The sequence below is a fragment of the Streptococcus sp. HMSC073A12 genome (assembly GCF_001812815.1).
GTDB lineage: Bacteria > Bacillota > Bacilli > Lactobacillales > Streptococcaceae > Streptococcus > Streptococcus vaginalis.
Genome location: NZ_KV810539.1, coordinates 188,343 through 232,064, shown reverse-complemented (window position 1 = coordinate 232,064; position 43,722 = coordinate 188,343). Strand labels below are relative to the sequence as shown.

General features: G+C 35.2%; 42 protein-coding genes, 6 pseudogenes and 1 riboswitch (1 of these 49 cut by a window edge). Of the genes and pseudogenes, 10 read left to right on the top strand and 38 right to left on the bottom strand.

Annotated features, from left to right (window positions below; all coding sequences use genetic code 11):
• Both HMPREF2876_RS06490 and HMPREF2876_RS06485 read right to left on the bottom strand, forming a co-directional pair.
• A partial coding sequence (locus HMPREF2876_RS06490; protein ID WP_070584509.1) for a Rep family protein occupies positions 1-892 on the bottom strand: 892 nt, incomplete at its 3' end.
• 430 nt (positions 893-1,322) lie between these two features.
• Positions 1,323-1,733 (bottom strand): hypothetical protein, encoded by a 411-nt coding sequence (locus HMPREF2876_RS06485; RefSeq protein WP_070584507.1) that lies wholly within the window; start codon positions 1,731-1,733, stop codon positions 1,323-1,325.
• A gap of 255 nt (positions 1,734-1,988) precedes the next feature.
• Here HMPREF2876_RS06485 and HMPREF2876_RS06480 point away from each other — a divergent pair, with 255 nt between their 5' ends.
• Positions 1,989-2,579 (top strand): helix-turn-helix domain-containing protein, encoded by a 591-nt coding sequence (locus HMPREF2876_RS06480; protein ID WP_070241683.1) that lies wholly within the window; start codon positions 1,989-1,991, stop codon positions 2,577-2,579.
• 300 nt (positions 2,580-2,879) lie between these two features.
• On the opposite strand, the gene HMPREF2876_RS06475 is transcribed toward HMPREF2876_RS06480, so the two are convergent.
• A complete protein-coding gene (locus HMPREF2876_RS06475; protein ID WP_070584505.1) occupies positions 2,880-3,311 on the bottom strand; it encodes a helix-turn-helix domain-containing protein in 432 nt (143 codons plus the stop codon).
• 261 nt (positions 3,312-3,572) lie between these two features.
• On the opposite strand from HMPREF2876_RS06475, the gene HMPREF2876_RS06470 reads away from it, so the two are divergent.
• The 6 genes and pseudogenes from HMPREF2876_RS06470 to HMPREF2876_RS10725 form a co-directional block, all read left to right on the top strand.
• Complete coding sequence (locus HMPREF2876_RS06470) at positions 3,573-3,767, top strand: hypothetical protein (protein ID WP_070241681.1); 195 nt, start codon at positions 3,573-3,575, stop codon at positions 3,765-3,767.
• A gap of 1 nt (position 3,768) precedes the next feature.
• Entirely contained in the window at positions 3,769-3,927 is a 159-nt protein-coding gene (locus HMPREF2876_RS10735) for an Arm DNA-binding domain-containing protein (protein ID WP_220432068.1), read from the top strand.
• A 9-nt stretch (positions 3,928-3,936) separates the two neighbouring features.
• Positions 3,937-4,188, top strand: coding sequence for a tyrosine-type recombinase/integrase (locus tag HMPREF2876_RS10730; protein WP_070241680.1), 252 nt, complete (start codon positions 3,937-3,939; stop codon positions 4,186-4,188).
• Between the two features lie 117 nt (positions 4,189-4,305).
• The gene (locus HMPREF2876_RS06460; protein ID WP_070584503.1) at positions 4,306-4,497 is read left to right on the top strand and encodes a hypothetical protein; all 192 of its coding nucleotides are present in this window, start codon (positions 4,306-4,308) and stop codon (positions 4,495-4,497) included.
• Positions 4,479-4,703, top strand: a pseudogene (gene mobC, locus HMPREF2876_RS06455) (plasmid mobilization relaxosome protein MobC); the annotation flags it as partial. The gene HMPREF2876_RS06460 and the pseudogene mobC, both read left to right, overlap by 19 nt.
• Position 4,704: 1 nt before the next feature.
• Positions 4,705-4,960, top strand: a pseudogene (locus HMPREF2876_RS10725) (relaxase/mobilization nuclease domain-containing protein); the annotation flags it as partial.
• 115 nt (positions 4,961-5,075) lie between these two features.
• Here HMPREF2876_RS10725 and HMPREF2876_RS06450 read toward each other — a convergent pair.
• The 16 genes and pseudogenes from HMPREF2876_RS06450 to HMPREF2876_RS06375 all read right to left on the bottom strand — a co-directional run bounded on the left by HMPREF2876_RS06450 (position 5,076) and on the right by HMPREF2876_RS06375 (position 19,010).
• Entirely contained in the window at positions 5,076-5,855 is a 780-nt protein-coding gene (locus HMPREF2876_RS06450) for a hypothetical protein (protein ID WP_070584498.1), read from the bottom strand.
• The gene (locus HMPREF2876_RS06445; protein WP_070584496.1) at positions 5,848-6,495 is read right to left on the bottom strand and encodes a hypothetical protein; all 648 of its coding nucleotides are present in this window, start codon (positions 6,493-6,495) and stop codon (positions 5,848-5,850) included. Before HMPREF2876_RS06445 ends, HMPREF2876_RS06450 begins: the two co-directional genes overlap by 8 nt.
• Entirely contained in the window at positions 6,488-7,600 is a 1,113-nt protein-coding gene (locus HMPREF2876_RS06440; protein WP_070584494.1) for a nucleotidyltransferase domain-containing protein, read from the bottom strand. Before HMPREF2876_RS06440 ends, HMPREF2876_RS06445 begins: the two co-directional genes overlap by 8 nt.
• Before the next feature lie 32 nt (positions 7,601-7,632).
• Positions 7,633-9,192, bottom strand: coding sequence for an AlwI family type II restriction endonuclease (locus HMPREF2876_RS06435; RefSeq protein WP_070584493.1), 1,560 nt, complete (start codon positions 9,190-9,192; stop codon positions 7,633-7,635).
• Complete coding sequence (locus tag HMPREF2876_RS06430) at positions 9,173-10,135, bottom strand: Dam family site-specific DNA-(adenine-N6)-methyltransferase (protein ID WP_070584490.1); 963 nt, start codon at positions 10,133-10,135, stop codon at positions 9,173-9,175. Before HMPREF2876_RS06430 ends, HMPREF2876_RS06435 begins: the two co-directional genes overlap by 20 nt.
• Positions 10,128-11,186 carry a DNA adenine methylase gene (locus tag HMPREF2876_RS06425; RefSeq protein ID WP_070584511.1) on the bottom strand — a complete coding sequence of 353 codons (1,059 nt, stop codon included), beginning with the start codon at positions 11,184-11,186 and terminating at the stop codon, positions 10,128-10,130. The genes HMPREF2876_RS06430 and HMPREF2876_RS06425 overlap by 8 nt, the downstream gene beginning before the upstream one ends.
• Positions 11,176-11,397, bottom strand: coding sequence for a helix-turn-helix domain-containing protein (locus HMPREF2876_RS06420; RefSeq protein ID WP_070241677.1), 222 nt, complete (start codon positions 11,395-11,397; stop codon positions 11,176-11,178). Before HMPREF2876_RS06420 ends, HMPREF2876_RS06425 begins: the two co-directional genes overlap by 11 nt.
• A gap of 146 nt (positions 11,398-11,543) precedes the next feature.
• Positions 11,544-11,819 (bottom strand): annotated as a pseudogene (locus tag HMPREF2876_RS06415) (DNA-binding protein); the annotation flags it as partial.
• 322 nt (positions 11,820-12,141) lie between these two features.
• Positions 12,142-12,905, bottom strand: a pseudogene (locus HMPREF2876_RS06410) (alpha/beta hydrolase); the annotation flags it as partial.
• Positions 12,906-13,030: 125 nt separating this feature from the next.
• The gene (locus tag HMPREF2876_RS06405) at positions 13,031-13,633 is read right to left on the bottom strand and encodes a lysozyme family protein (protein WP_070584488.1); all 603 of its coding nucleotides are present in this window, start codon (positions 13,631-13,633) and stop codon (positions 13,031-13,033) included.
• Positions 13,633-14,607: a nucleoid-associated protein gene (locus tag HMPREF2876_RS06400; protein ID WP_024051550.1), complete on the bottom strand. Its 975-nt coding sequence runs from the start codon at positions 14,605-14,607 to the stop codon at positions 13,633-13,635. The genes HMPREF2876_RS06405 and HMPREF2876_RS06400 overlap by 1 nt, the downstream gene beginning before the upstream one ends.
• A gap of 1 nt (position 14,608) precedes the next feature.
• Complete coding sequence (gene glyA, locus HMPREF2876_RS06395) at positions 14,609-15,865, bottom strand: serine hydroxymethyltransferase (RefSeq protein WP_070241675.1); 1,257 nt, start codon at positions 15,863-15,865, stop codon at positions 14,609-14,611.
• Positions 15,866-15,899: 34 nt separating this feature from the next.
• Positions 15,900-16,505 carry an L-threonylcarbamoyladenylate synthase gene (locus HMPREF2876_RS06390; RefSeq protein WP_024051552.1) on the bottom strand — a complete coding sequence of 202 codons (606 nt, stop codon included), beginning with the start codon at positions 16,503-16,505 and terminating at the stop codon, positions 15,900-15,902.
• Complete coding sequence (gene prmC / locus HMPREF2876_RS06385) at positions 16,498-17,328, bottom strand: peptide chain release factor N(5)-glutamine methyltransferase (protein WP_024051553.1); 831 nt, start codon at positions 17,326-17,328, stop codon at positions 16,498-16,500. The genes HMPREF2876_RS06390 and prmC overlap by 8 nt, the downstream gene beginning before the upstream one ends.
• Positions 17,328-18,407, bottom strand: a complete 1,080-nt coding sequence (prfA, locus tag HMPREF2876_RS06380; RefSeq protein WP_070584486.1) for a peptide chain release factor 1 — start codon at positions 18,405-18,407, stop codon at positions 17,328-17,330. Before prfA ends, prmC begins: the two co-directional genes overlap by 1 nt.
• A gap of 18 nt (positions 18,408-18,425) precedes the next feature.
• On the bottom strand, positions 18,426-19,010 hold the full coding sequence (locus HMPREF2876_RS06375; protein ID WP_042753923.1) for a thymidine kinase: 585 nt from the start codon (positions 19,008-19,010) through the stop codon (positions 18,426-18,428).
• 103 nt (positions 19,011-19,113) lie between these two features.
• Here HMPREF2876_RS06375 and HMPREF2876_RS06370 point away from each other — a divergent pair, with 103 nt between their 5' ends.
• Positions 19,114-19,314, top strand: coding sequence for a 4-oxalocrotonate tautomerase (locus HMPREF2876_RS06370; protein WP_224783693.1), 201 nt, complete (start codon positions 19,114-19,116; stop codon positions 19,312-19,314).
• 78 nt (positions 19,315-19,392) lie between these two features.
• On the opposite strand, the gene HMPREF2876_RS06365 is transcribed toward HMPREF2876_RS06370, so the two are convergent.
• The 13 genes and pseudogenes from HMPREF2876_RS06365 to dnaG all read right to left on the bottom strand — a co-directional run bounded on the left by HMPREF2876_RS06365 (position 19,393) and on the right by dnaG (position 33,982).
• Positions 19,393-20,730 (bottom strand): MATE family efflux transporter, encoded by a 1,338-nt coding sequence (locus tag HMPREF2876_RS06365; RefSeq protein ID WP_070241674.1) that lies wholly within the window; start codon positions 20,728-20,730, stop codon positions 19,393-19,395.
• 99 nt (positions 20,731-20,829) lie between these two features.
• Positions 20,830-22,095: a nucleobase:cation symporter-2 family protein gene (locus HMPREF2876_RS06360; RefSeq protein ID WP_024051556.1), complete on the bottom strand. Its 1,266-nt coding sequence runs from the start codon at positions 22,093-22,095 to the stop codon at positions 20,830-20,832.
• Positions 22,095-22,676: a xanthine phosphoribosyltransferase gene (locus tag HMPREF2876_RS06355; RefSeq protein WP_024051557.1), complete on the bottom strand. Its 582-nt coding sequence runs from the start codon at positions 22,674-22,676 to the stop codon at positions 22,095-22,097. The genes HMPREF2876_RS06360 and HMPREF2876_RS06355 overlap by 1 nt, the downstream gene beginning before the upstream one ends.
• A 99-nt stretch (positions 22,677-22,775) precedes the next feature.
• Positions 22,776-22,871, bottom strand: a riboswitch (purine riboswitch).
• On the bottom strand, positions 22,867-23,850 hold the full coding sequence (guaC, locus tag HMPREF2876_RS06350; protein WP_024051558.1) for a GMP reductase: 984 nt from the start codon (positions 23,848-23,850) through the stop codon (positions 22,867-22,869). It overlaps the preceding riboswitch by 5 nt.
• Positions 23,851-24,039: 189 nt before the next feature.
• Complete coding sequence (locus HMPREF2876_RS06345) at positions 24,040-25,596, bottom strand: ClC family H(+)/Cl(-) exchange transporter (RefSeq protein ID WP_024051559.1); 1,557 nt, start codon at positions 25,594-25,596, stop codon at positions 24,040-24,042.
• A gap of 149 nt (positions 25,597-25,745) precedes the next feature.
• Positions 25,746-27,119, bottom strand: a complete 1,374-nt coding sequence (gene nox / locus HMPREF2876_RS06340; RefSeq protein ID WP_024051560.1) for a H2O-forming NADH oxidase — start codon at positions 27,117-27,119, stop codon at positions 25,746-25,748.
• A 129-nt stretch (positions 27,120-27,248) separates the two neighbouring features.
• A pseudogene (gene msrA, locus HMPREF2876_RS06335) lies at positions 27,249-27,824 on the bottom strand (peptide-methionine (S)-S-oxide reductase MsrA); the annotation flags it as partial.
• 12 nt (positions 27,825-27,836) lie between these two features.
• Positions 27,837-28,250: pseudogene (locus HMPREF2876_RS06330) on the bottom strand (redoxin domain-containing protein); the annotation flags it as partial.
• A gap of 163 nt (positions 28,251-28,413) precedes the next feature.
• On the bottom strand, positions 28,414-29,124 hold the full coding sequence (gene ccdA2 / locus HMPREF2876_RS06325) for a thiol-disulfide oxidoreductase-associated membrane protein CcdA2 (protein ID WP_070584485.1): 711 nt from the start codon (positions 29,122-29,124) through the stop codon (positions 28,414-28,416).
• A gap of 136 nt (positions 29,125-29,260) precedes the next feature.
• The gene (brnQ, locus tag HMPREF2876_RS06320; protein WP_024051564.1) at positions 29,261-30,589 is read right to left on the bottom strand and encodes a branched-chain amino acid transport system II carrier protein; all 1,329 of its coding nucleotides are present in this window, start codon (positions 30,587-30,589) and stop codon (positions 29,261-29,263) included.
• A gap of 154 nt (positions 30,590-30,743) precedes the next feature.
• Positions 30,744-31,073 carry a metal-sulfur cluster assembly factor gene (locus tag HMPREF2876_RS06315; protein ID WP_003024629.1) on the bottom strand — a complete coding sequence of 110 codons (330 nt, stop codon included), beginning with the start codon at positions 31,071-31,073 and terminating at the stop codon, positions 30,744-30,746.
• Between the two features lie 18 nt (positions 31,074-31,091).
• Entirely contained in the window at positions 31,092-32,204 is a 1,113-nt protein-coding gene (gene rpoD, locus HMPREF2876_RS06310; RefSeq protein WP_070584482.1) for an RNA polymerase sigma factor RpoD, read from the bottom strand.
• A 2-nt stretch (positions 32,205-32,206) separates the two neighbouring features.
• The gene (gene dnaG, locus HMPREF2876_RS06305) at positions 32,207-33,982 is read right to left on the bottom strand and encodes a DNA primase (RefSeq protein ID WP_280921973.1); all 1,776 of its coding nucleotides are present in this window, start codon (positions 33,980-33,982) and stop codon (positions 32,207-32,209) included.
• Positions 33,983-34,136: 154 nt separating this feature from the next.
• Here dnaG and mscL point away from each other — a divergent pair, with 154 nt between their 5' ends.
• Positions 34,137-34,517 carry a large conductance mechanosensitive channel protein MscL gene (gene mscL / locus HMPREF2876_RS06300; RefSeq protein ID WP_022525808.1) on the top strand — a complete coding sequence of 127 codons (381 nt, stop codon included), beginning with the start codon at positions 34,137-34,139 and terminating at the stop codon, positions 34,515-34,517.
• 241 nt (positions 34,518-34,758) lie between these two features.
• On the opposite strand, the gene rpsU is transcribed toward mscL, so the two are convergent.
• The 3 genes from rpsU to HMPREF2876_RS06285 all read right to left on the bottom strand — a co-directional run bounded on the left by rpsU (position 34,759) and on the right by HMPREF2876_RS06285 (position 38,034).
• A complete protein-coding gene (rpsU, locus tag HMPREF2876_RS06295) occupies positions 34,759-34,935 on the bottom strand; it encodes a 30S ribosomal protein S21 (protein ID WP_000048054.1) in 177 nt (58 codons plus the stop codon).
• Between the two features lie 194 nt (positions 34,936-35,129).
• A complete protein-coding gene (locus tag HMPREF2876_RS06290) occupies positions 35,130-35,468 on the bottom strand; it encodes an ATP cone domain-containing protein (protein ID WP_024051567.1) in 339 nt (112 codons plus the stop codon).
• 250 nt (positions 35,469-35,718) lie between these two features.
• Complete coding sequence (locus tag HMPREF2876_RS06285; RefSeq protein WP_024051568.1) at positions 35,719-38,034, bottom strand: CAP domain-containing protein; 2,316 nt, start codon at positions 38,032-38,034, stop codon at positions 35,719-35,721.
• A gap of 220 nt (positions 38,035-38,254) precedes the next feature.
• On the opposite strand from HMPREF2876_RS06285, the gene HMPREF2876_RS06280 reads away from it, so the two are divergent.
• On the top strand, positions 38,255-39,541 hold the full coding sequence (locus HMPREF2876_RS06280) for an aminotransferase-like domain-containing protein (RefSeq protein WP_042753926.1): 1,287 nt from the start codon (positions 38,255-38,257) through the stop codon (positions 39,539-39,541).
• A gap of 183 nt (positions 39,542-39,724) precedes the next feature.
• On the opposite strand, the gene HMPREF2876_RS06275 is transcribed toward HMPREF2876_RS06280, so the two are convergent.
• From HMPREF2876_RS06275 to HMPREF2876_RS06265, 3 genes are all read right to left on the bottom strand, one after another.
• The gene (locus HMPREF2876_RS06275) at positions 39,725-41,467 is read right to left on the bottom strand and encodes an ABC transporter ATP-binding protein (protein ID WP_070584480.1); all 1,743 of its coding nucleotides are present in this window, start codon (positions 41,465-41,467) and stop codon (positions 39,725-39,727) included.
• The gene (locus HMPREF2876_RS06270; RefSeq protein WP_070584478.1) at positions 41,467-43,209 is read right to left on the bottom strand and encodes an ABC transporter ATP-binding protein; all 1,743 of its coding nucleotides are present in this window, start codon (positions 43,207-43,209) and stop codon (positions 41,467-41,469) included. Before HMPREF2876_RS06270 ends, HMPREF2876_RS06275 begins: the two co-directional genes overlap by 1 nt.
• Before the next feature lie 95 nt (positions 43,210-43,304).
• On the bottom strand, positions 43,305-43,722 hold the 3' portion of the coding sequence (locus HMPREF2876_RS06265) for an MmcQ/YjbR family DNA-binding protein (RefSeq protein WP_070241669.1). 254 nt of this gene lie beyond the right edge of the window; 418 of the gene's 672 nt are visible here — the last part of the coding sequence; the start codon falls outside the window, past its right edge; the stop codon is at positions 43,305-43,307.

Below are 43,722 nucleotides of genomic sequence, written 5' to 3'. Positions count from 1 at the left end.
AGTCGTCCAAAATCAGGATTTCTTCTCCTGAATAATTGTCAAAAGGATTCTTAGAACTTGCAGAATATGAGCCACCTCTTAAACCTACATTTTCAAGTGCTCCTTGCACCTCTAAAGCAATATCTCTAGCAAGTGTAGACTTGCCAATCCCGGGCTTACCTTGAATATATAGGACAGTCAAATCATACTCCCCATTTTGCAAGGCTTCTAGTCTTAGCACGCTTTCACGCTCGCCAAAAATATCAAATCCTTCAAGGAATTTCTGACGATTGTTTGCCATAAGATAATACAAATTATCGTCTTTCATAATATCAAAATAAGTCAGTTCCCCCTTATATACTTTAGACAATACCAAATCTAGACTTTCATCTGATTTCTCACGTTTTTTTGTGGCTGCATACTTCTCAAAATCTTCTTTATTCTGATTTATAAAGGATTCATAATCAAGCGTATCAAATGTTTCCACATCACTAGCAAGATACTGATATTTATCTTTATCTTTGGCATGAATAAGGTAAGCTAAAGCATTGATACGTGTATACGCTCGACCGCCTTTTGATTTTGGAGTTTCAATCCGTTCACGTTCCAAACCTAAAGCCATTGCAACTTTTGATAAGTCTATTCGCTTTGGAAAATCAATATAAGCATGCACATGAGGTTCTACTAATTTTGTACCGTAGGATATATCTTTATCATGAACGATTATCGCAAACTCCACAAACTCATCTTCTTCTACCAACGTTCTTACACGGTCAAAAATAAGTCTAAAAATTTGTTCCTTATTAGTTTCCCAATCATCTAATAACTGTTTATCTTGAATAGACCAATCCCAAAATTTTGGTTTTAATTGTTGTTCAAACAAAAAACGTTTATTAATAATTCGTTTTGTCATAAAACACCTCTTTTATAGAAATACATTTATTTTGTATAATATTTCACTCTTTTTGTGTTTATACTCCACTTTTTCGAGAATAAACACACGTATAAACACAAGTATAAATCCATAATTTTTTCACTCTTTTCTTTCCTAACGCGTACGCTGGACCGTTCCGATGTCCCACGGAGAAAGGCTTTCAAATCAAGGATTTTCCTTGTTTTGCACCATTCTATCGTCAAGTCCAGAATGGCGCCCGCGCATAGATTTTGTGTCTATGTGTTTATACTAGCCCTAAAAACTCTTGAGCAAAAAAATCATGAATATTCTTCCACTTAAAATACGGAAAAATTCGGGTTGAGCGGTGTAGACGGGTTACACGGTCGGGGGCTACGCCTTTCCCGACCTAACCCTACACCTAACCCTGCTTTTTCCGTATTTTAAGTTGTCACAGCAATTTCAAGCCACTAGCAACTAATTTCAAGCCCTTGTAACCCGGATTGCGACCGTCAACCCATTGAGCCATGACACGAGTATCTAGTAACTCTACAAAAGTGAATTGAGCTGCTGCCATAGCTCCCTCAATCTCATCAAAGCTACCTAATACTTCAATCGTGATTGTCTTGATGTCTTCCATATCAATCAAACCTTGTTCTACTGCGCCTGCTGTACGTTCATCAATACCATTAAGCATATAGCTTTCAACTACATCAGTCGCCTTCCCATGTTTGTACTTGTTTGTTGGACGAGCTTGTGAAAAATCCACTTTTAATTTTTTAGGAATATAGAATTGAGAACTATCAAGAGCCATTTCTTTAAGTGAGAGTTCGCTTGTTAATTTCATTTTGTTACTTGCCATTAGTTTTTACCTTTATCTTTCTTAAAAATTGTTATATAATTTAGATAGTTATTTTTGGTAAGTCTTTGAAAAGTTCTGCTTCTCAAAGACTTTTTTATACAATCATAGGCATTTCCCTCTCTTCTACTTGCCAAATATCAGAATAGTTTGGTATAATTAGTCTTAATAAGACTAATTATATTTTAGTCCAAATAAGACTAATTGTCAACAAAAAAAATAGTCTTATTTGGAATTATTTTGAAAGTAGGTATCTATATGCTAGATTTTCCAAGCAGATTAAAAGAAAAACGAAAAAATAAAGGATATACCCAAGAAAAAATATCCCAACTATTAGATATTGGACAGAGCGCTTATGCCAAGTGGGAAAACGGTCGAACTGAACCTACTCTAGAAAATATAGTAAAATTATCAAAAATACTTGATACTACCGCTGACGAATTACTTGGAATAGATAAATCAGTGTCTTCAAATTGGATACATGGTATAAAAACAACCATAACTAAAATATTAGATATACCCAAAGATTCACAACTTCAAAAAAGAATAGAAGAAGAACTCAATTTTGAGTGGAATAAGTATATAAAAAAATATCCAGATTTACCAATTTACTCAAAAATTGATTGGATACCCTATCAAGAGTTAGAACTTAAAAATTATAATGAGATAATTGAAAATAAAGATAAACGAGACATCTTAAAAAAATCAATCTTATGTGCTTATTTAGGTAATGAAAATATATTTGATATACACTACTACTTAATAAAAAAATGGAGACTAAACGAACTAGAAATAAAACATTTAAATAATATTTTTCTTGAAGTAGAAGAATACCATTATCTTCGTTAACAACACTTTAACAACAAAAGATTCAAATAATATCAAATAGTTCTCATTGATTGTATTATCAATCACTATTAAATCAACTATCCTAAATAGTCAATATCTGACTTTTAGTGAGTGGGAATAATCGCAAAAAATTAAAAAACCTTGAAAATTCAATGGTTATAGAAGATGAAAAACTGTAACTGGGATTAAAATGGGAACATTTGTTAAAAATAATAAATTGAATAATAGTTCCAAGTGGTTTACATTTGGACAAAAAATTAGACCGTAGTTTTTAGACTGCGGTCTTTTTGCGTACATATTTTATTTTAAAAATCTTGATTTTTTAGGGTAAGATAACTTCCAATCTTCAAATTCCTCGTCTGTTATCTCATCGTTATAATGCTTCTTTCTCATTTCATTCCATTCTATTAGAAAATTATTGCAATCTACATCATTTGATAAAAGTCCAGTGATCTCTCCATCGCCTGCTGAGGGTCTAAACTTAATATCTTTTTCATAATCAAAGATTATATGCATTATTTCAAAAATAGAATTAGGTTCATGATTAATTAATGCTGATATATCACAATCAAGTGCTTCAGATATTTTTTGTAATTGTTCTTTACTTGGAGATCTATTTCCAAGCTCGTAATTTCTTATAGCAGCATCTGTCAAACCAGATTTAATGGCAAGTTCTTTTTGAGTTAAGTTTCGCATAAGTCTTAACTTTTTTAATTTTTCTCCAGAAATCAAACTAACTCCTCCTTATTTCACAATAACTATAAATATTTTATCACAAAACGAACAAAAGCTTAACAAAACTGTTCTGTTGTAAATATTTGCAAGTATCTGAATATTTTAGGAAAAAATAAATAGAAAAAACTTGGCGGAACAAATATGAACTGTTATTATATATACATACCGTTCGTTATTGAACGGATAATGTAAGATATAAAAATTAATGCTCGCCCTTTTGTGGATGTAGAACCTTACAAACTATAAAAGGAGGACATTATGAAAGGTATTTTTATGAATGCAAAAGATGTACAAGAATTTCTTGATGTAAGTAGGACAACAGCATATCAGATAATAAACGATATGAATCAAGACCTACTTAAATTAGGTTATCGTGTGCAAAGAGGAAAGTTAAATAGAGAATACTTTATGGAAAAGTATTGCTATAAACCAACAAATACAAAGGAGGTTTAAAGTGCCAGCATACAGAGATGAAAGTGGAAATAAAACTTGGTATTGTAGGTTTTATTATACCAACTGGAAAGGAGAAAAATTAACTAAGAAAAAACGTGGATTTTCAACAAAAAAAGAAGCATTAAAATGGGAACAAGAATTTTTAAATCAACATTCTTAATCAATTGAGATGAGCTTTAGGGAGTTTTTTGAACTTTATAAGAGAGATAGAAAACCAAGAATAAGAGAAAATACTTGGAGGACAAAAGAAGCAATTGTAAATCAAAAAATACTTCCCTATATAGGTGATTTAATATTTCAACTAGCAAAAGTTATTAAAAAGTTCGGCAAACTAAATGACGATGAAGCTGATATTTTAATCTATATTTTAGAAATATATGAAAAAATCAAAAAAGAAAAAAGCCCCTACTACGAAGAGTAAAGGCATACACTCCTGTGAGAAGTGTTCTCTAGACAAGTTCATTTTACCACAGGAGTCTTATTTATACCAGACAGGAGGATAAAATGGAAAACAAATATAAAACAATAAAGAGATTAGATGATTGTAAAAAGAAAAGGAATGAGCCTTATGACAGATATTAAATTAAAATTCCCAGAAATAGATCAGACTTACGCTTTTTTAGACTTACAAACTACAGATAAGGGGACTGTTAGACAAATTACTGGAAATATTGTAACAGCTATTTTAAATCCCAAATATTGTCAAAATCAAAAAATCATTATGTTGTAGACCTAGAACCATTTAGAGATCTTCAATGGTTACTTTCAAATGCAACAAATAATATAAATCAGATTGCAAAAGCTACTAATACAACTGGTGTTATTTACAAAAAAGATATTGACTATATGAGAGAAAAAATAGAAAAATTGGCAAAAGAAATATGGCAGATCCATTCCCTACTTCTTAATAAATCAAAAGAAAGTTATGGTGATTAATATGGCAATTACAAAAATACATCCCATAAAATCAACTCTAAATTTGGCAATAGATTATACAACTAAGAGTGAAAAAAATTGATTAAAAAATTTTGGTATCTTCATTTAATTGTCATCCATCTACTGTCCACATTTAATTTCTGAAAACTAGAGAAGACAATGATACTAAATTTACAGTTCTGGCTATACACTTGATTCAATCTTTTCTACCAGGAGAGGTTGATCCTATAAAAGCTCACGAAATTGGAATGGAATTATGAAAAAAAGAACACCATTATGCAAGAGTATTCTTTAAATAAAGAACAATTTTCTGACCTTGTTCAGTATAGGAAGAACTATGAAAATTATTATGGGAAGGAAGTGGAGAGATAATTACTCTTTAATCTCTCTGCTTTTTGAATAAATTTTATAATCATCTTTAATCTTTTCCCATTCCAAAGTGAGTCTTAAGTTGTTTTTTAAAAATATTTTTTGAGAAAGTTCAATTTTACTCTCATAAATTATATTCTCATAACTAATTATTATTTCAAAAATATCTGCGAAAAATTTTTCTTGATTATTTGTTTGGTAAGATGAGCATATTCTATTACATGATTCGTAAATATTATTAGTTTTATCATAAAGAGAGTTATATTTTATAGCCTTATTAATAATCTCACCTGATACTATGAAATTAAGCAATAAAGATGTTGTATCATCTAATCCATTGATAAAAACTGCATATACAAATAAAAACAAAACAATAAAAGAAAAAATGTAATACGACTTTTTATTCAATTTAGCTAAATTTGATGTAAAAAAAGAATTTTGATGTGTATTTGCTAAAGCTTTAATAAAACCAGCTTCTATATCTTTGTTGTCAAAATATTCATCGCTATTATAGCAAGGTATTATCTTTCTACCAAATGAGTTGTCTAGAAACATATTAAATCTGTCTTTATTTCCCAAATCAAAATAATAATTTCTGTAATATATTGCTACTGTTTGAATTAATAAAATTATAGCAGAAATTATTAGTAATATTTTTATATTTAAAATCGAAAATCTAACTTGTGCTAAGGAAATTATTAATAATAATATTGATAATGAGTCAACTACATAACCTAATTTTCTAGACTTATTATGACTATCATCTTGTGGTGTTTTACCCATATTCTTTACCATCCTTATTTAATATCATTATAGACTCTATTAAAAAAGTATTTCTTAATCTTTGATTTTTAACAATCGGAAGTATATATCTACCATGGCAATTTCTCAATTTAAAACCCGAATTGCAAAAACAAGGTAAATGACCTTTGTATTTATTGTGGTAAATTAAAAATACCATTTTAATGTACTGTTCTTTTGTTAATCCCCACTCTTCAGTATAATAACTTAATAAACCCTCATATCCATGTTTCCTTTCCCCAAATGGAAATACTCCATATTTAAGATGCCAATCTGCCGAAAATATAAACGGATCTAAAAATCTATTTAAAAATTCCGAAATTGAAGGTTTATCAATAAGATATTGTAGTATCTCCCCAACAGTTGCTAAGCAGATACTATTATCTTTATATACATGTTCTAGTTCTTCTTTTAAGTTGAAGATATATACTTTTGGAATACTAATGGGATACTCATAATCCATTTCTACTTTAATATCCTTTACCCCGTCTAAAATCACATCATTGTGTTTTAAGGAATAATGATATTTTCCGTATATACATATATTTGATTCTTTGTAATTTACCTGTAATTCTGTTTGTTGTTTTAGTAAGTCATTGATTTGCTCTCTTATATTATTCACTATATCTCCATGGCTTCGTTGGACTTACAATATTTACATTATAAAACGCATCTGAGTACATCTTTGAATTAAAGTCATTATGAATAGATTTTTTAAATTCTATCTCTGAATCTATACTTATAAAATTTGATAAGTCAGCTATCCAACTATTCATAATATTCTTTTCCGATTCAGATATATTACTTATAAAATCTTCTCTCAAATCAACAGGATTTAGAATTTTATTATCCACCATTATAGATATTTTCTTGTTTTTAAATTTATGAATAAACACTTTTATTATATCTATAATAGATAAATTGAACTCATCTTTAACAGAGTCTGCTATCAACGCTGTTATTAAAATAGAAGAGGGCTTAGACTTAACATTCCTACTTCTATCATAAAATATATCCCTATGTCTTTTTACAACCTGTACTGCTCTTTGTAAATTTGATCTATAATAGTAATTTGGTATATTCTCTACTGTATTATATATTTCTCTTATCTCGATAGGAAAATTGTGAAACTGTTCCATTTTCATTTCTGTTGAAATGAACCTTTCGCTAATATCTTTAAACCAATCACCAAATCCTAAAGGATTGCTAGTCAACCATGAATAATTACTATCTTCTTTCTCAGTTATTGATACAGTCTTAAATACATAATTTAAATCTACACCTGAATTAACAATTTCAGTCTTAATATTTTCTTCTTCATTTACACAGGGAACAATATCTAGATTAAATCCTACTCCCCCTGATACCTCTGCATACTCTAAAGTCCAGCAGTTTTTATCTTCTTTTGATAATTTAGACTTATATAATTCACTACTCTTTATGCAATCACCAACATCATTTTTTGTACTTTGTGGATTTGTATTTGATTTTTCTTTTTTTAATAAAGCTAAAATATCTAAATCGTAATTCTTATCTTTTCCATCTCTATATGGTCTTATGACAGTTCCTAACAAAAAAGAACCTTGTGGATAAAAATCAGATTCAAGATCATGTCCATTTAAATACTCAGAAATAGCCTTGTATTTCTCTCTAGCATTTTTCTCCATAGTTGGAGTAATATCAATATCATTAAGACTTTCGATCAACAATTTATCTCTTTTTTCCATATTAATCCTTTCTTAAAATTTATAATAGTAAATCAAACAGCATATTTCATTTCAAGTAAGCTTGATGAAGTATTTAACTTATTAATGAAATCAATTATACTATATGGATATATTCCTAACTTCTCTTTAAACATGGTAAATTGACACATGTAAATTGTATCTTCATGAAGATAGGGTGCAATGAACACTGAAAAAACATTGTTTTTTATAGATCTTTCTCTTTGTTCTTTTAAATGTCTTGTTATAGCGGGTATTTCATTTGTAGCTTGCTGTCTATTTTTCATAAGCGTAACTTCAACAAGGGAATCCATGTCAGAATCATAAACTTCAATATCTGCTACACCTCCCTTAGCTGTAAAGGTTGGATTTCCTTCATCATCAATAGCATAATTAGGTTTGATTTCATAATTTGGATATTTTTGCATTATTGCTAAACTTGTCAAAAATTCTAGTCTTGTCGGCGAATCTATTAGTTTTAAATACTCATCTTTACTTGGTCTATTAAGTTGTAGATTTTCTATTTCTTTACATACTTGAGGTAAAGAATATTTTTCAGAGAATTGTTTTAATGCATTTATTCTAATATTATCTAAATCATCAAATTCGATTTCTCTAAACGCTATAATTGTAGGGTCTAAATCTCCCATATATTTATAGAACTTATATTCATCTTCAAAAATCTCATAAGTAGTATATTTACTTATAACATAATTTGCAGTGTTCATTTCTAACTTATTTATATCAATGAATCTTCCCATACCTCTTAAAGAAAACATACCAGTTATTCTCAATTTCCTAATTAAATCATCCACTCCTTCCTTAATTATCTGAAACATTTTAAATCTTTTTCTATTTTCACTTTCGAGTAATTTCAAGCATTCTTCATATACAATTTCATCACTAGCTTTAAATCCATATTTTTTTCTAAATGAAATTATAAAATCATATAAACCCTTATAATCATTATTATCCCAGCATGTTAAAAATGGCAATTCTTTTCTGTATATTCCAGAAGAATTCTCATCTTCATTCAATAATTTTAAAACATTTAAAAGTAAAGGAATTGGTGCATTACTATTAGCATTTCTTCTAAATGGGTTGTCTGTTTGATATTTTACTAGTGCATTTAAAAATATTTTTTGTATTTTTTCACCAGAATTTCCCGAAGTATCCAGGTATGCGTCACATAACATATGACCACTAGACGAAATTTCTATTCGCCTATCCATTTCATAATATACAAATCCGAATTCTTTACATAATTTATACCAAGTATCGAACCTACTAGCCCAACCTTTGGGGAATCCAGCCTCTTTATGATTTTGGGGACTGTTTTCTATGATTTTATTTAGTTGTGAATCTGAAAAGTATAAATTCTCATCAAGATAAATTGCATTTAAGTTGTTATCTTTGGTTATAGACATTGGTTTATATAATTTGTTCTTTATTACATTTTTTACAATTCTCATTATTATAGATTCTGTTAAAATTTGACCTTCAAAATCTTTTATACAATTAACAAATTCTGCTATTCGTTCTGGATTTCTCATTGTCGTTGAAAATGACAATGGTTTATGTTCTATCTTTTTCATAATTTGTAATATAAACCTCCCTAGAGTCCATTTTTATACTATTATCAAATCTTGAAATGTAGTTACTCTTCACATTATAAACCTTATATTTCTTAGACCATTCATATAATATATTATTAAACTTATCTTTATGCCTTAGCATATTTGATAAGCCCCATTTTATATTTCTTTTATCTAACTCATCAAGCAAATTATATAATCTCATTTCCTCTTGTTCGTTCCATAACTTATTATAATCACTAAAAGTTATTAAGTAAGGAGGATCTAAGTAAATAAAATCTCTTGATTCTATATGATTGGAATTTATAAATTCTTCAAAATCTAAATTATTAAAGGAAACTATATTATTATTAATCCAATGTGCATAATTTATGAGTGCCTCAGTAACATTTTTATTCCAATCCAAATTACCTACGGGTAAATTAAATTCTCCGTTCTTGTTAAATCTAATCATATGGTTAAATCCATAAATTAAAAGTAAATATAATAAATCAAGATTATGATTATTGTTAAAATCATACCTTAGATTTAAATATGCCTCTTTATTATATTTTGCAAAATATGTCTTTATATATTTCTTTTTATATTCCTCAAGTTTACCATCAGTGAATTTTTCAGAGTGGCTAAGTCCGTAATTGCTTATTAGGTCATATATCCTATTTATAAACTTGTCTATATCAACCGAATTTGTTTTTAGATGATTGTGTAATGAAATAATATTAGTATCAATGTCATTCAAGTAATAGTTCTTAGCCTTAACATTTATAGAAGCACTTCCACCTCCACAAAATACATCAAAATAATTATTTATATTTTCTGGAAAAAGTTCTATCAATTGTGACATTAACTTGTACTTATCACCAACATAAAAAAGTGGAGAACGAACAATTCTTGGTTTCTCTAATTCTCTATTCAATTTCAAAAAATTTAACTGTTCAACCATTTAATACCTCTGTCACAAATACAAACTCCTTATGATTATTTAAATATGTTTTTCCAGCATTAAAAAATTTATGTTTTTTTTCAAATACTTTAGTTGTACCTACACTATTCAGAGTTTTTAGTATTTGTTCATGCGATATTTTATTTTTTGAGCTACTACTTTTTGAATTATATGTGTTGTTATAAGTAACAACTATATATTTTGCGTCTAAGTTAGTAATCAATTCATTAAATGCGTAAGGTGCTTTAGACCTGCAATATTCACTCATATTTTCAGGTTTTGGTTTCATTGCAACTCCTTCTAGTTTTGGCTTATCCCATTTCGAAACACTTTCTAGTAAATGATAAAACCTTGAATATTGTCTTGAATTATAGGGCGGATCGATAAATGCAATATCAGTTCTAACTCTCTTTACCAATTGATTTGCGTCTTCACGATATATTTTTATATTTTTTCCTTCTGTATTTATTGGTTTTATTAGTTTAAAACTAAATTTATCGTGTAATTCAACATTTTTTCTATAAGCTTCATAATGACCAACAGTATTTGAAACTTTATCTAAAGAATATAATAATGAGGCTATTAAAATATTTCTCTCAGCATCATTAAGCTCTTTATCTATAGCTATTCTTTCTCTAATCTCTCCTATAATCATTGCATCTTTATTACTAAAAAATTTATTTCCAAAATTTTCAACAAAATAATTATCATCATATACCCTAGAAATTATAGAATTATATTCTGTACATTTTCTATTCAATACCGTGTCATCATAATCAGTACTATCAAAAAACGCCTTATAAATTATATTATTGGAATATAGGAAATCATTAATTATTAAATTTTCATGATCTTCCAACATCTCTTTTGAAATGATTCCAGTACCTGCAAACACATCAAAAAATGTTTCACCTTGAGTATTGTTTTTTATGATTTCTTTAATCCATTTAGAAATTTTATACTTGCTCCCTATGTATCTTCTATTCTCAATACTAAATCTTTCTAAATTATAAAAATCGTCTTTATTTACCTTTTTATGATTAACGTTCATTTGTATGTGTTCCTTTTTTATATTCAATAATATCTCCAATATCACATTGAAAATACTCACAAATTTTCCCTAGTGTTTCCAAACTTACATTTTCGTCTCTTCCCATTTTTGCTATTGTCTTGGGTGTTGTTGCAATTGCACATTGTAAATCTGTTTTTTTCATATTTTTATCTATTAATAACTTCCATAATTTATTATATGAAAATCCCATATCATTCTCCAATTCTATATTTTCCCTTTCTAAATGTATAGATTAACTACCTAATTATAGCATATAATACAGATTCATTTCAATTATATGATTTACTGCGTTAAAACGAGCAAAAAAAATAAAGGCAGTCCGAAGACTGCCGATATTTATCTCTCTGCACCTTTGCTATGATCTTTCTTGTTTGATTTAGATTTCTCATCTGTCTTAAAGCTTTTTATTTGCCCTAATATGGACTTTTTATTTTTATCTTGACTCTTTACCTGTTCTTTTGCTTTTAAGAGCTTAGAAGACAAAATACGAACATTTTTATGTTCCTTTCCGTTGTTATTAATACTTGTTTTTATTTGTCCAAATATTTTAACAAAATCTCCTTGCTTTAAGTTTTCTAAATCTTTTGTCTTATCTCCATAGGCTGAATAATTACCAAGTAATATATTTAGATTGAAACCCTCAAAACAAAAAGTAAAAATGAAGTAAATTCGAAGTAACATTAATTTGAAAACTTGATAAACAAGCTTAAGAGATATTATATTAAAACAATATTTCTCTGGTACTGGGACTGGGACGGGACTAAAAATATGAAAACGTCCTATAATTAGGTGGATTTATTAGTATTAGAAAAAATAGTAACTAGTATTTTGAATGGTTTGGGATATATCGGACGTTTGGAAAAGAAGAATGGGAATAAAAACAGAAAAGGCTAAACTTCTTATTTCTTGAAGTTTGGCTTTTAAATTTGTCAGTTTATTTTCCCCACAAAAATTGAATCAGTATTTTATCTACTTCTGGGTTTTCATGTAATTGGCTATGTTGTGCTAGTTTGCCGGTAATTTTCTTTTCTTGATAAGATTTGGCATTGTCTGCAACTAAGTATTTCAAACTGCGAGATGAAGAATTTAAAACAGAACCGTCTGATCCATTTTTATAATCACCATAGATATTCAAAACGTCAATTTGATTTTGTGGGAATACTTCACGTAATGGTAATAATCTTTGGAAAGTTTGCGTGACTTGGTTTAGTTGACCTGTTGTTTTGTCAACTTTCACATCAGATGATAAGCCCATAGCTTTTAAACCGGCAGCGAAATTTGCGATATTCACTTGTTTTTGCAGCTGTGGCAAGTTCTCATCTTGAGCATGTTCTAAAAGATAATACAAAATCGACATATTCCCTAAAGAATGACCTACCATATTCATTTTTGTAAAGCCATACTTTTCCTGTAGCTTGCTGACGACAGCTTTTGTATACCGTCCAACATCAATGGGATTGCGATTGTCTTCGTAATTCACTTCTACGATTGGATTGATAGCGCCTTTGGGAATGTCTCCCCTTAACGTAACTGTACCATTTCTATCAACATTTGCTCGAATAACTGTTTTTGTTACCCCTGCTTTTTTACTGCATTCGTCATATACCACTCCGCATTGGCACTACTTCCATAACCATGAAAGAAAAGGGTTGGCGTAGTGGATTGTACATAATCCTTTTTGTCCAATTTACCGTCCGCTTTTTTCGTCATTTTTATCGCTTCTTTCTGTGAGATATATTTTTAAGTATAACACGTAACGATATAAATAATAATTGATTTGTTTGAAAAACCCTAGTAGAAATAAGCTACTAGGGGTGATGTTATTAAAACCAATTCATCACTTTCATGATGTGCATATTCATCTGAACTTGTCGGGAGTAATAATAATTCCCACCATTGATATAGAGCTTAGAGCCATGAAGGAGGGCGATGGGGTGGTAATAAGAATAGGTTTGCCCAGTCACGTTTCCTAAACTTGGTGCGACAACATTTTTGGAGTATTTTTTTGCCAAATAAAGGGTATTTTCGCCACCGTGTTTTGCAATATAATCGATGTAAGCTCGACCAAAGTTATAGGCTTGTACAGCGGTCCAAACATCTACTTTCTTTTCTTGAGCTACATTTAGATTCGCAGATAAGGTCTGAACACCTTGACGAATGCTTTCTTTATTATCTAAAATAGAGTTTTTCTGACCCGTCGCACTTTCACTAGATTGCATGACATCAGAAACTTTTCCTTTTGTTTCTGTGTAAATCATAGCAAGGACTAGTTCTTCATTGGCTGCAGTATCTTGCTCGTCTAGCACTTCTCTCACTAAGCTACGGTAGGTCATCACTTGCTTGATATCATGATGAACTTGAACAAGCTTGTAACCAACAAAGATTAAAAGAATGAGAAGGATCAATTTTCTAAGAATTTTAAACATTATTTACTTTGGATATCTTCTATGTTTTTGATGAGAATGGAATAGGTTCCATTCTCGTTTTGTATGAATTCTACGGATTCCGCATCTTGATAGATGTTATTGGGGACAATGAGTTCAATCCCATTTGAAAGAGAGAGCTTTTGATTTTCAAATTTTTTCTTCTGATGACTACTATCAATTTCATCAAATTTAACAGTTTCTGGAATTGTTTCCTTAACCTGATTAATAAAAGTCAAACGAGCTGTCAGATTGTTATCGAACAAGTCATCTGCTAATTTTTCTGGTGATAATTCATCATTTTCTTCTAAATGTTTGAAAATAGACGATTTAACCTTGGATTGAAATTGAAAATCATCTTGATGAAAGCTCTCTGCAACTTTTTGAGCTGTTTTTTCTAAGGCTTTGATAGATTTCTTGGGAGAAATTTTAGGATTGACTTGTAACAGATTATCAGAAAAATAATTGAGAAAAGCACCATTGTATTTAATCCGCTTTTCAATCAAATGGTATTTACGTGATTGAAGATTGATGACCAAGGCTTCATCAGCGCCTGTACCAAATCCCGGCAAGTTGTTCTGGGTAATCTTGATAGGATTATCTACTTCTCCACCTAAGTGGGTGAGGGTTTCCCGCAGAGCAATGCGCAAAAAAGCAAGATGCTCTACTCCTTTCTTGTCAAATTGAACAAAAATCAAATCATTGGTTTTCTGATTTTCGCTCACCGAAAACTCCTCTTTCCAGAGATTGGCAATCGTTATAGAAGTTTCTAAAAGGTCTTTTGTCATATGTGATAAAAAGACATTATCTTCGGTAAAAATACCTGTTTTGGCCTCATCTGAATAGATACGTTCAATCTTTTTGCGAAGATATTCTTCAATTTTTGGAGTAATATTAAGATATTTATCTGCTAAAAGAAGGTCGGTGTCTGACGGACTAAATTGATGAATAATAGCTTTTTTTACGTAAATGTCCATTTCAGTCCTCATATAGTGGAAAGGCATCGGTCAATTCTTTAACTTCTGCACGAACCTGCTGTAAAATAGCTTCGTTGTTTGCATTCTCTAAAGTTTTGATAATCAATTCTGCTACTTTAGTACTTTCAGCTACCCCAAAGCCACGAGCTGCAATAGCTGCGGTTCCGATACGAATGCCACTTGTTTTAAATGGAGATAAGGTTTCATAAGGGATAGAGTTTTTGTTGAGAGTGATATGGACATCATCCAAAAGGTTTTGAGCGACTTTTCCATTTTCAACGACTTTGGTCACATCCACAAGGAAAAGATGATTCTCCGTACCGCCTGAAATGACACGGAAATTACCATGCTGTTGGAATACTTGAACCATTGCCTTAGCATTATCTACAATCTGCTGAGCATAAACTTTGAAATCTGAATCCAATACTTCTTTGAAAGCAGCTGCTTTAGCTGTTACGACATGCTCTAGCGGTCCTCCTTGAATTCCTGGGAAGATTGCGGAATTAATCTTTTTCGCCAATTCTTCATCGTTGGTCAAAATTAAGCCGCCACGAGGTCCTCGAAGGGTTTTATGAGTGGTAGTTGTCGTAATATGTGCATACGGTACTGGACTTGGATGCAAATCAGCAGCAACTAAACCGGCAATATGAGCCATGTCTACCATGAGTTTGGCTCCGACAGTATCTGCAATTTCACGGAATTTAGCAAAATCAATAATATGTGAATAGGCAGAAGCACCTGCAACAATCAATTTAGGTTTGACTTCTTTAGCCTGCGCCAAAATAGCATCAAAATCTAAAAGTTCCGTTTCAGGATCGACATTATAAGGCACAAAGTTATAGGTTTTCCCAGAGAAGCTAACAGCTGCGCCATGTGTCAAATGTCCGCCTGCTGCAAGATCCATTCCCATTACTGTATCACCTGGCTCAATTAAGGCCATATAAGCCGCACAATTCGCCTGACTGCCTGAGTGGGGTTGAACATTGGCAAATTTTGCTCCAAAAATTTCTTTAGCACGTTCAATTGCTAATGTCTCAATCACATCCACAACGTCCGTACCACCATAATAGCGACGACCTGGATAACCTTCGGCATATTTATTGGTTAAAATAGAACCTTGTGCTGCCATAACAGCTTTTGAAACAACGTTTTCTGAAGCAATCAATTCAATATTGTTTTGCTGACGTTTTTCTTCTGCAGCAATGGCTTCCCAAAGCTCAGCGTCATATTCTTTATAGTTTTTATGGTCAAAAATCATAAGAGTCTCCCTTCTCTTAAAGCGGGGCTAAAACCTATTTAGTCAAGGTGTAGAAGTGAATTTCTGGAATTTTAGCGAGAATTTCTTCGCAAGTGACAGCACCTTGGCGTAGAATATATGCTGTTTCACCAGATAAATCCAAAATAGTTGAATCCTGTCCTGTTAGAAAAGCATCATCTTCTATACCAAGAACTTCGTGATTGAAATCGGTCATAATTTGCTGGAAGTTTACTCCGCTACTCTTTCCAGATAAATTTGCGGACGGACCAATGAGAGGTCCAAATTTTCTAATCAAGTCCAATGTTTTAGGATGACTAGGGACACGAAAACCAATTGTTTTCATACCTGAATTTACCCAAATCGGAACTTGTTCATTAGCTTGTAAAATAATGGTCAAAGGACCGGGTAGAAAGGCTTGATAGAGCTTTTTTAAATACTGAGGCTGATGTTTGGAAAATTGATAAATTTCTTCTAAGCTTGAAACATTTAAATTCAAGGCCTTTTCGCGAGGTCTGCCTTTTAAGTCATAGACATGACTGACGGCCTGCTCATCCAGTGCTTTACAAAATAAACCATATACAGTCTCAGTTGGCAGCACGACTGCTCCTCCACTGCTCAGTACTTCCTCAATTTTATCCATTATCTACCACTACCATTCTATCTTTTCCGAATTGATCTTGCAAGACGCGAATTCTCATTTTTGGAAATGCAGACTCAAATATTTTTTTTACATGTTCCCCTTGTTTGTAGCCAATTTCGAGATAGATTTTTCCTTTTTCTGTCAAATGTTTTTGGGCGTTCTCAGCAATTTTTCGATAAACAGCATACCCGTCTTCTTCAGCAAAAAGAGCAAGATGAGGTTCTGAAGCAAGTACATTTAGTCCTACTTCTTCTCTGTCCGTCTCTGAAATATAGGGCGGATTGGATACAATAATATCATACTTTCCTGTAATTGCCTGAAAACAATCAGACCGAACAAAATCAATCGCTACATCAATTGCTTCCGCATTTTCTTGCGCCAAATCCAGAGCATCTTGGGAAATGTCGGAAGCCGTGACCTGCCAATTCGCACGCTCAGCAGCCAAAGATAGAGCAATTGCTCCACTTCCAGTGCCAATATCCAAAACTTTCAGACTGCTATTTTGATTTTCAGACAAGATAAGGTTGACCAATTCTTCGGTTTCTGGTCGGGGAATTAGCACTCGTTCATCTACTTTGAACGAATGTCCATGAAATGCTGCGTTCCCAATAATGTATTGGGCAGGTCTATGAACTAATAATTGAGATTGAATCTTTTCCAGTAATTCTATATCATCTTCTGTTGCTTCTGCCTGCATTTTCAACACAAATTGGGTAAAAGATAAGTTTCTCAAAACTTGAAAAGTAAAGGAGAGACTTTCAGCTTCTTCGCCAACTGCTTCAAGCTGTTTTTCCATTTCAGCAATAATTTGAGCTAAATTCATTATTTATTCAATTCTTCCAGTTTTTGTGTTTGGTCATACAATACCAAGGCGTCTACGATTTCATCTAATTTCCCAGCTAAAATCGTATCTAGCTTTTGCAGCGTTAAACCGATACGGTGATCTGTCACACGATTTTGTGGAAAATTATAGGTACGAATCCGCTCCGAGCGGTCTCCAGTACCAATAGTTGATTTCCGCTCGGCATCTTGCTCGTCTTGCGCAATTTGTGCAAAATGATCTGCTACGCGCGCACGAATGATCTTCATAGCTTTATCACGATTCTTTTGTTGGGTTCGTTCTTCCTGCATTTCAACCTTGATATTTGTCGGCAAGTGTACAATCCGAACGGCTGTTGCAACTTTGTTGACATTCTGACCTCCAGCACCAGAAGCGTGATAAATGTCAATCCGAAGATCTTTTGGATCAATATCATATTCCACTTCTTCAACTTCAGGCATAACTAAGACTGTTGCTGTCGAAGTGTGAACCCGTCCTTGGCTTTCTGTCACTGGGACACGCTGTACGCGATGAGCACCTGATTCGTATTTTAGTTTGGAATAAACGGATTGACCAGAAACCATCGCTACTACTTCTTTGAAGCCACCGACTCCATTCATGGAGGCTTCCATAACCTCAAATTTCCATCCTTGCGATTCAGCGTATTTTTGATACATTGTCAGAAGATCACCGGCAAAGAGCGAGGCTTCATCACCTCCTGCTGCACCACGAATTTCTAAGATGATGTTTTTATCATCGTTTGGATCTTTTGGTAAAAGAAGAATTTTCAATTTTTCCTCGTATTCTTCTTTGTCAGCTTTTGCATCTTTGAGCTCTTGCTTTGCCATTTCTTCCAAATCAGCATCGCCAGAAGCGTCTTTGATCATTTCTTCGGCATCTGTGATGTTTTGGAGCACCCTTTTATAGTCACGATAAGTTGCTACCGTATCGCGTGTACTCGCTTCTTCTTTGGACAATTCCATAAAACGCTTGGTGTCACTAACAACATCTGGGTCACTCAGAAGTTCTCCCAACTCTTCATAGCGATCTTCAACGGCTTGTAGTTGTTCATAAATATTCATCGTTTGCTACACCTCTCCTTAACTCTTCATTTCGTCAATTTCTGGCTTAAAATAATGCTTCCGACAGACAGGAATATATGTTTCATTCCCACCGATTTGAATTTGCTCACCTTCATAGACCGGCTTACCATTCGTTGTTCTTAATACCATGGTTGCTTTTTTGGAGCAAAATTGACAAATTGTTTTAATCTCATCAATTTTATCTGCTAGAAGCAAGAGATATTTCGAACCTTCAAATAACTCATTGCGAAAATCATTTTTCAAACCAAAAGCCATAACTGGTACGTTTAATTCGTCAACTACCCTCGCTAAGTCATAGACATGACGACGAGATAGAAACTGCGCTTCATCAATCAATACACAATAAGGCTTTTCGGGCATTTCCTGAATAAAGTGGAAAATATCAGTATCTTCTGCTATTGCAATTGCTTTTCTCTTCATTCCGATACGACTAGAAACAACGCCAAAACCGTCACGTGTATCAAGTGCGCTCGTCATAATGACAACACCTTTGCCTTGTTCTTCATAGTTGTGTGCTACTTTTAAAATTTCGATTGTTTTGCCCGAATTCATCGTGCCATATTTATAATACAACTGAACCATTTTCTTTAATTCGTTCCAAATTCTCCAATTTTTAATACTTCTTATTTTACCACATTCTGACACGCTTTAAAACCTAATTTGTGATAAAATAAAAATATCAAAAATAAAAAGGAGAAATGAAATGCCATTTGTCAGAATTGATTTATTTGAAGGACGCACGTTAGAACAAAAGAAAGCTCTTGCAAAAGAAGTTACTGCTGCTATCGTGAAAAATACTGGCGCGCCACAATCTGCTGTTCATGTCATCATCAACGACATGCCTGAAGGGACTTATTTCCCACAAGGTGAAATGCGTACAAAATAACAAAAAAAGAATCTTGGATAAAAATCTGAGATTCTTTTTTTATTCAGAATGATAAATGGTGTAGATGCAACATTTAAGCTAATTTCTTTTTTGAATATGATTAAGACGAAGTTGGTATAAAATGCCACTAACGACCAGACTAGAGATTAAACCAATCCAATAAGCAAAGGGACCTAAATTTGTCGTGTGATCCAATAGTAACCCAACTGGTAGTGACACCCCCCAATAGCCAATCAATCCCAAATAAAATGGCACTTTTGTATCCTTATAACCACGTAAAATTCCTTGAAGAGGCGCTGCGAAAGTATCTGCTAATTGAAAAAACAAACTATAAGTTAAGAAAACCGATGTCAGACGAATGAATTCTTTGTTGGTTCCATATAATGAAGCGACTTGATAACGGAAAAGATATAAAAATGTCAGCGTGAAAACAGCGAATCCAAGCGCAGTCAATCTTCCCAAAACACAATATTTTCTGACATAGTCTAGACGCTTTGCGCCAATTTCGTAAGAAACGATAATCGCCATAGCATTAGAAATGCTCATAGGAAAAGCATACATAAGATTGGAAAAGCTGATAGCCGACTGGTGACTGGCAATGATTAACGAAGAAAACTTAGCCATGAGCAAACCTACGACTGAAAATATCACAACTTCTGCAAAGACAGTCCCGCCAATAGGAAAACCGAGACGAATCGCTTCCAGCAACTCTTTTTTGTCTAAAGGACGAATTTTCCATAATTGATATTTTTTGATTTTAGAGTGTCTTTTTGCAACGACTATTGAAAGAATTAGCAGCACCCAGTAAGCCAACGAAGTCCCTAGCCCCGCTCCTGCTCCGCCCATTTCTGATAAGCCAAATGCTCCATAAATTAAAATGTAGTTAAAACTGGCATTCAACGGTAGCAAGAGCAACATAAGGTACATGGATAGTCTTGTCAATCCTAATGCGTCTAATAAAGAACGTACAACACTAAATAAAAGCAAAGGGATAATACCAAACGCTAAATACCAGAGGTAGTGTATAGCAACTTCTACTACTAGTGGTTCTAAGCCAATATTGGACAAAACAAGCGGTGCACCTAAAAAAACGAGCCCAAACAAGAGAAGAGACAAACCGAGAGATAGATAAATAAACTGATAAAAATCAGAAGCGATTTTTTCTTCCTGTTTTTGTCCTAGATGATGTCCAATAATCGGAACCAAGGCTGAGACAATACCAGTCAAAAAAGTAAAAAACGGACTCCATAAGCTAGTCGCCATTGAAACTCCCGCCAAATGCAACGTATGGTATTGCCCTGTCATGGTTGTATCCACAAACGAGGCTGAAAAATTGGCCAGTTGATAAATTAAAATTGGCAAAAAAATCGAAATAAATAGGGTCATTCGCTCTTTTAAATTGCGCGCTTGGTACATACAATCTCCTCAAACAATGCTTTCTCTCTTAACTATACTATAAGCGCTCAAAATAGTCAAAAAAGCTAGGAGAAAATCCTCCCAGCCTCTTGTCGAGTTTTATTTTTTCTCACGATTTAAAATAAGGTTCAATACAATCGCAATGACGCTCGCCATAACAATTCCATTTGAGAAAAACATTTGCAAGCCGGTTGGCAAACTGTTGAAAAGATTGCTTCCATTTAGACCGACTCCTGCGGAAATAGATACAGCGGCAATCAAGAAATGGTGTTCATTGTGTTCAAAATCAACTCGCGCTAGCATTTGCATTCCCTGAACAGAAACAAAACCAAACATGACAAGCATAGCACCACCGAGTACAGGACTTGGAATGATTTGTGCCAAAGCTCCGAATTTCGGTACCAATCCTAACAAGACTAAGAATCCTGCTGCATAATAGATTGGGAGCCGTATTTTAATTCCAGAAAGTTTGACCAAACCAACATTTTGTGAAAATCCTGTATAAGGGAAAGTGTTAAAAATACCGCCAAGAAGCACTGCAAGTCCTTCTGCACGATAACCATTTCGCAGACGAATGCTGTCTAACTTTTCGTTTGTAATATCTGAAAGTGCAAAATAAACACCTGTTGATTCCACCAAAGAAACTGTTGCGATAATACACATCATGACGATGGATGAAAGTTCAAACTTAGGTATTCCAAAATAAAACGGTGTCGGAACATGTACAAGAGGAGCTTGAGTTACTGGCGCAAAATCTACTAAGCCCATAAAGCTGGCAATAATCGTTCCAATAATTAAGCCAATCAGAATGGAAATGGATTTTAGAAAGCCTTTCGCAAAGATATTTACTAACAGTATAATTAAAATCGTGACAGCAGCCAACAGCAAACTTTGTGCAGTTGGTTTTTCACTATTATTTCCCATATTGCCAATCGCAACAGGAATAAGTGTTAAGCCAATGGTAGTAATGACTGAGCCCGTCACAATTGGTGGAAAGAAATTAGCAATTTTAGAAAAAATGCCTGCAATCAAAAGAACGTAGATACCGGAAACGATGAGCGCTCCAAACATAGCTCCGCTTCCATGTTTTTGACCAATCATAATCAGAGGCGCAACCGATTGAAAAGCAACGCCAAGTACGACTGGCAAGCCAATTCCGAAATATTTATTGAGTTGCAATTGCAAAAATGTTGCCACACCACACATAAAAATATCTGTGGAGATAAGATAGGTCAGCTGTTGGCTCGAATAACCTAGCGCACCAGCAATCATAATGGGTACAAGGATTGACCCAGAGTACATTGCTAATAAATGCTGCAAACCTAAGACAGCCGCCTGTGAATGTTTTTCTTCTTTCAGTTCCATTATGCATCAGCCTCCATAAATACAACTTTTCCATTTTCAAATTTTTGAATACGAGCCAAAGAAACGACTTTTCGCTTATCTTCTTCTAGCAACTTTCTTCCCTCTTGGAATGATTTTTCAATTACGATACCAATCGCTTCCACATGGGCACCTGATTGTTCAATGATATTAACAAGCCCTTTAGCTGCTTGACCATTTGCTAGAAAATCATCGACAATAAGCACTTTATCATGATGATTTAAAAATTTCCCTGCAATTGAGACCGTACTTGTCACTCGTTTGGTAAAAGAATAGACCTCTGTCGTCAAAATATCTTCCGTCATAGTAATGTTTTTTGACTTTTTCGCAAAAATCATCGGAACGTCCAATGCTTCTGCTGTATAAATAGCAGGTGCGATGCCAGATGCTTCAATTGTCACAACTTTTGTAATACCAGCCGAGCGAAAATAGGTTGCAAACACTTTACCAATTTCTTTCATCAAGTTGAAATCGACTTGGTGAGTCAGAAATGAATCCACTTTTAAAATATTTTCTCCTAAAACATTTCCATCTTTTAGGATACGTTCTTCTAATAATTTCATAAAATCTCCTTTTAGAAAAAACAAAAGGCTTGCCAAAAGCAAGCCTAAAACAATTGGTTACCCAACTGAATACAAAATTCCTTGCTAAAAACATAGCAGGAAAGTTGAAGACTTACTTATTGTTAGACATTAGATGCCTTGCAGAAACATTACGCCAAATTCGTAATATAAATAAGTAATTATTTTATTGTTAATGCGCATCACCGTTCCAAATAGAATTTTTCACAATGACGTAGTCTACGTGTTTAAGACCAGCCAAGTCTCTTCCACCAGCATAGGAAATGGCACTTTGCAAATCTTGCTCCATTTCAACCAAAGTGTCAGCTAAATGTCCTTTAACTGGTAAAAGAATTTTCTTTCCCTCCACATTCTTGTAAGCACCTTTTTGATACTCTGAAGCTGAACCATAATACTCTTTGAATTGTTCACCATCTACTTCGACCGTTTGACCTGGGCTTTCGATATGACCTGCGAATAGGGAACCAATCATCACCATGGTAGCACCAAAGCGAATAGATTTGGCAATGTCGCCATGCGTACGAATACCACCGTCCGCAATAATCGGTTTGCGAGCAGCTTTTGCACACCAACGAAGAGCCGCTAATTGCCAGCCACCTGTACCAAAGCCAGTTTTTACTTTTGTGATACAAACTTTTCCTGGTCCAATGCCAACTTTGGTTGCATCTGCTCCAGCATTTTCCAGCTCACGAACAGCTTCTGGTGTCCCTACATTTCCTGCAATCACGAAAGTATCGGGGAGTTCTTTTTTGATGTGCTGAATCATATCAATCACACTATCTGAATGTCCATGCGCAATATCAATCGTGATATATTCTGGTGCATCTTCTTTCAACTGGCTAACAAAATCATATTCATAATTTTTCACACCAACTGAAATAGACGCAATTAGTCCTTGCTCATGCATGCGCTTGATGAAAGGAATGCGGCCAGCTTCGTCAAAACGGTGCATGATGTAGAAATAGCCACTTTTCGCCAATTTTTCTGCTACATCTTCATCCAGAATTGTTTGCATGTTAGCTGGAACAACAGGAAGTTTAAAAGTATGATTCCCAAAAGTAACTGTCGTATCTGCTTCTGAGCGGCTTTTGATGATACATTTATTCGGAATCAATTGGATATCTTCGTAGTCAAAAATAGGAAATTCGTTCAGCATATCATTCTCCTTTAATTTTATGTTAAAAATGACCCACCTATGCTTTCGCATCGCTACGCCTTTCCTGACGTTTCCTTTAGTATTATAACACAAGGTACAGAAATTACAATATAATGACGTATAATATTTTTTATCGTTCGGAAATTGCAAGTTATTTTTTCAGATTCTAAAAAAAGAGGTCCCCCTCTTTTATAAGAGTAAATCTTTAATGCGTCCAATATCTGATTTTTTCAATACCACATAAATCATATCTCCTAGATACAGGCGCGTGCTGCCATTCACTGTTTGGTTCTTTCCGTTGTGGTGTTGCATGGTAATCAGAATATCTCTTGGCAGCTCCAACTCATGAACTTGCTTGCCGGCTATTTTTTCAGAGACAGGAATTTCGATAAGCGTCGTCTCTCCGTCATCTGCCACACTATCTGGAAGCATTCGTTCTAGCATAGCTTCATACACAGGTGCTCCGCCCAATAAATCCATTACAACGTATGCCACTAAAGTCACTAAACCAAGAGGCATGAGGTTTCGTATATCGCCAACCATCTCAGTCACCAAGATGATTGCTGTCAATGGAGCTTTAGAAATTGCACCAAAGTAGCCGCTCATACCTAAAATAATAAAAATAGGAAATTGCTCTTGTGTTGCAAAGCCTAATTGCACACAAATGACGCCAGCAATTGCTCCTAAAAGAGAGCCGAGAGCTAAAATGGGTAGAAAAATACCGCCAGGAAGCCCGCTACCATAGCTGATCATACTCCAGATAAAGCGAATAACGAAAAACATCATTAATGTTAATAGCAGATAGTGTTGACTGGTTAAAGAGAGAACCAGTTGATTGCCACCACCTAAAAGTTGTGGAAGAAAATACCCTATTGGAAGAATGAAAGAGAAAGCTATAATGGGATAGTATTGCGAAGAAAGGTGCAAAACTTCTCCAATCATATCATAAATACGAGGCATAGCTAGAACAACTTTTTCATATAAAAATCCTGAAAAACCAAGAAAAATTCCTAACAACAAATAAAGCCAGTATTGCCCTAGCCCCATCAGAGGAATATTATCTGGCATATTTAATACAGGGGTCATTCCAAAAATCATAAGCGAAACAAAATTCGCCGTTAAACTTGCCGCCAAAGACGAGACCCAAAAGAAACGCGAAAAATGATGATAGACTTCCTCAATAACAAACAGTAAACCCGCAATCGGAGCATTAAAAGCTGCTGCCAGCCCTGCTGCCGCTCCACTAGAAATCAAAGAACGCTCTTCCACAGGGCTTAAATGAAGATATTTGGCAATTCCCTTTCCTCCCATTGCTCCAAGTTGAATACTGGGTCCCTCACGTCCTAGCATCAAGCCGCTTGCAATGGCTAAAACACCTAGAATATATTTTTTCCAGAGAACGCTCCACCATGATAAGCTCATCAGACCTTTCAGCTCTGCTTCTACTTGCGGAATTCCAGAACCTTTAATATCCTTTTCCGAGAGTGTTAACTTTGCACTTATCCAAATCACACAAGCATAAAATAACAGAATAAAAGCAACCCAAATCATACTATCATGCCCTTGCTGATAGAAATGTTGAATGATATGAAATCCCCTTTCAATTAAAAAACGAAAAGAACCAACAATTGCACCCACGATAATCCCGACTAAAATTCCTCTTGAAACTTGCAGACTAATCGAACTAGATGTAAATGCAAATTCTTTCTTGGTATTTGATATACCTTTTTCTGTCTGAACAGACATCGTTGCCTCCCAAATATATTCTCTCTCTATTTTAGCATAATTTTACAATTTTTATTATTGCTTGCGGAAATTATTTTAGAGAATAAAATACAGATAAAAAAATAAACCAGTCTCATACGAAACTGGTTTGCAAATTTAAGATCTTGCTCTTATTTTTCAGCTGTTAATGCTGCCATCGTGATGTAATTATAAGGTTTGTTAAAGTGTGGCAGGAAGAAAATATCTGTCAATGCCAATTTATCAATGGTCACTTTTTCTTGGATTGCGAGTGAGAAGAGATGAATGCCCATTGAAATATCTTCGTGCGAAGCCATTTGTGCTCCAAGGATGACGCGTGTATCTTTATCAAATACGATACGAATAGCTACTTCATGGTTGTTGTGTTTGATAAATTCTGGCTTTTGAAGGTCATTAAATCCTGTTTCAACTGCGTTATAACCCGCAGCTTTTGCTTTTTCCAATGTCAAACCAGTTGAAACCATTTTAAGATCGTAAATGTTAATACCGTTTGAGCCTTGCACACCAATGCCTTCTAATTCATGACCAGTTGCGTTATAAGCTCCGACAATACCTGAACGAACAGCATTTGAAGCAAGTGCAATGTAGCTCATTTTACCAAGGGAATTGTCATAAATCGTTGCACAGTCACCAACTGCGTAAACTCCCGGAATGCTTGTTTCTTGTTTTTTATCAACAAGGAATGCACCATTACGGAAAAGTTCAATCTTGCCAGCGCCAAGGGCAGTGTTTGGTCGGAAACCAACAGCCATAATGACCATGTCTACGTCAAACGTTTCTTTATCTGTTACAATACGTTCAACTTTGCCTTCCCCTTCAACTGCTTTCACAGTTTGACCGTAAGCAAGTTTAATACCATGATCTGCCAAGTTTTGACTCATCAAATCAGACAATTCACGGTCGTAGTAACCAGTAAGGCAAGTATCTGCAACGTCAATCAAGATTACTTCTTTTCCAAGGCGTTCAAAAGCTTCTGCGAGTTCAACACCAATGTAGCCAGCTCCAACAACAGCAACGCGATTGATGCCTTCGTTGTTTTTCAGCTTTTCAATCACTTCAGCAGAGTTTTGATACAATTTTACAAATTGAATATTTTCAAGAGTTGCTTTAAATTCACGATTTCCTTCTACAAGTTCGACACCTTTGATTGGCGGGATAATTGGTTGTGAACCAGTCGCAAAAATCAATTTGTCATAAGATTCAAGATGTTCTTGACCGTTTACAAGTGCGGTCACTTCTTTTTTATCATAATCAACTGATAAAACAGGACTTTCCATGTAAACTTTAGCACCTTTTGCTTCAAGTTTTTCTTTATCTGAATAGAACAATCCTTCTGGGCCGTCAATTTGCTTACCAATCCAAAGTGCCATTCCACATCCTAAAAATGAAATATTTGAATTTTGGTCAAACACCACAACTTCGTTTTCATTTCCGAAGTTGTCTAACATCGTATTGATACAAGCTGTACCAGCATGGTTGGCACCGATAACAACAATTTTACTCATAGAGCAATTCCTACCTTAATTTTTAATTTACTAAAACATTATAACATTACGTGTCAGCGTTTACAATATTTTTGCTCATAAAACTGAAAAATATTACATTTTCTATCAATTTAAAAGAACTTTTCATGAATGATTTAATGGTTGTTTTTCGACCGCCAATGGCTCTTTAAATTTTTCTTTCTGCTCGTCAAAGACTTTGTTAATCGTTTCTACATCAGCCTGATCTTTATAATACACGCCTGTACAATATTGCACTCCACTATCATTGCCTTGCTTATTTTTGCTGAGCGGATCAATGATTCTAAAATAATGTAGCAAGACTTCTCTTAAAGAGATTTTATTGGCATCATAGGTTACATGAACCGTTTCTGCATGTTTTGTCTGCGAGATTAGTTCGTATTTTGTGGTTTCGCTAGTGCCATTAGCATAACCAGAGACTGCGTCAACCACTCCATCTACTCGCAAAAAATATTCTTCTACACCCCAGAAACAACCTCCTGCCAAATAGATATGCTTTAAATTTGCATTTTTCAAGTCCGCTTTCTTTTGCTTGACCGATTCGGCCTGGCTAACAGCTGCTTCTTTAATCTGATTAATAGCAGACTGATTTTTAATGGTTGGCATCATGCGACTTCCTGGCACAAATAAACCTAAAACCAGCAGGACTGCTCCACCAAATAATAACCATTTCATTTTATGTTCCATCATCCTCCCCTCCTATTTAATGCTTTTAAGAGTTGATTCAATTTCTGCTTTTTTAATAAGTCCAGGACGAGTTTTTACCAATTTTCCATCGCTTCCAATAAATGCAGCTGTCGGATAGGAACGAACACCATATTGTTCCAATAGTTTACCACTAGGATCTAGTAAAACAGGTAAATGTTTATAATTTAATTTCTCATACCAGTTTTTAAAATCTGCTTCAGATTTTTCACCAACATGCCCAGGTGAAACAACCCTCAAAACTACATAGTCTTTCCCAGCATTTTTAGCTAACTCATCAGTATCCTTTAATGTAGATAAGCAGATAGAACACCAAGATACCCCAAATTTGAGATAAACTTTCTTTCCTTTGAAATCTGACAATTTATAAGTTTTCCCGTCAACTCCTTTTGGTTCAAAATCAGGAGCTGCTTCGCCTTGATTCAACTTTGTAGCTGTCGTTTTATTTGTAAATTGCCCGTGTCCAGACTTAGTTCCACTAGCTGATTTTTGATTTCCACAGACACCCAACAGAGCAACACAAACAAGACCTGTGATGACTAACATTGTTTTTTTCATGAGATTCCTCCTTTTATCCACCAAATATTGAATCTAGAACATTAAGATTTCCCAGCATAAGTAAAATTCCCATCAAGATGATAAGTAACCCGCCAATTTTCTTTAATAGTCCCATATAAGGTTTTATTTTCCCAAAATGGCGTAAAACAATAGAAGAGGCAAGTGCCAAAATGAGAAATGGGATAGCAAGACCAAGGGTATAAACTAACATGAGGAAGCCACCTTGTACTGCTCCATTACCACCAGAAGCTGCAATTGCGAGAACAGAACTCAAAACAGGACCTACACAAGGTGTCCAACCAAGGCTAAAGGTCACACCTAGCAAGAAAGCATTGTAAAAATCATTTCTATTTTTATCTTTTTTTAATTGAACACTTTTCTGCCGTTGGAGTAGCTTAAAATTGATCAGTTCCATTTGATGAACACCGAGCAAAATAACAATTGCTCCTAATACATAGCGGAACCACTCTGTATAGAGAACTTTTCCCAAAAAGCCAGCGCCATATCCAAGAATTAAAAAGACTACAGACAATCCTGCAATGAAAAATAGTGTTTTTACAATTCCATGCCAAGCAATCTTCTTTCCCAAAATAATGATTGTTCTTGGTTCATCTGTATCCAATAAAATACCAACATATCCAGGAAGCAATGGCAATATACAAGGCGAGAAAAATGATAAAATTCCCGCTAGAAATACAGAAATCAAAAACACAATAGATAACATTATCTTTTCCTCCTCATTTTCTTTCTAAGAAAAGTATACACTGGTTCACTATCTAAAAATAGAGGATACAATTTGTAAAAACTTGAATTTGATATGGTCATAAAAAAACTATCACGAAAAGTGATAGTTTTTTTAATTATTCCATTTCAAATGTGTCACTTTTCTGTTTATTTGGCAAAAACAAAGATAACACAATCCCGACAATCGTCGGTACCAGCCAAGGAATTGAAGCTTGTGCAAATGGCAAAGTATTGATTAAATTACTCACACTAGTCAATTTAAATTGCGAGCCAATAATATTCGCAAATGCAATAATTGTTACAACTGCAACCGTTAGCTGCATTCCAATCTTAGATAAGGCAAGAAACTTATTGACAATCACAATCATTACAATCGCAATGGTAATCGGGTACAAAATTTGCAAGACAGGAACTGAATACTGAATAATCGCTCCCAAACCAAGATTTGCAATTGCAAATCCAATCAAGGTAAAGACTGTTGCAAAAGTTTTGTAGCTGATTTTAGGAAAGGTTTTATTGAAAAATTCTGATGTTGAAACAATCAAACCAACCGTAGTCGTAAAGCAGGTCACTGTTACCATGGCTGCAAGGAAAATCTGTGCTGTCGGACCAAAAATAGCTTGTGTAGCTTGAGATAAGACATAAACTCCTTTATTGGCATCAGACGCCATTACATCAGCCGGAATTGGGAAATGATTTCCAAGAAATCCTAATCCAATATAAAGCGCACTAAATCCCAATGCAACAACAATTCCAACAATCCAAATCGTTGAGATATATTCTTTTTTATTAGCAAAGCCGAGTTGGTTCAATGTTTGCACAGCGATAACGCTAAAAGCAACAGAGGCAAGTGCATCAAGCGTATTATACCCTTCAAGAAAGCCAGTTCCAAAAGCTGCTTTTGCGTATTCCGTGCTAGCATCTTGCGGTGCAGCTGCTCCATATTTTATCGCCCCTAAAATGACTAGAATGACAATCAAAATGGCAAACACAGGAGTCAAAATCCGACCAATCCAATCCAAAATTTTGGAAGGATTTAATGAAATCAAGTAAGCAGCCACAAAATACAAGATTGTAAAAATAATAAGTCCTAATCCAGTCATATTACTCGAAAGCAATGGTGCAATCCCAACTTCATAAGAAGTCGTTGCCGTCCGAGGAATGGCAAAAAATGGACCAATCGCTAGATACAGAACTACCAAGTAACTGGTCGCAAACCAAGGAGAAATCTTTTTAGAAATTTCGTAAACATAGCCTTTGGGATTTAAAGTACCGATAATCAATGTTAAAATAGCAATTCCAACTCCTGAAAGCACAAATCCTGCAATCGCTGACCAGAAGTGTTCGCCAGACAAAGCTCCTAAAGTTGGCGGAAAAATTAAATTTCCTGCGCCGAAAAATATTCCAAACAATAGTAATCCTGTCAGTGCTCCTTTTTTAATCATCTTCTCTCCCTTTTCTAAAATTCAGTATGTGCAACCATTATAACAGATTCTTACAATACTTCAAGTGATATAAAGTATAAAGTTAAAATATTGCACATATTCTGAATGTTTGAGCAAAACAAAAGCAGCATAATCAACTCATGCTGCCATATTCTTATTTAATCCCTAGGGCGATGCGTGCGTAGCGACTCATTTTATCCACAGTCCATGCTGGATACCACACCAGTCTCACTTCTACTTTGCTCACTTCAGGTACATCTGACATCGCATCATGAATCTGATCAGTTAATAAGTCTGCCAGCGGGCATCCCATTGTTGTTAAGGTCATATCAATCTGCGTCTCACCATTTTCACCATTGAACCGAATTTCATAAATCAAACCAAGATTTACAATATCAATTCCTAATTCAGGGTCAATAACTTGTTCCAAACTTTCCAAGATACGATTTTTAATATCATCAATTTGTTCGTTTGTGTATGCCATGGTGCCTCCTTTTGTCTACTAATCCTCAATAAAGTCACGAAGTGGCTTGCTACGACTTGGATGACGCAATTTGCGTAGGGCTTTGGCCTCAATTTGTCGAATCCGTTCACGAGTCACGTTAAAGACTTTTCCAACATCTTCCAGCGTACGCATTTTACCATCATCTAGACCGAATCGCAAACGTAGTACATTTTCTTCACGGTCTGTTAATGTATCAAGAACCTCGTCTAATTGCTCACGTAGGACAATACGTGTTGTGTAATCAACTGGATTTTCAATCACTTCATCCTCAATGAAATCGCCAAGATGACTATCATCTTCTTCTCCAATTGGAGTTTCAAGAGAGACCGGCTCTTGGGCAATCTTCAAAATTTCACGAACTTTATCTGGTGTCATATCCATGCGCTCAGCAATTTGTTCTGGCGTTGGATCTTGTCCCAATTCTTGCAAAAGATTTCGTTGCTCCCGCACTAATTTATTGATTGTCTCAACCATGTGAACCGGAATCCGAATCGTACGCGCTTGGTCAGCAATCGCACGAGTAATCGCTTGACGAATCCACCAAGTGGCATAGGTCGAAAATTTGAAACCTTTGGTATAGTCAAACTTGTCAACGGCTTTCATCAATCCCATATTGCCTTCTTGAATCAAGTCAAGAAACTGCATGCCGCGTCCAACATAGCGCTTAGCAATAGAGACAACCAACCGCAAATTAGCTTCTGCCAAACGTTGTTTCGCTTCTAAGTCGCCTTGCTCCACAAGAACAGCTAATTCTTGCTCTTCTTCATTGGTCAATAACGGAACAACACCAATTTCCTTTAAATACATACGGACAGGGTCGTTCACTTTAGCAGAATTGCTACCAAGCAACTCCTCATCTGTTAATTCAGCTTCTTCTTCCTCTGTATTTAAAACCCGTTCACTTGGGTCGCCTTCTTTATCCGTAATAGCAATCCCTGCGTCCTGAATCCGTTGAAGAAGATCTTCAATGCCATCAGCTTCCAAAGTAAATGGAATGACTAGCCGATCATTGATTTCATCATCGGTTGCTGTACCAGTTTTTTTATGGTTGCGAATAAATTCTGCAACTTGAACATCAAAAGTTGTTACTTCTTTTTGTTTTGTAGCCATTCCTACTCCATTCTCCTTTTTTGAGCAATAAATCGCTCTAGCTCTTCTAATGCCGTATCTGCATCTCCACTATGAGATGCTTCACGGACTTTTTTACCAATCAATTGATTTTCTTTGCGAAGCAATTCCTTATCTCGCGTTTGCTCCACTTCAATCAGTTCCTGCTCAGAAACTTCCTCTGGTAGATTTTCTTCTAAGACCCGATACCAAGCTTGCTGTACCGAATCATTTTGCTCAGACAAATCTTGTGGCGTTACCTCGCCATTTGTTTTTAAAATATCGTACAAAGTCTGCAATTCTACTGTTGCGAAATGAAAATCTTTCCTCAAACGATAATCATTTAAAATTACAGGATTATCAATCATCCGCTGCAGAAGATGACTCTCTGCCTTAATTAGCCGTGATACTTGCCGTGTTACCGGAATGTCAAGTCTTGACACTTGTTGATGCGATTGCTGTTGTTGCACTCTTCTATTTACCAAACGATGATTATTAACAGTTTGCTCCACCTGCTGGTAGTCAAAATCAGGCAACAATTCAGCTAACATATAAATATAGGAATTTTGTGCAGTGATTGATTGAACCTGTGCAATCAGCAGAGACATTTGTTCAACAAATTCAATTTGAGCTTGCAAGTTTTCGATATTATCTGGCTTCAGATAGTTCAGAAGAAACTCTATATCACTAATTCGTGTTTTAGTCAGTAAATTTTGTAAATCATCAGCAGAATTTTTTTTGATAAATTCATCTGGATCCATATTATCAGGAATCCTGATAATTTCAACTGATAAATCGTACAATTCATTCAGAGCTTTTGCTGTCGCTGCTTGTCCTGCTTTGTCACCATCGTACGTTAAAATAATTTTCTTTGCGAACTTACGAAGATGCTCCACATGCTCATGCGTCAATGCTGTCCCCATAGATGCTACAGCATTTTCAATTCCAGCACGATAAGCGGCTATAACATCCATAAAGCCTTCCATTAAGTAAATTTCGTGACTTTTCTTGATAGTCGCTTTGGCCTTGTCCAGATGATACAACTCATAGCTTTTATTGAAAATCGGTGTACTGCGACTATTTTTATACTTTGCGACTTTCTGCTCTATATCGCTTGCTTGCCAAATACGACCTGAAAAAGCAATGACTTGTCCTTTATCATTTGCCAATGGAAACATAATCCGATTTTGAAAGGCGTCATAAACCAAATTGTTATCAGCTAAGTTGAACAAACCAGAATTCATAATGACTTGCTCATCAAACTTTCCACTAACACTTTTATAAAGATAGTTATTTTCATTGGGCGCTAAACCAATTTGAAAATGCTTGATAACTTCATCTGTTAAGCCACGTTCATAAAGATAAGAACGTGCTTCTTCTCCTATCTTTGTTGTCATCAATACCGCATGGTAAAATCTTGCAGCTTCTGCATGAATATCATAAAGTGCTTGATGAGGATGTGTATGTGTTGACAGCTCTTTTCTACTATGCTTTATTTCTAATGGAAACCCTGCACGATCGGCAACAATTTGTACAGCGTCCATAAAAGAAACACCACGATATTCTTCAATAAATTTAAAGACATCACCTGACTTTCCACAGCCAAAACAGTGATAAAATTGCTTTTCTTCTACCACGTTGAATGATGGAGTTTTTTCACCATGAAAAGGACAAAGCCCTAGATAATTTCTTCCAGCTTTCGTTAGAGCAACGACTTCTCCTATGATTTCGACGATATTGACACTATTTTTAATATCAGAAATGATTTCTTTATCAATCAATAGACAACACCCCCAATTTATCATAGAATAACAACTTACATTTTATAATAAATTTATCAAAAAGTAAAATATTCACTATATTTTTTAGACATTTTATTGACTTTCCCCCCTTTTTTGATATAATATAGTTTAGTATTTTGAAAGGAAAAAGAAAGTGTTAAAGGACCTTAAAGAGTTTTTGCTTCGCGGCAATGTAATTGATTTGGCAGTCGGTGTTATTATTGCCAATGCTTTTGGAGCTATTGTGACTTCGCTTATTGGAGATGTTATTACTCCACTCTTTCTCAATCCAGCTTTAAAAGCTGCTGGTGTAGAACAAATTGCTGGTTTAAAATGGAATGGGATTGCATACGGTAGTTTCTTAAGCGCTGTTATCAATTTCCTCGTCATCGGAACAGTTCTCTTCTTCATCGTCAAGTCTGTTGAAAAAGCGCAAAGTCTTACAAAAAAAGAAGAAGACACTGCTGAAGAAGCTGCAGGACCAACTGAATTAGAAGTTCTTCAAGAAATCAAAGCATTGCTCGAAAGCAAATAATTATGAAAAACATTCACTGATGAAAATCAGTGTTTTTGTTTACTCTCACGGTTTCTTGATATTCTGTTTGCCTTAACCTATCCCTCTAGCTGCTACTTCTATTAATCTTGCGGTGGAGTTTTGAGATGACAGATAACGTCCATATGGTAAAACTGCTAAAGCTATTGATTTTCATTGAGTACGAGTTCGATTTTATCTAAATAGAAACAAAAAACAGACCGAAGTCTGTCATTTTGCTCAATTAGAATTTTTTACGTTTACGAGCTGCTTCTGATTTACGTTTCCGCTTTACAGAAGGTTTTTCATAGAATTCACGTTTGCGTGTTTCTTGAAGAGTACCAGCTTTAGTAACCGCACGTTTGAAACGACGAAGAGCATCGTCAAGGGATTCATTTTTACGTACTACTGTTTTTGACATTTTTTTCACTCCCTTCAAGCTTAAAATCTTTTAAATTCTATCATATTAAAATACACTTGTCAAGTCCCAGAAATTAAGGGAATGTGTAAACTTTTCTAGAACAAGCAATATTATTAACTTAAAAGAGAGTTGATTTTTAGCAAATTTTTCAAAAAATCTGCCAACTACTTCATTCTGTAATCTAGGCTGTAAATTTATCGAATTTGTTCAAAATGTAAATGGACTGCAATATGATCGCCATAACCATTGCGATCCAAATCTCGTTGCAATCGGTAGGAGATATAATGCTCGGCAATGGTGATATAACCAGCACCTAACAGGCGATTTTCTACCATAGATTGAATCATACTGATAGTAGCTCGTTCAACACCAGCTTCCTCTAGATCTAACACTACTTTTTTAGTTACAAGCGCTAAATTTTGACGTAGATCATCTGTCAAGACATAGACTGTTTGTGCTGCTTTCAGAATAGCTTGATAAATTTTATCTGGATTAAAATCAGTAACTTTTCCATTACGTTTGATGACTTGCATGAAAAACTCCTTTAGTTTTATTCGTTTCGTTAAGAGAATACAGTCTATTATACTATTTTTGTGCTGATTCTCAAAATGATAGATACTTTAAATATCTATCAGGCAGAAGTTACATTTAATTTAAATTCTATTTTATTATCATTTCTTCACTGTTGATTTTAATTATCTCAATCAAAAAGACAAACACTCGAAAACAGAGTTGTTTGCCTTTGGGAAGAAAGATTAGATTTTTTCTAAAATCTTTAATTATTTAATCTTCGTTATTTCTTTTACGACGGCGAGCACTAGCTAGAGTTCCCAAACCAAGTAGCAAACCTAATGCAGCAACCTGATCTGCTTTAGTACCTGTAGCAGGCAGAACTTTTTGACCAGTATTTTGTCGTCTAACTAACAATGGTTTTGGTTGGTAAGTTCTGGATAAGTGTAAGTTTTGTACTTTTCCACCTGTTTCTTTTTGAGCCTTCGGAGGAAGTTGACTTCTCAATTGCTCATAGTTTTCTTGTAACTTGGTATAAATTGAACGAGAAATCTCTAGTTTTGCTTCTTCATCTTTTAACGTTTTAACCTTAGAGACATAGTCAGTTTGTGCAGCTTGAAGGGCCTTTTGAGCTGCTTCAAGTACTTGTGGTGCATTTTGTAATTTTTCCAAGTTATCTTGTGCTTCTTTTAGCTTGGTTTGACTAGCTTGCAAAGCGTCTTTTGCCTTGGCAACATTTAACTCCGCTGTAATTAAAGCTTTCTTTAGTTCTGCTAATTTATTTTTAGCACTATCTAACACTTTTTGAGCTTTTTCTAAAGCTACTTGTTTTGGTGCCAACTTGGATGCAATAGTTGCAGTTGCGCGCTTCAAAGCAGCTTCTTTTGTTACAACATTTTGCTTTGCTTTTGTCAAGGCCGCTTCAGCTGTAATCACTCCAGCATTCGCAGTAGCAAGAGCAGCTGAACGATTCGCAGTCAACTTTTGAAGGTCTGCTAATTTTGCTTTTTGAATATTTAAAGTAGATACATAACCCGTTCTTTGAGCTCGCAACACGCCTAATTGACTCTTCGCTACTGTTGCTTGTGCATTTGCGGCCTTTGCAGCACCAGCAAAATTACGGATTGCTTGCTCATACGCGTCTGCGCTAAGAAGAGTACCGTTGTTAACACGTGCATTAAAATTAGGTTCTCTATGAAATCCAACTTCAGACGTTCCATATACATTACTGTATTGATTTGGAACTTTATCATATGCAGCTGAAATGGTATTAAAGTTTTTATCCATCATTTGAAGATAGTGACCAACTCTATAGAAGAAAGCAAGTTGACCACGATTACGTAAGGTGGTATAAATTTGATTGGAATCAATGTCTCGCTCATTGGTTGTTAAGCCATACTTAGCTGCCTCAGCCATATAGATAGATTTTTCCTTATACCAAAAATCAACGGATCCTTTCGGAGTAAAACTAATCGCTACATTTTCATTTCTCAAATATTTGCCCATATGCCAATCTGCTCTTTCAAAATAAAGAGTTTGGACTTGGCTGGCTGGATTCTTGTAAGGATCAATCAATAATTCTTTTAATCCAGCTTGTCTACGATAAGCATTGATAGCTCTAACCAATTCAATCGCTTTTAAGTTATTTGCTAAAGTTGCTGGACTTGTTGCGTCAGAACCAACTGTAATACCGTCTTCACGTTTAGCTCTTTCATAAGTTGCTAGAGCTTCAGTAGCGGCATTACGAATCGCTTCGTTGGCTCCATTTGTTTTAGCGTGTTGTAAAAATTCACCATAGGTTGCCTTGTTTAAATCAACATTTCTTCTATTGGTAGCTGAATGTTCAGCACGGGCTACTTCAGCGGCTTTTTGATCAATAGTCGCTTGATTTTCTGCAAGTTTTTGCTCACTTTGCTTGACTTGCTCAGTCGCTGAATCGATTTCTTTAGGAAGATTAGCGATTTCTTCTTTCACTTTAGCAAGATCTTTTTGCTTTTCTGCCAAATTCTTTTCAGCTTGTTTTTCTTCTTCCTTTGCGCGGTTAAGATCTTGTTCTTCATTGGCAACTGGAGCTTTAGCTGTGTCTAATTCGCGTTGTGCAACGTCAACAAGTGATTGTTGCCCCGCAACAACATTTTCTTGATTTTTAACAGCTTCTTTTGCCTTTGTTTCAGACTGTTCTGCTGCTTGAACTTTATTTTCCTCTGTTGTAACCGTCTTCTCTGATGTCGCCACTTCTTCTTTTGCGGTTTCAATAACTTCTGGAGTTGCTTCTTTCTTTTCTGCCTCAGCATTTGCAACAGCTTTTTCGCTATCTGCCACCGCGTCCTTTGAAGTATTTACATCTCCTTTGACTTGCTCTACAACTTTTTGCTGAGCATCTGTTTGAACCTTTGCAGCATCGGCTTGCAGCTTTGCTGATTGAACATCTGTTTCTGTAACTGGTTTGGTGATTTTTTCAGATGTCTTTGGCTCAGTAGATTGTGTTTTTACTTCTTCGGCATTTACTTGATGTGATAAACCGCCTGAAATAATAGTGGTTGCAGCTAAACCGGTCGCAACTACCGATTTTTTAATTTTTCTCTCCATTAGACGGGCTCCTAATATACTTGTTACTTTTCATTATAAACCATTTCAGCCTAAATTACAATTCCGCTAATGTATTACTCAGATAACTATTTCATTAAATTTCTTTTACATTAATTATTGGTAGGGAGAAATCTATGGGGGAATCCTACACAATCCAAACTATCATTTCCTGATTGTAAAAGATTTCAAAATACGCTACAATAGAGAAAAATTCTTCTGTATGGGGACAGTTAAGATGATAAAAACTAAGTATCAATGTATTGTAGATCAGATTAGCCAAGATATTCAAAGTGGGAAATTGTCCAAGGGACAAAAGATTCCTTCTGTCCGTCAGCTGGCAGAATACTATCGCTGTAGCAAGGATACAGCTCAAAAGGCGCTAATGGAATTGAAATATCAAAAGTATATCTATGCGGTTCCTAAAAGTGGCTACTATGTGTTGGAAAATAGTCTGGAGGAGCAGCAGGACATGGAGCTAACCGTTAGAGATGACCACTACCAAATTTATGAAGACTTTCGACTTTGTCTCAATGAAACGCTGATTGGACGTGAGAATTATCTTTTTAACTACTACTCGCAACAAGAGGGGCTAGAGGATTTGCGAGAATCTGTCCAGCAGCTGCTTCTAGATTCAGCTATCTACACCTCTGCTGACAAGATTGTTCTGACATCTGGTACCCAGCAGGCTCTTTATATTCTTTCGCAAATTGCCTTTCCAAATGAAAAATATGAAATTCTAGTTGAGCAGCCGACCTATCATCGGATAAACAATTTGCTAACTGCCCAAAAACTTCCTTATCAAACAATTGAACGAACTCCAGAAGGAATTGATTTAGGAGACTTGGAGCGGAATTTTCAAACTGGACGTATCAAATTCTTCTATACTATCCCGCGCTTTCATTATCCCTTGGGGCATTCTTACAGTCGAAAGGAGAAGGAAGAAATCATTCGTCTTGCTCGGCTTTATGATGTTTATATCATAGAAGATGATTATTTGGCTGACTTTGACAGCAAACGCGAACTAACCTTTCATTACTTGGACAACAGCCAGCATGTCATCTATATCAAATCTTTTTCTACTAGCCTCTTCCCTGCCCTTCGGATAACAGCTCTGCTATTTCCTCCAGCTATTCAGTCTACTTTTATCGCCTACAAAAAAGCAGTAGACTACGACAGCAATCTCATCATGCAGAAAGCTCTATCTCTTTATATTGACAATCTCATGTTTGAAAAAAATCGTCTTTCTCTTCTCAATCAACAAGAAAAAGAATTGACGAGAGCTAAAAAACTTTTAAGCCAAAATCAGCTCAAACTTTCCTACTTTATCAATAGAGATGGTATCTTACTAGATCTACGTGGACTTAAATCCGTCAGCTCCCTCAAACATAGCAATCTGCCATTGGATTTTTTTGAAGCAAGTTATATACAGGATTGTCCTTATCAATACGCAAAAATTAAATACGAGGATCTAGAAAAAACCTTAGAACGCTTAAATGAATATTTATAAGGGAGTGGGACAGAACTAAAAATCGAAAATTTTTAGTTCGTAGTCCCACCCCCGCAAGGGTGATTAGGTGCTCTTCTGAGCTTGAAAAGCGAATGAAGAGTCCAATCACCTACTGCGTTATTCTTTTATTACTAAATCTGATAGAAGCTGGGACACTTTTTGCACAGCCTTTTCTTTAACATATCACTCTTCTTTCATCATTCCAGCCTGCAATTGATACATTTTATAATAAGTACCCTTAAGCGCTAGAAGCTCTTCGTGTGTGCCAGATTCAATGATACGCCCCTGCTCCATGACATAAATGCAGTTAGCGTCCTGAATGGTAGACAGACGGTGAGCAATGGCAATCGTCGTTCGTCCTTGGCGCATTTTTTTCAGAGAAGTTTGGATAAGTTCTTCGGTCTCTGAGTCAATATTAGCAGTTGCTTCGTCCAAAATCAAGATTTTGGGCTTGCTAGCAATTGTTCTCGCAAAAGCCAATAGTTGTCTTTGTCCGCTTGAAAAAGTCGCACCTCGCTCGGTTACTGGACTGTCATATTCTGCAGGAAGCTGACTAATAAAGTCGTGAGCATCCACAAACTTAGCAGCTTCTACAATATCTTCTCGACTCATATTTTCCTGATACATTTGTATATTAGAAGCAATGGTACCGTGATAGAGGAAAGGATCTTGAAGAACTAAACCGATATTGCGACGCAGTTCAGCTTGGCTGTAATCCTTAATATTTTGATCATCAATTAAAATTTCTCCTCTTTCAAATTCATAAAATCGCAGAAAGAGATTGATAATCGAAGACTTGCCTGAGCCTGTCGCACCGACAAAGGCGATTGTTTCCCCCTGCTTGACTGAAAATGAAATATCTTTCAGAACATCACGCTTGCTGTCATAAGAAAAAGAAACATGACGAAATTCAATATTCCCAGCTGTAATTTCCAATGGAAGATTAGCTTGCTTGGGCTCATAGTCCTTACGATCTATTATTTCAAAAACACGGTCTGCATCCACCATAGATGTCTGTAAAACAGAGTAATTCTGCATCAAATCAATCAGAGGATTGAAAAGTTGATTGACATATTGGATAAAAGCATACATGACTCCTGCTGTCACTCCTGCAACCTGCCAAGTAAAGCCAAAATAGGCTAAAATAACTGCATAAGCTAAAATTTTCAGCAAAGACATAGCTGGACGGAGAAAAAGGCTATTGATATTGAGATAGCGAACTGTATACTCCAAATGCTCCCCGTTAATCGCTTCAAATTCATTTATTAGACGCTTTTCCTGACTAAATGCCTGAATAATTCGCATTCCCTCAATACTTTCAGAAAGTTTAACATTCAAATCGCTTAGTTTACTTCTGACAAGCTTGAGGAGACGATTAGATAAGCGTTGATAAAGCAAAATGGAACCTAACATGACTGGTAAAAAGAGTACAATAAGACCTGTCAATCGCCAATTCAAGCTAAACATCGTCACCAATGTTACAACAAGAATAAAAACAGAGCTTAAAAAACTTGAAAAAATACTACTAAACATATATGAAACCGCTTGTGTATCATTTGTCAAACGGGAGACAATCGCTCCTGCTGGGGTCTGATCAAAATAGACCATCCCTAAATGTTCAATATTTTCAAAACTTTCCTGACGCAAATCACGTACAATGCTATGTGCCACATGCGCAAAAGAATATTGTCCCAAGAAAGTAAATAACACTCGCAAAAGAAAAAGAGCATAGTACATAATCAGAACATAAAAACCTGTCATAATCTGATAACGACTAATAAAATGGTCAATGAAATAGCGAGCTAAAAGTGGCAAAGTTGTCGTTACCAAGGTTGTCGCAAAGATGAAAACGAGCGCCAAAATGCTAATCCATTTATAACGCCACATATAAGTTAGAAGGCGATAAAAGGTTACTTGTTTTCTCATTATCGATCCTCCTTTAGATTTTCTGCCAATTGTTGTTTATGATAAGTTTGTGCATACCAACCGTTTTGAGCCAGCAATTCTTGGTGAGTGCCACGCTCTTTAATGCGTCCATTCTCCATCACCAAAATCAAATCTGCATGAACAACTGCTGACAATCGGTGAGCAGTAATAATCGTCGTTTTGCTGTCTCGTTCTTCCTTGAGATTTTCCAAAATCAAATGCTCTGTTTTAGCATCAACAGCAGACAAAGAATCATCCAATATTAAAATATCTGGTTTCAGAACGAGCGCTCGACTCATCGCTAATCGTTGCTTTTGACCTCCTGAAAGCGATACCCCTCGTTCACCGACAATCGTCTGAAAGCCTTCTGGCATGGCAATAATATCCTCATAAAGACCACAAAGTTTACTAGCTTGAATCACTTCGTCAACTGACAAGTCTGGATTTGCAAAACGAATATTGTCCGCAATTGACATCGCAAAAAGAATCTGCTCCTGTGGTACATAACCAATCAAACTCCGCAAATCCTTTAATCTATACTCTCGAATATCATGATTATTCAGATAAATAGCACCATCTTGAATATCTTGCTCTCTCATCAGTAAGCGCAAAAGTGTCGTCTTACCAGAACCTGTTTGTCCGACGATTCCTAACGTTTGCCCTTTTTCTAACGAAAAGTGAATATTGGACAAAGTTGCTGTTTCCTTATAAGAAAAACATTTAATGTTATAGACCAAACGACCGTTTTGGATAGGGGAAACTGGTTTTTTTGTCTCTTTGACATCAGATTTTTCTGCTAACAGTCGCTCAATCCGCTCATAAGACACCATTCCCCTCTGGCTGATGTTGAAGAGATAGCCCATCGCCTGCAAAGGCCATACCAGCATATCTAGATAAGTAATAAATGTCACTAATTCCCCGACTGTAAATTGCCCTCTAGAGATGAATATTCCCCCAAAAATCAAAGTTAACGCATAAGATAAGCCGATGAAAATCAGAACCATAGGGTCGAAGAGGGAATTGTATTTAGCAGCTAAAATATTCTTCTCATAGACATCCTGATTTGTTCTAGCAAAAGAGTAACTTTCTGCTTTTTGATAGCCAAAAGACTTCGTCACTTTAATCCCCGAAACGCTTTCCTGTACCTTGTTATTCAAGTCAGAAAAGGCCTCCTGAGCCGCTTTAAAGCTCTCATGATTTTTTCGTCCAATTAAACTGGTTCCCCAGGAAAGAAATGGCAATGGCAAAATAGCAATCAAAGTCAAGCGCCAGTCTAAAACAAAAAACATAGTCAGCAGCGTTACCAGTGCTGTGATAGAGGCATCTACCGCCGACATGACACCCCCACCTGCCACACTTACAACTGCATTAATGTCATTCGTTGCATGCGCCATCAAATCTCCTGTTCGATATTTTTGGTAAAAAGACGATGCCATTTGGGTAAAGTGCTCAAAGAGTTGAGAACGTAAAAGTCGTCCCAAGTGATTTGCCGTACCAAAAATATATAGACGCCAAAGATAACGCAGACCATACATAATAAAGGCCGAAGCAACCAAAAGTGAAAGATTTAAAAGTAATTGCTCTGATGTTAGATTTCGACTAACAATACGGTCAATGACCACACCAATTACTCTAGGAGGAATTAAATTAAAAACACTAACCAAATACAAGGCTAGAATTCCGATAATATAACGTTTTTTCTCCAGTTTGAAAAACCAGCCCAATTTTCTGATAAGATTCATATTTTCTCCTCTGCTATTACTAATTACCATTATACATTATTTTGTTGCATTATCTGTAAAAATAAAACGCAGCTAGCGCAACCTAACTGTGTTCCTCATTTCTTTTGGGTCAATTCAAAACTCTTATCTAAAAGGGAAAAAAGTTCTGTATCCGTCAAAGTATCATCCAAGGGCAGGCTCAGCCAATATTTTTTATTCATGTGAAATGCTGGGTAAATTCCTGCTTTCTTAAGCAAATTAGCTACTTGATTGTTTTTGACATTCAGCACTTCTATTTGACCAGTTTTGCCATTTTCAAACTTAGACCAATCTGTAGTCAGAAAGGCTCCATACCATTTTTTACTGTCCTGATGACGGAAAACTCCAGCTTTGGTAGAACTCTTCCTGGAAGACTTTTCCCAGAGGTATTCTAGCTTTCCATCATAGGTTTTTGCAACATAATCTTGCAAGCGACTGCTCTGTTCATAAAGAAAGCCAACTTCCTCAAAACAATTAGCTCGAATCATCAAAAAA

What these genes read in the sequence shown, in the direction of transcription:
- HMPREF2876_RS06345 (WP_024051559.1), bottom strand. Translation starts at nt 25,596, where the DNA reads ATGTCTGTTCAGACAGAAAAAGGTATATCAAATACCAAGAAAGAATTT.
- HMPREF2876_RS06420 (WP_070241677.1), bottom strand. Translation starts at nt 11,397, where the DNA reads ATGGGATTTTCATATAATAAATTATGGAAGTTATTAATAGATAAAAAT.
- HMPREF2876_RS06470 (WP_070241681.1), top strand. Translation starts at nt 3,573, where the DNA reads ATGAAAGGTATTTTTATGAATGCAAAAGATGTACAAGAATTTCTTGAT.
- HMPREF2876_RS06430 (WP_070584490.1), bottom strand. Translation starts at nt 10,135, where the DNA reads ATGGTTGAACAGTTAAATTTTTTGAAATTGAATAGAGAATTAGAGAAA.
- HMPREF2876_RS06285 (WP_024051568.1), bottom strand. Translation starts at nt 38,034, where the DNA reads ATGGAGAGAAAAATTAAAAAATCGGTAGTTGCGACCGGTTTAGCTGCA.
- HMPREF2876_RS06425 (WP_070584511.1), bottom strand. Translation starts at nt 11,186, where the DNA reads ATGAACGTTAATCATAAAAAGGTAAATAAAGACGATTTTTATAATTTA.
- prfA (WP_070584486.1), bottom strand. Translation starts at nt 18,407, where the DNA reads ATGAATATTTATGAACAACTACAAGCCGTTGAAGATCGCTATGAAGAG.
- HMPREF2876_RS06365 (WP_070241674.1), bottom strand. Translation starts at nt 20,730, where the DNA reads ATGTACCAAGCGCGCAATTTAAAAGAGCGAATGACCCTATTTATTTCG.
- ccdA2 (WP_070584485.1), bottom strand. Translation starts at nt 29,124, where the DNA reads ATGTTATCTATTGTGTTTTTGATTTCTGTATTTCTAGCGGGAATTTTA.
- HMPREF2876_RS06460 (WP_070584503.1), top strand. Translation starts at nt 4,306, where the DNA reads ATGATTGTAAAAAGAAAAGGAATGAGCCTTATGACAGATATTAAATTA.
- HMPREF2876_RS06280 (WP_042753926.1), top strand. Translation starts at nt 38,255, where the DNA reads ATGGGGACAGTTAAGATGATAAAAACTAAGTATCAATGTATTGTAGAT.
- HMPREF2876_RS06405 (WP_070584488.1), bottom strand. Translation starts at nt 13,633, where the DNA reads ATGTTTAAAATTCTTAGAAAATTGATCCTTCTCATTCTTTTAATCTTT.
- brnQ (WP_024051564.1), bottom strand. Translation starts at nt 30,589, where the DNA reads ATGATTAAAAAAGGAGCACTGACAGGATTACTATTGTTTGGAATATTT.
- HMPREF2876_RS06290 (WP_024051567.1), bottom strand. Translation starts at nt 35,468, where the DNA reads ATGCAAGTCATCAAACGTAATGGAAAAGTTACTGATTTTAATCCAGAT.
- prmC (WP_024051553.1), bottom strand. Translation starts at nt 17,328, where the DNA reads ATGAATTTAGCTCAAATTATTGCTGAAATGGAAAAACAGCTTGAAGCA.
- HMPREF2876_RS06440 (WP_070584494.1), bottom strand. Translation starts at nt 7,600, where the DNA reads ATGGAAAAAAGAGATAAATTGTTGATCGAAAGTCTTAATGATATTGAT.
- HMPREF2876_RS06485 (WP_070584507.1), bottom strand. Translation starts at nt 1,733, where the DNA reads ATGGCAAGTAACAAAATGAAATTAACAAGCGAACTCTCACTTAAAGAA.
- HMPREF2876_RS06275 (WP_070584480.1), bottom strand. Translation starts at nt 41,467, where the DNA reads ATGAGAAAACAAGTAACCTTTTATCGCCTTCTAACTTATATGTGGCGT.
- HMPREF2876_RS06360 (WP_024051556.1), bottom strand. Translation starts at nt 22,095, where the DNA reads ATGGAACTGAAAGAAGAAAAACATTCACAGGCGGCTGTCTTAGGTTTG.
- glyA (WP_070241675.1), bottom strand. Translation starts at nt 15,865, where the DNA reads ATGATTTTTGACCATAAAAACTATAAAGAATATGACGCTGAGCTTTGG.
- HMPREF2876_RS06375 (WP_042753923.1), bottom strand. Translation starts at nt 19,010, where the DNA reads ATGGTTCAGTTGTATTATAAATATGGCACGATGAATTCGGGCAAAACA.
- HMPREF2876_RS06435 (WP_070584493.1), bottom strand. Translation starts at nt 9,192, where the DNA reads ATGAAAAAGATAGAACATAAACCATTGTCATTTTCAACGACAATGAGA.
- nox (WP_024051560.1), bottom strand. Translation starts at nt 27,119, where the DNA reads ATGAGTAAAATTGTTGTTATCGGTGCCAACCATGCTGGTACAGCTTGT.
- HMPREF2876_RS06450 (WP_070584498.1), bottom strand. Translation starts at nt 5,855, where the DNA reads ATGGGTAAAACACCACAAGATGATAGTCATAATAAGTCTAGAAAATTA.
- HMPREF2876_RS10730 (WP_070241680.1), top strand. Translation starts at nt 3,937, where the DNA reads ATGAGCTTTAGGGAGTTTTTTGAACTTTATAAGAGAGATAGAAAACCA.
- HMPREF2876_RS06390 (WP_024051552.1), bottom strand. Translation starts at nt 16,505, where the DNA reads ATGGATAAAATTGAGGAAGTACTGAGCAGTGGAGGAGCAGTCGTGCTG.
- rpoD (WP_070584482.1), bottom strand. Translation starts at nt 32,204, where the DNA reads ATGGCTACAAAACAAAAAGAAGTAACAACTTTTGATGTTCAAGTTGCA.
- rpsU (WP_000048054.1), bottom strand. Translation starts at nt 34,935, where the DNA reads ATGTCAAAAACAGTAGTACGTAAAAATGAATCCCTTGACGATGCTCTT.
- HMPREF2876_RS06315 (WP_003024629.1), bottom strand. Translation starts at nt 31,073, where the DNA reads ATGGCATACACAAACGAACAAATTGATGATATTAAAAATCGTATCTTG.
- HMPREF2876_RS06400 (WP_024051550.1), bottom strand. Translation starts at nt 14,607, where the DNA reads ATGGACATTTACGTAAAAAAAGCTATTATTCATCAATTTAGTCCGTCA.
- HMPREF2876_RS06355 (WP_024051557.1), bottom strand. Translation starts at nt 22,676, where the DNA reads ATGAAATTATTAGAAGAACGTATCCTAAAAGATGGAAATGTTTTAGGA.
- HMPREF2876_RS06480 (WP_070241683.1), top strand. Translation starts at nt 1,989, where the DNA reads ATGCTAGATTTTCCAAGCAGATTAAAAGAAAAACGAAAAAATAAAGGA.
- guaC (WP_024051558.1), bottom strand. Translation starts at nt 23,850, where the DNA reads ATGCTGAACGAATTTCCTATTTTTGACTACGAAGATATCCAATTGATT.
- HMPREF2876_RS06270 (WP_070584478.1), bottom strand. Translation starts at nt 43,209, where the DNA reads ATGAATCTTATCAGAAAATTGGGCTGGTTTTTCAAACTGGAGAAAAAA.